This window comes from Brevibacterium sp. (assembly GCF_052105255.1).
In the GTDB taxonomy this organism is placed as follows: Bacteria; Actinomycetota; Actinomycetes; order Actinomycetales; family Brevibacteriaceae; genus Brevibacterium; species Brevibacterium linens_B.
The window spans coordinates 1-57671 of sequence record NZ_JBQDYQ010000010.1 but is presented as its reverse complement, the minus strand read 5'-3'; the positions used below and the strand labels follow the sequence as shown (position 1 = coordinate 57671).

At 65.6% G+C, this 57671-nt stretch carries 52 protein-coding genes, 2 tRNA genes and 2 pseudogenes (1 of these 56 running past the window's edge); 24 read left to right on the top strand and 32 right to left on the bottom strand.

Annotated features, from left to right (window positions below):
- Together ACTIIH_RS05120 and ACTIIH_RS05115 are read left to right on the top strand one after the other, a co-directional pair.
- Positions 1-68, top strand: the final stretch of a protein-coding gene (locus ACTIIH_RS05120) for a 5-formyltetrahydrofolate cyclo-ligase (protein ID WP_441450892.1). It extends 697 nt beyond the left edge of the window; only the last 68 of its 765 coding nucleotides appear in the window; its start codon lies off the left edge, out of view; the stop codon is at positions 66-68.
- 123 nt (positions 69-191) lie between these two features.
- A pseudogene (locus tag ACTIIH_RS05115) lies at positions 192-332 on the top strand (FmdB family zinc ribbon protein); the annotation flags it as partial.
- Positions 333-346: 14 nt separating this feature from the next.
- Here ACTIIH_RS05115 and ACTIIH_RS05110 read toward each other — a convergent pair.
- Positions 347-643, bottom strand: coding sequence for a hypothetical protein (locus ACTIIH_RS05110; protein ID WP_441450907.1), 297 nt, complete (start codon positions 641-643; stop codon positions 347-349).
- Between the two features lie 96 nt (positions 644-739).
- Here ACTIIH_RS05110 and ACTIIH_RS05105 point away from each other — a divergent pair, with 96 nt between their 5' ends.
- Together ACTIIH_RS05105 and mscL are read left to right on the top strand one after the other, a co-directional pair.
- Positions 740-1255: an SAF domain-containing protein gene (locus ACTIIH_RS05105; protein ID WP_441450890.1), complete on the top strand. Its 516-nt coding sequence runs from the start codon at positions 740-742 to the stop codon at positions 1253-1255.
- A gap of 240 nt (positions 1256-1495) precedes the next feature.
- Entirely contained in the window at positions 1496-1957 is a 462-nt protein-coding gene (gene mscL, locus ACTIIH_RS05100; RefSeq protein ID WP_441450888.1) for a large conductance mechanosensitive channel protein MscL, read from the top strand.
- A 134-nt stretch (positions 1958-2091) separates the two neighbouring features.
- Here the strand turns inward: mscL and ACTIIH_RS05095 are convergent, their stop codons facing one another.
- Both ACTIIH_RS05095 and ACTIIH_RS05090 read right to left on the bottom strand, forming a co-directional pair.
- On the bottom strand, positions 2092-2370 hold the full coding sequence (locus ACTIIH_RS05095) for a hypothetical protein (RefSeq protein WP_441090809.1): 279 nt from the start codon (positions 2368-2370) through the stop codon (positions 2092-2094).
- Positions 2363-7393, bottom strand: coding sequence for a DUF4011 domain-containing protein (locus ACTIIH_RS05090; RefSeq protein WP_441450886.1), 5031 nt, complete (start codon positions 7391-7393; stop codon positions 2363-2365). Before ACTIIH_RS05090 ends, ACTIIH_RS05095 begins: the two co-directional genes overlap by 8 nt.
- A 107-nt stretch (positions 7394-7500) precedes the next feature.
- On the opposite strand from ACTIIH_RS05090, the gene ACTIIH_RS05085 reads away from it, so the two are divergent.
- Positions 7501-7576 (top strand) — tRNA-Arg (locus ACTIIH_RS05085).
- A 167-nt stretch (positions 7577-7743) separates the two neighbouring features.
- On the opposite strand, the gene ACTIIH_RS05080 is transcribed toward ACTIIH_RS05085, so the two are convergent.
- The 6 genes from ACTIIH_RS05080 to pdxH form a co-directional block, all read right to left on the bottom strand.
- Positions 7744-8808 (bottom strand): universal stress protein, encoded by a 1065-nt coding sequence (locus tag ACTIIH_RS05080; protein WP_441090807.1) that lies wholly within the window; start codon positions 8806-8808, stop codon positions 7744-7746.
- Between the two features lie 145 nt (positions 8809-8953).
- A complete protein-coding gene (locus tag ACTIIH_RS05075) occupies positions 8954-9454 on the bottom strand; it encodes an HNH endonuclease (RefSeq protein WP_169253183.1) in 501 nt (166 codons plus the stop codon).
- Positions 9455-10086: 632 nt separating this feature from the next.
- Entirely contained in the window at positions 10087-10935 is an 849-nt protein-coding gene (locus tag ACTIIH_RS05070) for a C40 family peptidase (RefSeq protein ID WP_441450884.1), read from the bottom strand.
- A 478-nt stretch (positions 10936-11413) separates the two neighbouring features.
- Positions 11414-12100 carry a metal-dependent transcriptional regulator gene (locus ACTIIH_RS05065; RefSeq protein ID WP_441450883.1) on the bottom strand — a complete coding sequence of 229 codons (687 nt, stop codon included), beginning with the start codon at positions 12098-12100 and terminating at the stop codon, positions 11414-11416.
- A gap of 264 nt (positions 12101-12364) precedes the next feature.
- The gene (locus ACTIIH_RS05060; protein ID WP_441450906.1) at positions 12365-13774 is read right to left on the bottom strand and encodes an aldehyde dehydrogenase family protein; all 1410 of its coding nucleotides are present in this window, start codon (positions 13772-13774) and stop codon (positions 12365-12367) included.
- A gap of 19 nt (positions 13775-13793) precedes the next feature.
- On the bottom strand, positions 13794-14465 hold the full coding sequence (gene pdxH / locus ACTIIH_RS05055) for a pyridoxamine 5'-phosphate oxidase (RefSeq protein ID WP_441090803.1): 672 nt from the start codon (positions 14463-14465) through the stop codon (positions 13794-13796).
- 174 nt (positions 14466-14639) lie between these two features.
- Here pdxH and serC point away from each other — a divergent pair, with 174 nt between their 5' ends.
- Positions 14640-15821 (top strand): phosphoserine transaminase, encoded by a 1182-nt coding sequence (gene serC, locus ACTIIH_RS05050; protein ID WP_441450880.1) that lies wholly within the window; start codon positions 14640-14642, stop codon positions 15819-15821.
- A 217-nt stretch (positions 15822-16038) separates the two neighbouring features.
- Here the strand turns inward: serC and ACTIIH_RS05045 are convergent, their stop codons facing one another.
- The 5 genes from ACTIIH_RS05045 to ACTIIH_RS05025 all read right to left on the bottom strand — a co-directional run bounded on the left by ACTIIH_RS05045 (position 16039) and on the right by ACTIIH_RS05025 (position 19988).
- Complete coding sequence (locus tag ACTIIH_RS05045; protein WP_441090801.1) at positions 16039-16536, bottom strand: DUF456 domain-containing protein; 498 nt, start codon at positions 16534-16536, stop codon at positions 16039-16041.
- Between the two features lie 176 nt (positions 16537-16712).
- The gene (locus ACTIIH_RS05040) at positions 16713-17990 is read right to left on the bottom strand and encodes an MFS transporter (protein ID WP_441450878.1); all 1278 of its coding nucleotides are present in this window, start codon (positions 17988-17990) and stop codon (positions 16713-16715) included.
- Positions 17991-17998: 8 nt separating this feature from the next.
- Complete coding sequence (locus tag ACTIIH_RS05035) at positions 17999-18958, bottom strand: DUF3027 domain-containing protein (protein WP_441090799.1); 960 nt, start codon at positions 18956-18958, stop codon at positions 17999-18001.
- The gene (locus ACTIIH_RS05030) at positions 18958-19338 is read right to left on the bottom strand and encodes a cold-shock protein (RefSeq protein WP_101594737.1); all 381 of its coding nucleotides are present in this window, start codon (positions 19336-19338) and stop codon (positions 18958-18960) included. Before ACTIIH_RS05030 ends, ACTIIH_RS05035 begins: the two co-directional genes overlap by 1 nt.
- 419 nt (positions 19339-19757) lie before the next feature.
- Entirely contained in the window at positions 19758-19988 is a 231-nt protein-coding gene (locus ACTIIH_RS05025) for a hypothetical protein (protein ID WP_441092279.1), read from the bottom strand.
- Positions 19989-20062: 74 nt separating this feature from the next.
- On the opposite strand from ACTIIH_RS05025, the gene ACTIIH_RS05020 reads away from it, so the two are divergent.
- Together ACTIIH_RS05020 and ACTIIH_RS05015 are read left to right on the top strand one after the other, a co-directional pair.
- Positions 20063-22198 carry a helicase-associated domain-containing protein gene (locus tag ACTIIH_RS05020; RefSeq protein WP_441450875.1) on the top strand — a complete coding sequence of 712 codons (2136 nt, stop codon included), beginning with the start codon at positions 20063-20065 and terminating at the stop codon, positions 22196-22198.
- A 136-nt stretch (positions 22199-22334) separates the two neighbouring features.
- On the top strand, positions 22335-23969 hold the full coding sequence (locus ACTIIH_RS05015) for a DNA repair helicase XPB (protein WP_441092277.1): 1635 nt from the start codon (positions 22335-22337) through the stop codon (positions 23967-23969).
- A 76-nt stretch (positions 23970-24045) separates the two neighbouring features.
- Here the strand turns inward: ACTIIH_RS05015 and ACTIIH_RS05010 are convergent, their stop codons facing one another.
- Positions 24046-25008 carry an EamA family transporter gene (locus ACTIIH_RS05010; RefSeq protein WP_441092276.1) on the bottom strand — a complete coding sequence of 321 codons (963 nt, stop codon included), beginning with the start codon at positions 25006-25008 and terminating at the stop codon, positions 24046-24048.
- A 227-nt stretch (positions 25009-25235) separates the two neighbouring features.
- Between ACTIIH_RS05010 and ACTIIH_RS05005 the strand changes: the two genes are divergently transcribed.
- From ACTIIH_RS05005 to pspAB, 10 genes are all read left to right on the top strand, one after another.
- On the top strand, positions 25236-25835 hold the full coding sequence (locus ACTIIH_RS05005; protein ID WP_441450872.1) for a CGNR zinc finger domain-containing protein: 600 nt from the start codon (positions 25236-25238) through the stop codon (positions 25833-25835).
- Positions 25836-25850: 15 nt separating this feature from the next.
- Positions 25851-26627 (top strand): hypothetical protein, encoded by a 777-nt coding sequence (locus ACTIIH_RS05000; protein WP_441450870.1) that lies wholly within the window; start codon positions 25851-25853, stop codon positions 26625-26627.
- Between the two features lie 244 nt (positions 26628-26871).
- Positions 26872-27630 (top strand): response regulator transcription factor, encoded by a 759-nt coding sequence (locus ACTIIH_RS04995; protein ID WP_025780466.1) that lies wholly within the window; start codon positions 26872-26874, stop codon positions 27628-27630.
- Between the two features lie 30 nt (positions 27631-27660).
- Positions 27661-29592, top strand: a complete 1932-nt coding sequence (locus ACTIIH_RS04990; protein ID WP_441450869.1) for a sensor histidine kinase — start codon at positions 27661-27663, stop codon at positions 29590-29592.
- Positions 29589-31373, top strand: a complete 1785-nt coding sequence (locus tag ACTIIH_RS04985) for a trypsin-like peptidase domain-containing protein (RefSeq protein ID WP_441450867.1) — start codon at positions 29589-29591, stop codon at positions 31371-31373. Before ACTIIH_RS04990 ends, ACTIIH_RS04985 begins: the two co-directional genes overlap by 4 nt.
- Positions 31374-31631: 258 nt before the next feature.
- Positions 31632-31919: a WXG100 family type VII secretion target gene (locus tag ACTIIH_RS04980; protein ID WP_035321190.1), complete on the top strand. Its 288-nt coding sequence runs from the start codon at positions 31632-31634 to the stop codon at positions 31917-31919.
- Between the two features lie 225 nt (positions 31920-32144).
- Positions 32145-32894 (top strand): PspA/IM30 family protein, encoded by a 750-nt coding sequence (locus tag ACTIIH_RS04975; RefSeq protein ID WP_441092271.1) that lies wholly within the window; start codon positions 32145-32147, stop codon positions 32892-32894.
- Entirely contained in the window at positions 32891-33175 is a 285-nt protein-coding gene (gene pspAA / locus ACTIIH_RS04970; protein WP_025780459.1) for a PspA-associated protein PspAA, read from the top strand. The genes ACTIIH_RS04975 and pspAA overlap by 4 nt, the downstream gene beginning before the upstream one ends.
- A gap of 79 nt (positions 33176-33254) precedes the next feature.
- The gene (gene htpX, locus ACTIIH_RS04965) at positions 33255-34166 is read left to right on the top strand and encodes a zinc metalloprotease HtpX (RefSeq protein ID WP_441450864.1); all 912 of its coding nucleotides are present in this window, start codon (positions 33255-33257) and stop codon (positions 34164-34166) included.
- A gap of 47 nt (positions 34167-34213) precedes the next feature.
- On the top strand, positions 34214-34813 hold the full coding sequence (pspAB, locus tag ACTIIH_RS04960; RefSeq protein WP_169253201.1) for a PspA-associated protein PspAB: 600 nt from the start codon (positions 34214-34216) through the stop codon (positions 34811-34813).
- A gap of 90 nt (positions 34814-34903) precedes the next feature.
- Here pspAB and ACTIIH_RS04955 read toward each other — a convergent pair whose 3' ends face one another.
- From ACTIIH_RS04955 to ACTIIH_RS04945, 3 genes are all read right to left on the bottom strand, one after another.
- Positions 34904-35122: an RNA-binding S4 domain-containing protein gene (locus tag ACTIIH_RS04955; RefSeq protein ID WP_441092270.1), complete on the bottom strand. Its 219-nt coding sequence runs from the start codon at positions 35120-35122 to the stop codon at positions 34904-34906.
- Positions 35122-35928 carry a hypothetical protein gene (locus ACTIIH_RS04950; RefSeq protein ID WP_441450862.1) on the bottom strand — a complete coding sequence of 269 codons (807 nt, stop codon included), beginning with the start codon at positions 35926-35928 and terminating at the stop codon, positions 35122-35124. The genes ACTIIH_RS04955 and ACTIIH_RS04950 overlap by 1 nt, the downstream gene beginning before the upstream one ends.
- A 229-nt stretch (positions 35929-36157) precedes the next feature.
- On the bottom strand, positions 36158-36907 hold the full coding sequence (locus ACTIIH_RS04945) for a TSUP family transporter (protein ID WP_441450860.1): 750 nt from the start codon (positions 36905-36907) through the stop codon (positions 36158-36160).
- A 76-nt stretch (positions 36908-36983) separates the two neighbouring features.
- Here ACTIIH_RS04945 and ACTIIH_RS04940 point away from each other — a divergent pair, with 76 nt between their 5' ends.
- Complete coding sequence (locus tag ACTIIH_RS04940; RefSeq protein WP_441450858.1) at positions 36984-37751, top strand: DUF1707 SHOCT-like domain-containing protein; 768 nt, start codon at positions 36984-36986, stop codon at positions 37749-37751.
- A gap of 67 nt (positions 37752-37818) precedes the next feature.
- Here the strand turns inward: ACTIIH_RS04940 and ACTIIH_RS04935 are convergent, their stop codons facing one another.
- From ACTIIH_RS04935 to ACTIIH_RS04910, 6 genes are all read right to left on the bottom strand, one after another.
- A complete protein-coding gene (locus tag ACTIIH_RS04935; protein WP_441092266.1) occupies positions 37819-38196 on the bottom strand; it encodes a hypothetical protein in 378 nt (125 codons plus the stop codon).
- A 202-nt stretch (positions 38197-38398) separates the two neighbouring features.
- Positions 38399-40042 (bottom strand): chaperonin GroEL, encoded by a 1644-nt coding sequence (groL, locus tag ACTIIH_RS04930; protein ID WP_169253208.1) that lies wholly within the window; start codon positions 40040-40042, stop codon positions 38399-38401.
- 563 nt (positions 40043-40605) lie between these two features.
- Positions 40606-40809 (bottom strand): cold-shock protein, encoded by a 204-nt coding sequence (locus tag ACTIIH_RS04925; protein WP_025780447.1) that lies wholly within the window; start codon positions 40807-40809, stop codon positions 40606-40608.
- Between the two features lie 447 nt (positions 40810-41256).
- Entirely contained in the window at positions 41257-41820 is a 564-nt protein-coding gene (locus tag ACTIIH_RS04920) for a LytR C-terminal domain-containing protein (RefSeq protein ID WP_441450855.1), read from the bottom strand.
- A 2-nt stretch (positions 41821-41822) separates the two neighbouring features.
- Positions 41823-42089 carry a DUF3263 domain-containing protein gene (locus tag ACTIIH_RS04915; RefSeq protein ID WP_025780444.1) on the bottom strand — a complete coding sequence of 89 codons (267 nt, stop codon included), beginning with the start codon at positions 42087-42089 and terminating at the stop codon, positions 41823-41825.
- A gap of 297 nt (positions 42090-42386) precedes the next feature.
- Entirely contained in the window at positions 42387-43853 is a 1467-nt protein-coding gene (locus ACTIIH_RS04910; protein WP_441450852.1) for an aldehyde dehydrogenase family protein, read from the bottom strand.
- A gap of 259 nt (positions 43854-44112) precedes the next feature.
- Between ACTIIH_RS04910 and ACTIIH_RS04905 the strand changes: the two genes are divergently transcribed.
- Positions 44113-44814 carry a uracil-DNA glycosylase gene (locus ACTIIH_RS04905; RefSeq protein WP_441450850.1) on the top strand — a complete coding sequence of 234 codons (702 nt, stop codon included), beginning with the start codon at positions 44113-44115 and terminating at the stop codon, positions 44812-44814.
- Between the two features lie 69 nt (positions 44815-44883).
- Here the strand turns inward: ACTIIH_RS04905 and ACTIIH_RS04900 are convergent, their stop codons facing one another.
- Complete coding sequence (locus ACTIIH_RS04900) at positions 44884-46761, bottom strand: threonine/serine ThrE exporter family protein (RefSeq protein ID WP_441450848.1); 1878 nt, start codon at positions 46759-46761, stop codon at positions 44884-44886.
- Complete coding sequence (locus ACTIIH_RS04895; RefSeq protein ID WP_441450846.1) at positions 46758-48038, bottom strand: amidohydrolase; 1281 nt, start codon at positions 48036-48038, stop codon at positions 46758-46760. Before ACTIIH_RS04895 ends, ACTIIH_RS04900 begins: the two co-directional genes overlap by 4 nt.
- A 281-nt stretch (positions 48039-48319) precedes the next feature.
- On the opposite strand from ACTIIH_RS04895, the gene ACTIIH_RS04890 reads away from it, so the two are divergent.
- Positions 48320-49282 carry an SGNH/GDSL hydrolase family protein gene (locus ACTIIH_RS04890; protein WP_441450844.1) on the top strand — a complete coding sequence of 321 codons (963 nt, stop codon included), beginning with the start codon at positions 48320-48322 and terminating at the stop codon, positions 49280-49282.
- On the top strand, positions 49279-50043 hold the full coding sequence (locus ACTIIH_RS04885) for an alpha/beta hydrolase (protein ID WP_441450842.1): 765 nt from the start codon (positions 49279-49281) through the stop codon (positions 50041-50043). Before ACTIIH_RS04890 ends, ACTIIH_RS04885 begins: the two co-directional genes overlap by 4 nt.
- Positions 50044-50053: 10 nt before the next feature.
- Here ACTIIH_RS04885 and ACTIIH_RS04880 read toward each other — a convergent pair whose 3' ends face one another.
- The 3 genes from ACTIIH_RS04880 to ACTIIH_RS04870 are packed head-to-tail and all read right to left on the bottom strand — an operon-like array spanning position 50054 to position 52439.
- On the bottom strand, positions 50054-50974 hold the full coding sequence (locus tag ACTIIH_RS04880) for a tryptophan 2,3-dioxygenase (protein ID WP_441450840.1): 921 nt from the start codon (positions 50972-50974) through the stop codon (positions 50054-50056).
- Positions 50975-50991: 17 nt separating this feature from the next.
- A complete protein-coding gene (locus ACTIIH_RS04875) occupies positions 50992-51318 on the bottom strand; it encodes a protealysin inhibitor emfourin (RefSeq protein WP_441090166.1) in 327 nt (108 codons plus the stop codon).
- Positions 51315-52439 (bottom strand): M4 family metallopeptidase, encoded by a 1125-nt coding sequence (locus ACTIIH_RS04870; RefSeq protein ID WP_441450837.1) that lies wholly within the window; start codon positions 52437-52439, stop codon positions 51315-51317. The genes ACTIIH_RS04875 and ACTIIH_RS04870 overlap by 4 nt, the downstream gene beginning before the upstream one ends.
- Positions 52440-52531: 92 nt before the next feature.
- Here ACTIIH_RS04870 and ACTIIH_RS04865 point away from each other — a divergent pair, with 92 nt between their 5' ends.
- Positions 52532-53881: an MFS transporter gene (locus tag ACTIIH_RS04865; RefSeq protein WP_441090164.1), complete on the top strand. Its 1350-nt coding sequence runs from the start codon at positions 52532-52534 to the stop codon at positions 53879-53881.
- Complete coding sequence (locus ACTIIH_RS04860) at positions 53806-55581, top strand: ABC1 kinase family protein (RefSeq protein WP_441450835.1); 1776 nt, start codon at positions 53806-53808, stop codon at positions 55579-55581. The genes ACTIIH_RS04865 and ACTIIH_RS04860 overlap by 76 nt, the downstream gene beginning before the upstream one ends.
- 352 nt (positions 55582-55933) lie before the next feature.
- On the opposite strand, the gene ACTIIH_RS04855 is transcribed toward ACTIIH_RS04860, so the two are convergent.
- From ACTIIH_RS04855 to ACTIIH_RS04845, 3 genes and pseudogenes are all read right to left on the bottom strand, one after another.
- Positions 55934-56006: transfer RNA gene (locus ACTIIH_RS04855), tRNA-Thr, on the bottom strand.
- Positions 56007-56202: 196 nt separating this feature from the next.
- Positions 56203-57063: a DsbA family protein gene (locus tag ACTIIH_RS04850; RefSeq protein ID WP_441090162.1), complete on the bottom strand. Its 861-nt coding sequence runs from the start codon at positions 57061-57063 to the stop codon at positions 56203-56205.
- A 318-nt stretch (positions 57064-57381) separates the two neighbouring features.
- A pseudogene (locus ACTIIH_RS04845) lies at positions 57382-57671 on the bottom strand (serine/threonine protein kinase); the annotation flags it as partial.

The window sequence follows — 57671 nt, the reverse complement described above, 5'->3', positions numbered from 1 at the left end:
CCGAGGACTGGGACCTGCGCATCCCTGCGGCCGTCACCGAGGAGGGAACACATAGCTTCAAGGCCTGATCGGCGGGAATCAGCACCCACTCACGCGTGTTGATATGTGGATAACCGTGTGCATACCGCGGACCGGTGCTCCGTGGAGGTTCCGGTGTGCACTATAATCTAGTCGTCGAAGAAAGGTCTCGAATGCCCGTCTACTCCTACGCCTGCAAGAGCTGTGGTCACGCCTTTGATATTCATCAGGACTTCAGCGATGACTCGCTCACCGTCTGCCCGGAATGCCAGGGCCGCCTGAAGAAGGTCTTCGGCGCTGTGGGCATCAGCTTCAAGGGATCCGGCTTCTACGCCACCGACTCCCGCTCGAGCAAGTCGAGCACCGTCAGCTCCCCGAATTCTGACTCCTCCTCGAAGGAGTCCTCGAGCTCGTCGGCGAAGGAAAGCTCGACCTCCACGACGTCGAATTCGTCGTCGAGCTCCTCTACGGCGGCAAGCACTCCAGCCGCGAGCTGACCACTCCGGCCCTCGTCACTCAGACACCGATTGCCTGTGGACGGCACGAACTGTCCACAGGCTATTTCCGCACCCTTGCCGCCGGCTGCATGGCGCCGCAGGCTCGGTGGATGGGCTTCTTCCGCCACATCCGAACCTCGTCTCCCGGCTGGACACGATCGTCGCGCGTTCGGCCCCAGCGCGTTCTCGCCGCCATCTGCCTGGCTTGTGCCTGTGCTCTGACCGTGTGGACACTCACGCCGAACAGCGGGGGAACAGCGATCGTCGTCGCGAAGTCGGACCTGGCACCGGGAACCGAGCTCAAGGCTGACGACCTCACCCTCACTCAGTTCCCGTCCGATGTGGTCCCCGACAAGGCATTCAGCTCTGTTGATGAGGTGAAGGGGCGGGCCACCTCGGCGGGATTGTCGAAGGGGTCACCGCTGACCTCGTCGACCGTGTTCGATCAGCAGGCGCTGCCGAAGGGCAGCCGTGACCTTCTCATGCCGATTCGACTGGCCGATGACGCCTCGGCCGCACTGCTCCAACCCGGGCAGAAGATCCGTGTCTTCTCGTCCCTTCCCGACGGCGGATCGGAAATCGTCGTCGAAGAGGTGACAATCGCCCGCCTCGTCGACAAACCCGAAGGAATTGCCGCAGAATCAGGCCAGCTTGTTTCCGTCATCCTCTCCGCAGAGGACGCCAGGCGTGTCGCCGAGTTCGCCGGACTTCCGATCAGCTTTGCGATTCTGCCTCGCTGATCCCTGCCACCGACTTGCCGGCTGAGGGACATCGGTCCTGTTGAATCGGCATACGCGGAGACTGTTGAACATGCCGGGCTTGCTTTCGCCTCTGCATTTCGATTTCCTGACACATCTATACGGTGGTCAGACTCGCAGAACATTTCTGCTGACAATGTGTTACCCGTGTGTACTATTGGAACGTAATTGGCCTATTCATCAACAGCATTTCAGTGATCACACACCGAAAGGGTTTCTCTAATGCTTAAGGGATTCCGGGACTTCATTCTCCAGGGGAATGTCGTCGAACTCGCAACCGCGGTCATCATCGGCGGCGCATTCACCGCCATCGTCACCGCCTTCTCCGACAAGATCATCAACCCGCTCATCGCCGCCGTCGGCGGCGCCGAGGGTCCGGCTCTGGCGTTCCGGATCAAGGAGAACGTCCCCGAGACCACCATCGATCTCAGTGCGGTCATCACTGCAGCCATCAACTTCCTCATCGTTGCCGCCATCGTCTACTTCATCATCATCGTGCCGATGAACAAGCTCAACGAGCTGCGCAAGCGCGGAGCTCCCGAGGAAGAAGTCCCTCCGACCACCGAGGATCTGCTCGGCGACATCCGCGAGATCCTGCGCAACCAGACCGCTTCTGTCACCGGACCCGCCGAGGGTCCCGCGACCGACGGCCCGGTCGATCCGAACCAGCCTCCGCGGCACTGATCACCAGCCGATCGCGCAGAAGGCCCGCTCTCCCCTGAGAGCGGGCCTTCTGCGTACCCGAACCCTGTTAAGCGGCGGGCAACCGGATGGAACGCTGCGACCAAATAGGGCCACAGCTATCCCCGGATACGGCACTACGACCAGTGCGGGGGCTTCTGTGAACGGTAGAAGTCCTCGCTGAAGCCGCCACCACTGGTATCGGCCTCATTGCGCAGAGTGGCGCGGTAGCGCCGCTTCGCCGCTTCTATCCGGGCCTTCCGAGAACCGTCGGCCTCGGCATCATCATCACCTGACGGCGTACTGTCGGGATCGGTGGAGGCCCCGTCGTCGCTGGAATCAGACGGTTCTCGATCGCTGTCGAACGGTTCTCGGTCCCGATCAGCAGCCTCGTCGCCGGAGGGCCAGTCAGGCATCGTCGTTCTTCGGCCCCGACTTCGCCGAGGCGGCCCCGCCACGCTCGTCCTCAGCCGAACCAGCACCGTTGTCATCGGTGCCGTCGGGCACCGCACCAACGGATTCGATGCTGGCGGAGTCATCGGCCGCCTCGGGGACCTGGTCGTTGCTTGCGGACTGGACGAGTCCGGCCGACCGGAGCTCATCGGCACGGATCTTGCCGGTGTCGAAGGTCGGCAGGATGTCGTCTTCGACGGGCCCGGCGGAGTTCGACCGCGGGATGAACACCTCAGCGCCCGTGACCTTCTTCGCCTGAGCATGGCGTTCGCGGTACCGATCCACGGCGGCCTGAAGCTGGGAGTCGCCTCGGCTCGAATTGCCCTTCTGCGCCAGAGCGGTGCGCAGCAGATCCTTGATCTCGCCGTCGCCGCGGACCACCGCATCCGACTGGATCCAGTCGATCATCTGGTCGAGGCCCTCGGCGGAGTACTTGTGCATCGGCAGACCGGGCACGAGCTTCGGGCGGCTGCCGGTGCGGCCGACGACCACCGAGGCGGCGCGTGCCGCATTGAGCACGGCCTGCGGGCTCATCGTCTCCACGGTCGCTCGCCACGCCTCGAAGATCTTCTCGGTCTCGGTCTGCGGGTCGACGAACGCATCGGTGGACCATACGCGCATGAACTTCCAACCTCGGCGGGTCAGCTGTTCGGGCAACACCCGGTCGCGTTGACGCAGGCTGCGCATCGAAGCGTATTCGGGTCCGTCGCCGGCGACGGCGATGATCATTCCGTGCTCATCCTCGGTCGAGTTCGCCACGGCCAGATCGATGCCGTTGTAATGCTCGTGCGCGACGACGCCCAGTTGCAGCAGCCGATCGGCGATGTCACCCATCAGCGGATCGTAAATCTCGCCGTGCGGCCCGGGCTGGTGGACGCCGCCGGTCGCAATCTCCTCGAGCAGACGCGGCAGCATGACCGCTCCCCCGTTGAGTTTGCTGCGGTCGAAGTCCTCGGCCTCGATGCTCGAGACCAGGGTCAGCCGCTTCCGGGCCCGCGTCATGGTGGCCGCGAGGATGCGTCGCCCGTCCGGCCCGGACAGCGGTCCGAAGTCGTGGATGACACGACCGTGGACGGTACGGCCGAAGCCGATGGTGAAGATCACGGCATCGCGCGACATGCCCTGAACGCGTTCGGCGTCGGTGACGACGAACGGCTCCTTCGTCGAGTCGTTGAAGAACGCCGCCACATATGGCAGATCCTTCATCGCCCGTGAGATCGCCGTGGCCACCCTCTGAGCGTGATGCGGAGTGAGCGCGACGACGGCCAGCGACTCCCGCGACCGGTTCCGCGCGTGCTTGAGCACCAGGTCGACGACCCGTTTGACCTCGGCGTCAGGACTCTCGACCCGACCGGTGCCGATATCCGTGGGACCTCGGCCGTCGGCGACATAGGAGAATTCCAGGCCGCTGCCCTCACCGGTGTGCGCGGTCGGCAGCGTCGAAATCGTCGAATCGTAGAAATGCCGGTTGGCCAGATCGATGAGCCCGACCGGGGACAGTCGATAAGAATTCGACAGCCGCATCCGCGGCAGGAACTCGCCGAGGCGGTCCTGCACCGATCGTGGATGTTTCCCATCGTCCATACCGAACCGATCGACGGCGACCGAGAACGGGCGCGGTCCGAGCAGCCGGGAGTCGCCGAGCGAGATGACCTGGCGGGCGCGGGTGATTCCGGGAACGACATCGGCGACCGACAGTCGTCCGGCGTCGGCGATGACGACCGCGTCGAAGAGCGGCAGGGCGGAGAAGAGTTCGGGCACCGTGTACGGGCTGCCCATCCACACCGGTGCCAGAGTCGTCAGCAGTTCGGGTGCCTGAGTGGAGATCCGGTTGACCGAGGTGTGCTTCGACAGAAGCTCCTGTTTGATGACGCCGGCGGCGATGGGGTCGGAGTCGATTCCGCGTTTCCATGCCTGTGCATGGTTATAGCGCAGGCGGGAGGCACCGGCGGCGACGAAGGCGCGGTCGTTCTCGCGGAAGCCTTCGGCCACCTGGTGGAGAGCGTCACCGTCGTGGCGACCGATCGCGGGATCTTCGCCGGCCATGGTCTGCAGCACGGAGGCCCAATAGGCGAGGTCGAATTCTGGACCGACGAGTGACTCGTCGACCTTGCGCCGGCGCAGATCGGCCATGAGGTCGCCGAGGCCCTCACCGTCGAGCTCACGCTGCAGCCGGGAACGTTCGGGCAGTTCCGCGAGGTTCTCCGAGTCGCTGCCCATCGCTTCGGCACGTGCCTGAAGCTCCTCGATGAGCATCGAGCCGAGGTCGCCGCCGTCCGGGGTGGTCTCGAGGATCGGAGCGAGCTTGGCCATATCTGCTTCGACGCTCTGGAGGATCTCATCGGCTTCGAGGACGCCGCGCGGAATCTGCGGGCGACCGTCGTGTCCGGCGAGGTCGGAGAGGATGACTCGCTGGGCGCGGACGTCGACGAGGGCCTCGTGGAGGTCGGCGACCTCGGCGCCCGGGCGGAGGAACTCCGCGGCCGACTTCTTCAGTCGACGACGCTGCATCATGCCCATCTCGACGCCGACTTCGACCCGGTATTCGGGCGTGCCGGTGGCGGCGATGAGGTCGTCGAGACGGTGGTCGTAGATGTCGGGGGCGAAGTTGTCGAGCGTCTTGCGCACGCGCAGGAGCACGCGGATGGCGCGGGACCAGTCGTCGATGTTGCGGCGCGGGTTGAGCTTCGCCTTCTGCAGCACCGGTTCGGTCGCGGCGATGAGGTCGGGGATCATCCGACCGATGCGTTCGGCCACCGTGCGTGCGGCTTCGGCCTCCTCGACGGATTTGAGGTCGGCTCCGAACCACACGGTGTCCTCGACATCGAGGGTGAATGCGCCGAGTCGAGCGAGCTCGCCGAGCTTGCCCCGCAGAATGTTCCGGCGGTCGTCGCTGGCGCCGAGGATGTCGTCGTCGAAGCGCACCGGCGTCTGCGGGGAGTTGTCGCCGGAGGTCAGTTCGGCGAGGTGCTGCATGGTTTCGTAGACGGAGACGTCCCACGGCTTGCGCCTGCGGTGCAGGGAGGAGACATGGTCGGCCAGGGTCGCGCGCTGTTCGTTGAGTTCGGTCAGCAGACGGGAGAGGTCGGGGCGTTCGGACTTCTCCGCCGAGGCGATGAGACCGACAAGCTGCTTGCGGATGTCTTCCGAGCCGGCGCGGGTGTCGACGGCGAAGTCGGAGAGTCCGACCTCGCCGAGGCGAGCGGAGAAATCGTCGAGCGCATCGGAAGTCTGTGCAAGGAAGAGCACGCTCTTGCCGGTGTGTGCCAGGGTGGTGGCCACGGCGACGGCGACCTGGGTGGCGCCGGTTCCGGGCGGGGTGTCGACGACGACGGAGTGACCGGACACGGCGGCATCGACGACGGCCTGCTGGTCTCCGTCGACGTCGATGACGAGGAACTCCTCCTGCGGCTTCCTGTCGGGAAGCGGAGTGATCGGCTCCTGCAGCGCGGCGGGAACGACGTCCTCGCAGTCGGCGCCGGTCGCGGATGCTGTTGTCGCTTCGCCGTCTGCAGCTGAGTCGGACTCGGACTTCTCCGAGCCGAAGTCGGCTGTGCCCTCAGCATCTGGCGTTGTGGCTGCGGCAGCATCGATCGCCGGCGCGCTCTTCTCGGACTCGACTGCCGAACCGGCCCCGGCGTCAGTCGACGACGTTCCCTCGGCGTCAGTCGACGACGTCTTCTCGTCGTCGGCCGACTCGTCACCGGCAGTCTTGTCGCCGGCAGCCTTGTCACCGGCGGCTTCGGTGCCAGCTGGTTCGGCGGCGGCTGCTTCGGCACCAGCTGCCTCGGCGCCGGCGCTCGGCTTTGCCGCCTCGAGCGGTTCGTCGGTGATGGGCACGGTCGGCTGACCGTAGTCATCGTCATCATCGGTGCCGCCAGCGGGATCGGTGCCGGCAGCGGTAGCGGCGCCGGCGTCCGCGTCGGCCGAAGTCTTCTCGCCCGCCTTCTCGTCGCCGGCCGCCGCCTTCTCGTCGTCGCCGGCCGCCGACTCGCCAGCGGCCATTCCAGCAGTCTCAGAAGACGCCTCGGCGAGGCTGTCGTCTGCCTCGGCCTTCGCGGCGTCTGTGTTTTTCGCCGCAGGCGCTGATTTCGTCCGGACCTCGGCCGCATCGGATGAACCGTCAGCTTCCGCCTCGCCGACGGCGCCGGCGACTCTCTTCGCTTCGGCTCGCTTCTTCTCGGCTTCGGCTTTTTCTGCCGCGGCGATCTTCTCGTCGGGGAGGGCTCCCGGCTGCGGCACGTAGGAGGGACCCCCGAGGGAGGCACGCACGTCTTCGTCGCCGGCCAACGCCCGCAGCACGGGGTGCTGGGTGGGTAGGTAGTCGGTGGAGAACGGGCTCGCGATGTTCGCGAACGTCGAGATGATCAGGCGGTGATTGATCCGCAGACCGGGCACGCTCTGCCCCAGATCGCGCAGGCGGTCGAGGGCCGGTCCCGGGTCGAAGCCGTGCGGGCCACCGGTCGCGTCGACCCATTCGTCGACGGGCACCTCGAGGTCGTATTCCGCGTGCAGGTGCTGAACGAGCGCCGGGTTGATCGTGATCTCGTTGTCGAGCACGATCTCGTAGTCTTCGACGCGGGATCCGCGGGGCACCAGCGTGATGTGGCGCATGACGACCGGCGCGTTGAACTTGTACTTCGCGTCCTTCTCCGTCCACGAGGCGAATCCGATCGCCAGGTGTGCGGTGCGGATGCCGCGTTCGTTGTCGAGCTGCTCCGCCTTCGAGCGGATGGACTTCGCCCGACGGCGCGCATCGGTGAGGATGTCGTGGTCGCGGATGAGGCTGGAGAGCCGGGTGGCGCGTCCGGCCAGCAGCTGCGCCAGGCCGGAGGGGTGAGCGCCGGAGAGATCGATGCTGCCGTCACGGGAGTCCCGGAAATGAAGCATGGTGTCGCGACCGCCCAGATGGGCAGCCTGCTTCTTCCACTCGGCGAAGACATCTCCGAGCTCTGGGAACTGTTCGTCTCTAACGGAATCCGACACAATTCGACCCTAACGAGAAACTGTCCCCAATAGGTGCTGGCACACCGTGGAACAGTGAGGTTTCTTCTACGCTACACTGGGTGATCGTGGTTGAGGATGACCACCTGGCCCCCGTAGCTCAGGGGATAGAGCACCGCTCTCCTAAAGCGGGTGTCGGCAGTTCGAATCTGCCCGGGGGCGCCAGACTCACTTGAGGGAGCCGGAAACGGTTTCCGGCATCGCCCTGACCGACGATCACCGAGGATCCACCATCGCCGAGGCGGCCGATCAATCTGATCGGCCGCCTCGGCGATTTCCGTCCGCTCCGGCGGCCAGATCCGGAACTCGGACCTCCCCGGTCCGGATGAGATCTAGAACCCCGGCTCCGGCGGGGCCTCGTTGTACTTGCGGCGACCGTGGTCGCGAGCGACGCGCACGACCATTGTCGGGCATTGCGAGTACGGCAGGACCGACTGCGAGGTGGAACCGAGCAGGAGACCGGCGAATCCACCGCGACCGCGCGACCCGATGACGAGCACCTCGGCTGTGTCAGAGGCTCGGACGAGCACCTCGGCGGGTTGGCCGTCGAAGAGCGTCCAGGTGACATCGAGATCCGGGAACTCCTTCGCCAGACGCTGTTTGGCGACGACGAGTTTGTCCGCCCCCTCGTTGACGAGTCGTTCGAGATCGGCGGTGCTCGGCAGCCATTCGGGGCCGATGACCGTCGTGGTGATCACGGCGACGATGTGCAGCGGTGAACCGCGGCGCGCGGCCAGTCGGGCAGCCTTCCACAGCGCCGGGGACTCGGCACCGAGGGAGTCGACGCCGACAACGACCTTGCCGTCGAAGCGCAGACCGTCGATCGACTCGGCATCGGGGTCATGGGTTTCGACCTCGACGCCGTCCTGCCGGATCGGCCGTGACGAAGTCGGATGCGCGGGACGTTCGGCCTGGTTGTCCCAGCACGCGGGGACGACCACCGTCGGACACGCCGAGTGCGCAGGCAGTGCGCTCGAGACCGTCCCGAGGAGACGACCGGCGAAACCGCCGCGACCGCGGGACCCCACGACGGTGAGGCAGCCGGTCTTCGATTCGTCGATGAGTACGCCGGCGGCATCGCCGATCTCGATGACGGCTTCGACGGGGACTCCGGCCGCCTTGACCTCGGCAGCCGCCTCCTTGAGCGTGTTCGTCACGGCCGCACGGATGGAACTGTCGTCGATGGGCACATACGACACGTCGATGGCGGCAGCCGCCACGCTCGGGATCGTGTAGGCACCGACGAGGCGGATCGGACGGTCTAAGGAGCGTGCTTCTTGGATCGCCCAGGCCAGGGCGTTGCGGCTCGGCGGAGAACCGTCGATTCCGACGATGACGGCTTCGGTCTCGCCGGCCGGGGCCGGGTCGGGATTCTGGGGGCGATCCTGCTCACTCATCGCAAGCTCCTTGGGTCGAAGCGAACTTCTGTTTCGTCCACCCTAAATCACAATGACTGTGAGAACTTCGCCTATGTCACATCGTTATCCGAATTGCGTCAACATTCGGACAACACCGTTCCCTATCTGGGACGATGCCGGATTGTTAGGCGGCGCTGGAGTATTCGAGGAACGGGCGCCACTTCTCGACGGGTTTGTCGATCCCACGCATCCACAGTTGCCCCAGGCGGGGCTCCTGCGGGAGGAAGCTGAGCTTCCATCCGATCTCACCGAGGGTGCGGTTGCCTTTGCGGTTGTTGCATTCGCGGCAGCAGGCGACGAGGTTCTCCCAGGTGTTCGCTCCCCCACGGGAGCGTGGGAGCACGTGGTCGACTGTGTATGCCGGTTTGGAGCAGTAGGCGCAGCGGTGGCCGTCCCGGCGCAGGACTCCTCTGCGGGAAAGCGAGACGCGACGGTTGCTCGGCGGGCGCACATAGCGGGTGAGCAGGATGACGGAGGGCTGATCGAGACTCATGTGCTCGGATCTCACCGGAATGTCCTCTGCGGCCAGGACTGTCGCCTTTCCGGTCAGCACGAGCACCACGGCCCGTGTGAACGGAACGATCGACAGCGGTTCGTAACCGGCGTTCAGCACGAGAGTCTTCATATCTCGCCCCTCATCTTCTTCTCTTCCGGGCCGAAACCGGCTGCCCCGACCCCAGGGAACACAAAAGGCGCCGTGCTCATGGGCACGACGCCTGGGAAAGAGGGCACGGAGACAGATATGTGCTCCGCGCCAGAGACTGGAGCGGCTATTCGAATTATTCGACTATGCCCCATCTGCTTTCCTTCGAATCAGCGGTCAACACCATTTGGTGCCCACCTGTCATGGAACTCAATCTTCTCCAGAGTAACGCCACGTGCGCCCGTGACCCAATTCATACCGCTCGCGTCACGGAAACTTCGGCTTGCGTTCACCGAACCGGGAGTTCAGCGCACTCACCGAACCGGGCGCAAGCGGTCCTACTGGCGCACGGGTGCGCGGGCCGGGCCGGCGCAAGCGGGCAGGCGCACGGGCGGCCGCAAGCGGGCGGGCGGGCCCACGGGCGGTCGGCCGAATGGAGCACATGAACTGCTTCGAAATTCATATGTGGTGATCTTGATCAGCACGTATGAATTTCGAACCAGAGAATGCTGACACACTGCCGGTGTGCGGGCTCAACTTTCCGGGCATGCGAAAAGCTCCCCGTGCGACTCGAGGACCGTCGAGTCGTACGGGGAGCTTTTCGCTGATGAAGATCAGAGAACGCGGATGAAGGTGACGTTGTCCATCCAGCTGTAGCTGCGCTTCGAGGTTCCCGAGCTCGGCGAACCGGCATCATACATCTGTCCGCCACCCGCGTAGATGCCGACGTGGCCGGGATGCCAGATGAGGTCACCGGGCTTGGCTTGGGACTGCGAGACGATCTGGCCTGCACCCTTCTGGGCACCGGAGGTGCGGGGCAGGTTCACGCCGACGTGGCTGTAGACCCAGGAGGTGTATCCGGAGCAGTCCCAGCCGCTCTGGCTGGTTCCACCCATGACGTAGGGGGTACCGACGCCCTTGGCCGCCCAGGCGAGGACCTGCTCGGCCTTGGATCCGTCGATGGATCCGGCACCCTTGGAGTCGGACTCGCCCGAATCGGACGATCCGCTGTTGGCGGTGTCGTCGGAGGTTCCGGCCGACTCATCGGAGTCAGCGGAGGAGGTTTCTGAGGAGGTTTCTGCAGGCTCGGGCTCGGGCTCGGACGTGGGCTCGGGCGCGGGCTTCGGGGCAGCCTCGGCGGTGATGGCCTTGCTCTCGACGCCGAAGGAGTCGGACTTCCTGTCGTCCTTCTTGCTGTTCGAGTCGTCGCCGATGGTGACGGTCTGGTTCTCGAAGTCGACCTTCTGGGTGGTCTCGGCTTCTGCGGAGACCTTGTTCTGGTCGTCGGCTCCCTGGCCGGCGGCCGGCATCACTGCGGCGGTCAGCAGACCACCGCTGGCAGCGACAACAGCTGCACGACGGCCGAAGACGCCCGAATTGGCGTTCAGAAGTTCAGTGAGTTCGGTCAGTGGAGTCTTGACCTTGGCATCGGCGGCGCGGCGGCCATGCTGCTTAGTTGCCACGTTTTTCCCTCTCGTCCCTATTGGCTGCCTCAGCCAACCGCCGCTATCGGTCCTTGGTATCTCGCAGCGAGCGCGGCGCTCGGATCTCGCTGTGAAGTCGTCAGTGCGTGAACGACCTCAACAACTGTAACCAATCGGTGACCGATTGTCACGTTTTTGTCACAACCACCGGAGGGAAACCGTGATGCTTTCCATAAACGTGCAGTTCAGAGGCCTAAAATGGCTTGAAATATTCGTAACATTTTCTCGTTATACGACGCGACCCAGGGGCGGAGAACCGCTCCCTGGGTCAGAGATCACAGTGATTTGTAACGAATCGGGGCTCAGGCACGCGCTCTTTCGTTACCGCTGCTCATCCTCGTCGTTATCGAGCCACAGCCTCGACGTTGCGAAACTCCAGCCTTGCCGTTATCAGGCCACAGCCTCGGTGCTACGGAACCCCAACCTCGACGTTGGGGAACTGAGACTTCTGTACGCCTCAGCTCCGGTAGGCGAAGACGTGCGAGGCAGTCTCGACCGGCAGGTCGAGCACGTCCTGCGCACCGGGCACCTGCACGGTGATGTATTCGCCGTTGCGCGAGATCTCGACGTCGCTGTCCGGCAGGACACCGGCGACCTGGAACTGCTGAAGCAGGTGAATATCGACCTGCAGGGGTTCGGCCAGCCAGGCGATCGTCAGCTTCTTCGCGCCGTCGCGGCCGACCGCCGTGGCGAGGTCGACGACCTCGGTGGCCGTCGAGGCTTCGCCGCCGATGACGTCGAGGCCCGGAATCGGGTTGCCGTAGGGTCCGGTGGAGGTCTCGGACAGCAGCTTCACGAGCTTGCGCTCGACCTGCTCGCTCATCACGTGTTCCCAGCGGCAGGCCTCGTCGTGGACGAGTTCCCACTCGAGTCCGACGACATCGGAGAGAAGGCGCTCGGCCAAACGGTGCTTGCGCATGACGTCGGTGGCGATCCGACGCCCCTCCGGGGTGAGCTCGAGATGGCGATCGTTGCCGACGTGGAGCAGACCGTCGCGCTCCATCCGCGCCACGGTCTGCGACACGGTGGGACCGGAATGATCCAGGCGCTCGGCGATGCGGGCACGCAAAGGCACGATCGACTGTTCCTCGAGCTCGATGATCGATTTGAGGTACATCTCAGTTGTATCAATGAGGTCGTTCACTTCTGACCAGCCACTCCACTCTTCGTCTTCAGGTCGTTTCGACCGTTTCAGGCGCTGTCACCAATTCGGGTCGCTGCGACCCTGTCCCGCCACGCACAGGCGAACCCGTTCCCGGCCGTTGCGATCTGGACCAATCCTATCGTGCGTTCAGCGAATCCCGTGAGTCGAGGAATCGCCTGGGTCCGCGCACGACACCGGCCACCGCCGGACGGCTCAGGCTACATGGGTTTCGGCCCGTCCGCGCAGGATTGCGCACCAGCCCACTCAGCCCGCGTTCGTGTAGGTCGTCTTGTGCACCGTGAAGAACTCCCGTGCCGCCTTCGCCTGCTCGCGGGGACCATAGCTCGACCCTTTCCGTCCGCCGAAGGACACGTGGTAGTCCACGCCTGCCGTCGGGGCGTTGACCATGACCATCCCGGTCTGGGCGTAACGCTTGAAGTGGGTCGAATATTTCAGGGAGGTCGTGAAGATGCCGGCCGAGAGTCCGAACTCGGTGTCGTTGGCGACCGCGAGCGCTTCGTCGTAGTCGGCGACCTCAATCACCGAGGCGACCGGGCCGAAGACCTCGTCGACGTTGATCGTGTCGCCCGGTTTCGTGCCCGTGACCAGAGCCGGTGCGAGCAAGTACCCACCCGTGCCCGATTCGATGAGCTCACCGCCGGTGACTTCCCCACCCTCAGCCCGGGCCGTGGCGATGTAGCCGAGATCCTGGTCGAGCTGAGCCCGGGAGACCACGGGGCCGATGGCGACTCCCTCGGCGCGGGCATCGCCGACCGTCAGTGCCGCCATCTTCTCCTTGAGCAGGGCGACGAATTCGTCGTGCACATCGGAGGTGACGATGAGGCGGGAGGACGCAGTGCAGCGCTGACCGGTGGAGAAGAAGGCACCATTGATCGCGGCGTCGGCGGCAGCTTCGAGATCGGCGTCGCCGAGCACGACGAGCGGGTTCTTCCCGCCCATTTCGCACTGCACCCTGATCTGGTGGGCCGCGGCCGAGGCGATGACGGACCGTCCGACGGCGACGGACCCGGTGAAGGTCACGGCGTCGATCTTCGCCGAGGTTGTCAGGGCGTCCCCGACCACGGAACCGGGCCCCATGACGAGGTTGAGGACTCCGTCGGGCAGTCCCGCCTCGGCGAGGATATCGGTGAGCGCGTACGCACTGGCGGGGACGAGCTCGGCAGGCTTGAACACGATCGTGTTGCCGAAGGCCAGAGCCGGGGCGATCTTCCAGGCCGGGATGGCGATCGGGAAGTTCCACGGGGTGATGATGCCGATGACGCCGATGGGTTCGTGCGTCATCTCAGCGATGAGTCCCGGGCGGACGGAGTCGACGATCTCGCCGGTGTTGCGGATGGTCTCACCGGCGAAGAACTTGAAGATCTGTGAGGCGCGCAGCACCTCGCCCTTGGCTTCGGCGAGCTGTTTTCCCTCTTCCCGGGCAAGGAGGTCGCCGAGTTCGTCGGCGCGGTCGGCGATCAGGCTTCCGGCCTTGTCGAGGATCGCAAAGCGCTGCTGTGAGCCGAGGTCTGCCCAGGCGGGGGCGGCAGCGCGGGCGGCATCGATCGCCGAGGCGACCGTGGCGGCATCCGCGCGGGCGAAGCGACCGATCACATCGGAAGGATCGGACGGGTTCGTGTTCGTCGGTGAGCGCCGGTGATCGTCTGGCCTCAGGGGTAGAAATCGTCTGGCCTCAGGGGTAGAGGCGGACGACCTCCCAGGCCGAGGCGTCGTCGAGGTCGGCCGCGTCGTGGCTGCCGTCGGCGCGGCGGAATACCCACCGGTCGTGGAACCGGTTCTGCTGGCCCTGCCAGAATTCGATCTCGAAGACGCGCACGCGGAACCCGCCCCAGTGATCGGGACGCGGCACGTCCTGGCCTTCGAGCTCGGCCGCCGCGGCATCGTATTCGGCCTGCATCTGCTCGCGGCTGGTCACTGGCTGGGACTGCTTGGACACGGTCGCCCCGATCTGCGATCCACGGGGGCGCACGGCGAAGTATGCGTCCGAGTCCTCGGGGGCGGCCACCTCGGCGAGGCCGCGGATGCGGACCTGTCGTTCCATGTCATGCCAGGGAAAGTTCACGGCGATGCGGGGATCGGCCTGCAGCGCCCGGCCCTTCGCCGAGTCATAGTCAGTGAAGAAGAGGAGTCCGCGCTCGTCGAGGCCTTTGAGCAGGACGATGCGCGAGCTCGGGCCCCATTCGTCGAGGGTCGAGACGGTCATCGCATTCGGTTCGCGGACGTGGTCGGCCGCTTCGTCGTACCACTGGCGCAGCAGGTCCAGGGGTGCGGTATCCGGGTGTTCGAAGACGGCAGAGTCATAGGACTTCCGGGTCTGCGGAAGACGATCGACGGGCTCACTCATGTCTTCACTCTACGACGCGGCACGGACACGAGTCAGCCGGGTCCCGCCTCGGCGGGTGCGGTCGAGGCGGGCGATGTCATGCATTCGTCACAGGGAGTGACAGTCGACGTCCGCCTTCTGTCACATGACGGGCCGGTCCCAGGCGGCGGACGGGCTCGCCGTAGAATGTCGAGCGTGACTGCGACGAATATTGAGATCCCGAAGAACCTCCTGCCCGCCGACGGACGCTTCGGGTCCGGCCCGGCCCGCATCCGCCCCGCCCAGATCGAGGCGCTCAACGCTGCTGCGACGAAGGTGCTCGGCACCAGCCACCGTCAGGCGCCGGTGAAGAACCTCGTCGGCCGCATCCGTTCCGGACTGGCCGAGCTGTTCAGCCTGCCCGAGGGTTTTGAAGTGGTGCTCGGCAACGGCGGGTCCACCGTGTTCTGGGACGTCGCGGCCTTCGGTCTCGTCCGCGAGCGGGCCGCGCACGCAACCTTCGGCGAGTTCGGTCAGAAGTTCGCGAAAGCCACCGACACCGCTCCGCACCTGAAGTCCTCCCTCATCCTGCACGCCGAACCGGGCACCGCCGCGATCCCGACGCCGGAGGCATTGGCTGCCGCTGGTCTCGTGGACTCCCCCGCCGAGGCGGCCGCCGGCGAGTCCGCCGCCGACGTCTTCGCCTGGCCCCACAATGAGACCTCGACCGGTGTGGCCGCTCGGATCGCCCGTCCGGCCGGAATCGCCGAGGATGCCCTCGTCGTCATCGACGCCACCTCGGGCGCCGGCGGCCTGGCTGTCGACATCGCCGAGACCGACGTCTACTACTTCGCCCCGCAGAAGAACATGGGCTCCGACGGCGGCCTGTGGGTGGCGATCATGTCGCCGCGGGCGATCGCTCGGGCACAGGAGATCAAGGACTCCGGACGTTGGATCCCGACCTCTCTCGACCTGGTCACCGCGATCGAGAACTCGGCCAAGGACCAGACCTACAACACACCGTCCGTGGCGACCCTGCTGCTGCTCGCCGAGCAGATCGAGTGGATCAACGGCAACGGCGGCCTATCCTGGGCAGCCGAACGGACCGCTGAGTCGGCCGGGCTCGTCTACGACTGGGCGGAATCCGCCGAGGCGGCCCACCCCTATGTCGTCGACCCGGCCGATCGTTCTTCGGTCGTGGCCACCGTCGACTTCGATGACTCGGTCGACGCGGCTGCCGTGGCCAAGGTGCTGCGGGCCAACGGCGTCGTCGACGTCGAACCGTACCGCAAGCTCGGCCGCAATCAGCTGCGCATCGCGACCTTCGTCTCCGTCGACCCGGCAGATGTGCGGGCGCTGCTGAACTGCATCGACTTCGTCATTGACGCCCTCAAATAAGAACCGCGTCGCCAGCGCAATTCCTCCACTGAGTGCCATAACCTCCCGTTGCACCGGGGTGTTATGGCACTCAGTGTGTCGGATGCGTCGGCAGGTGCAGGAGAAGCCGCTCCGGGTGCAAGCTGCCACAAATGGTGAGGGATGCTTGCGCCTCCCCTCATACGAGATGTGGGGGACGTACAGACTGCTCGGCACGAATCGTGCTCGGCACTGTGCCTCAGGCGAAGAAGTGGATGAGCACGCCGATGCCGAAGGTGATTCCGGCGAGCAAGGCGAGGATGAATTCGATGCCCGCGCCGATGCCGATCGCCTTGATCGACTCCCAGCTTGAGTTCCACGCCGTCTTCCCGTCCTTGAGGCGGGCATACTCGGCGAGGTAGAGGCCCGCGACGAAGCCGATCGGCAAGCCGAGCACGGGGATGACGAAGAAGCCGATGACCGCGAGCACCCCGCCCAGCAGCACCGAAGAGTTCGGCACCTGCATGGACTTGAGTTTGCGCCCGGTGAGCACGAGCGAGGCACTCATCCCCGCCGCGACGAACACGGCGACGATGGCGAAGATGATCCACGCGGCCGGCCCGCCGATGATGATCGCCCAGATGAGCACCGCAACGGCGATGAGGATCGACCCGGGCAGTACCGGCACGATGATGCCCAGGCACCCGACCAGGATCGCCAGGCCGACGAGCACCGAGGTGATGATGTCAGTTGTCACAGTCCGTCCGTTTCCCTTGCTCGACCCTCGAATCCCGCGACGAGGCGGTCGACCGAAATTCTATGACACGAACCTCCGGGTCCGCCGAGTGCCGGCCCGCCCCGAGCACCAGCACCTGCCGAGTGCCGGCTCCTGCCAATGCCGCCCCACGAGCATCAGCCCGCCCGCTCGTGCCCTCAGTGTGCGCTGCCGCCGGGCGGCCGGCCGTGGTAACTCAGGTGCAGCCGGATCCGCGACTTGGGGTCCCGGTGGAGTCGCAGCTCCTTGGCCGTGATCATCCACAGCAGGCCCACGGCGAAGGCGATGATCCCCGAGGCGGCTCCGACGACGAGCGCCATCCGCGGTCCGAAGGCGTCGGCGATCCAGCCGGCCAAGGGGGCGCCGATCGGGGTGCCGCCCATGACGACGGCCGCGTAGATCGCCATCACTCGACCGCGGTAGTTCGGAGCGGTGGTCGTCTGCACGTAGGCATTCGCCGAAGTCATCATCGTCAGTGACGAGAAACCGACGAACATGAGCGAGGCGGCGAAGAGGTAGTAGTCGGGCATCAGCGATGCCACACCCACCGCCACTCCGAAGCCGCCTGCGGCGCCGAAGACGAAGCGCAGCCGGGGTTTCTCCCGCCTGGCCGAGACCAGTGCTCCGGTCACGGACCCGATGGCCATGACGGAGTTGAGCAGACCGAAGCCGCTGGCGTCCTTGCCGAACTCGATCTTCGCCATCGTCGCCGTGTAGATGTTGAAGTTGAATCCGAAGGTCGCAATGATGAACAGCACGACGAGCACGACCGTGATGTCCGGGCGCCTGCGCAGGTATTTCAGTCCGCCGAGGACCCCGCCCGCACCGCGTCGACCAGAGGGATGCAGCTTCGATCGGTCCAACCGCAGCAGCACGGTCAGCGTCGCCGCGAAGCCGAGGCCGCTGATGAGGAAGACGGGACCAGGTCCGATGACAGCAGTGAGCACACCGGCCACGGCCGGACCGATCATGCGGGCGCCGTTGAAGGACGCCGAATTGAGGCTGACGGCGTTGGGCAGCAGTTTCTCACCGACGAGTTCGGAGACGAAGGCCTGCCTGGCCGGGTTGTCCAGGGTCGTGAGCATCCCGAGCGTGAACGCGAGCACGTAGACGTGCCAGAGGACGATGACGTCGGTGATGGTGAGGACGAAGAGGACGAGTCCGATGAATCCCAGCAGCGCCTGGGTGACCATGAGCAGACGCCTTTTGTCGAACTTGTCGACGAGGTTGCCCGCGAACGGGAACATGATCAGCTGCGGGCCCAGCTGCAGAGCCATCGTGATGCCCAAAGCTGATGCGTTGTTGTCCGTGAGCATGGTCAGGACGATCCAGTCCTGCGCCGTGCGCTGCATCCATGTCCCGGTGTTGGAGATCAGGGCACCGGCGAACCAGTGCCGGTAGTTCGGCTCCGACAGCGACCGGAACATCTGGGACATCGAGTGGTTCAGCCCTCCTGGAACTCGAGCTCGCCGGAGTAGTCGTCGACGACGGCTTCGGCAGGCTCGTTGTTGGGCCGCCTCACATCGGTCTCCGAATGCGCCCCACACCCGGATTCGAGTCCGACCACGCGACCGTCGAACGGTGACCACGCATTGGCGCAGACCCCGAACTTCTGGCGCAGCGATCCCGCGATCGGCATGAGGTAGCCGCAGCTGCCGCAATGTCCGGCCGCGCGTGAGGCGAACTCGCTGTCGGGGCCCGCATCGGATTCCGCCCACCGACTCGCCGCCGCGCTCAGCCCGTCGGAGGAGAGCACGCGTTCACGGCCCAGACCGAATTCGAAGTTCGCGATCTGGTCGATGTTGTCTGCCGAATTGTCCTCGGTCTGCTGGAAGCCCGGCTGCAGGTTCGGGTCCTGGTCGAGCTTCGGCAGGGTGTCGCGCGGACCCAAATCGCCGGGTTGAAGTCGTTCCTCCCACGGCACCCATTCGGGGGCGACGAGGGCGTCGGGTCCGGGCAGCAGCGCGGTTTCGCAGACCGTGACCTTCTTCGCTCGCGGTGCGCGGGCGAGCACGGCCACCCACCGCCACCCGCGATAGGTCGGGTCGGTGCACACGAAGTAATGGGTGACCAGACGGGTCGCCTCGGCCACCGTGCCCAGGTGTTCGCCGACGACGGCAGTGCCGGCCACCTCGGTGATGGCGGTGCGGGCGATGTCGATCGCTGCGGCCAGCTGGGTGTCGAGGACGACCTTTTCCGTGCCCGACCGTGTGCGCTCGGTCTTCGCCCCCTTCGCCGAGGCGGTCGTGGCGGAATCCGCGGCGACCGCGCTTGTTGCGGCGGTCGGCTCAACCGCTGCAGCGGACGCATCAGCGCCCGGGGTCGCCTCGGTGGTCTGTTCGGCGTCGTTCTCGACGGGCGCGGCGGTCTGCCGGGCCAGCCAATCACTGAACAGTGATGACATCAGGACTCCAAATCGTCGGCAATCGCCCGCAGCAGGCTGGCGACCTTGTTCCCATGGGTGGGGTCGGGGTAACGACCGTGCTGCAGTCCGTTGTTGAGGTCATCCAGTACTTTGATGACATCTTCAACCATAACTGCCATGTCCTCGGCCGGGCGTCGGCGGGCCTTGGCAACTTTGGCCGGAGTGGTCAGGGGGCGGGCCTTGAGCACCTGCGCTCCGCGGCGGGAATCGACGACATCGTATTCGAGTCGGGTGCCCTTGGTGACGTCGACCCCTTCGGGCAGCACGGAGGAATGGAGGAAGGCCTGCGAGCCGTCCTCGGCGATGACGAAGCCGAAGCCCTTCTCGGCATCGAACCATTTCACGCGTCCGGTGGGCATGATGTCCTTTCTGTCTGGTCGTACCCGCGGTGGCGGGCTGATCATACGGTGCCCGCTGGTGCGGACTGTGTGTCGGTCGGCTGCGGAATCGGATTCCGCAGCCGGGAGGCTGGTCGGATGGTGGGTCAGTGTGCAGGTCAGTGTGATCGAGTGCCCTGATGGCCGTCGGCCGGCGGTGGCGTCCGTGGGGCCGAGGGCATCGTATCGGCGATGAGATCTCCGGCTCGCTCACCCGCTGAAGCCGTGAACACCGTGCTGGTGAGCGCCTGATCGGCGGCGGAAGATCACGGGCACATGCGCGACCCGGTGGTCGGCCGCCTCGGCGAGATGGGGGGGGTTCGCACCGCCTCGATCACACTGTGCAGACGGGGTTCATGCCCGTCCCCGAACCTGCGAGGTGAGCGGCATGAACGGTGATATCAGCGGTGGCCCACCCCGGTCTGTCTGCGTCGGATGGCGGCTCGGATCATGGCCACGCAGGCGAGGATGACGGCGATGGGCACGAGGATCATGGGCAGATAGGTCAGCAGCGAACTGGGGGTCAGTCCCATCCAGGCCTGACCGAGGACGCCGATGAGACCGAGCGCCCCGATGGTTGCGGCGGCAACCGCGGCGACGACGATGGCTGTGTCGACTCGAGTGGCTGACAATGCGCGTCCTTCCGTCCGATCTCTGATCCGTAATCTGCCCCTCGATTGTACCCCTCGCGATAGACTGATCTGCGATGTCCATGACCTTCAGCCAGTGGCTGTCCCACAGTGCAGATGCCGAGTTCGAGTCCTTCGTCCGGACGCGACGCGACCTCCTCCAACCCGAGTCCCCGACGATGGCGGCCCTGGCCGCGGCCGCGTCCTCACGCATCGGGGTCTCCCGCGGCATCGAAGCCCTCGATGCGGGCACGCTCGAGGTCTTCATCGCCTTGGCCAAGGCGGCCCGGACGACGCCGGAGATCGAGGTCGCGAGCATTCCGCGTATCGATCCTGCCCTCGCCGAGGCGACCCTGCCCCGACTGCGCGACCTCGGCCTGGCATGGCCGGCCGGCGGGGACGGGGACGGTGCTGGGTCTGCTGAGTCTGCTGGATCTGCGGGGTCTGCGGTCGCGGGCGTGTGGAAGATCCAGTCCGAGGCCATCACCCTGCTGCCGACCTCGGCAGCCGAATCCTCCCGGGCCCATCCGTGGCAGATCGATGAGTCGTCGATCGATTCGAGCACGGCCGCGATCGGCCAGCCGCTCATCCACAACGGCGAACAGGCCGCCGTGGCCGAGGTCATCTCATCTCTGCGCGGGCTCGTCGATGAGCTCGCCGTCTCCCCGATCTCCCGGCTGACCAGCGGCGGCATCTCGAAACGCGATGTCTCCCGACTCGCCCGCACCCTTGAACTGGGTCTCGAGCAGACGATCACCCTGCTGCAGGCGGCGAAGTCGCTGCACCTCATCGGAGTCCTCGACGATGCGCTCGACCCGCAGTGGACGGCCGCCGATGATGCCGATTCCGCCCTCGCCGGTGATCGTGCCGCCCTGTGGGCGGACCTGGTTGGGGCCTGGCTGCGCGACCTGCTCGATGTCACTCAGCTGGCGGCCGGCGCAAGTGAGAACGAACGGCTGACCGTGCTCGCCGCCCCGAAGAAGTCCCTGTTCAAGGGATACGGGCTGTCGGTGCCGGCGATGCCGCTGCTGCGCTTCGCCGTGCTCTCGGTCCTGCACGACATCGGTCTGGGCACGGCACGGTCGGCAGGGTGGATCCACGCCGAGGTGCTGCGTCGTCATCCGCTGCTGCCGGCCCACGAGTTCGCGATGACCGAGGCCGTTCTCCACACGTGCGTCACCGTGGGGCTGGCGACGACACCGCTGCAGCAGCCGGAGCATTTCGGACCGAGCCGGTTCGGTCTTCGCCTGGTCGCCGGATTGGATCGGGCGATGGCCGAGCATGCAGCACAGGATCCCTCGATCCTGCCCCTGGGCGTGTCCGTCGAGGCCCTGACCGTACCCGGGGATGTCATCGCCGCGGTCACCGAGGGACTCGGGGCCGAGGTCGATACGGTGCTCATCCAGTCCGATCTCACCGCCGTGGCCACCGGCCCGATCGAACCGCGGGTCCACCGTATTCTGCGCAAGTACGCCGTCGTCGAGGCCCGCGGTCAGGGCACCGTCTATCGCATCGACGCCGAGACCATCGAGGACACGATGCAGGCCGGGCTCTCCCCGGATGAGGCGTTGGCCGAACTCGCCGAGATCAGTGCCGAAGAGCTGCCGTCGACGCTGGACTTCCTCGTGCAGAATACGGCATCGAAGCTGCGGCGGGTGCGAGTGGCCGGTGCCAGGTCGGTGCTCGTCGTCGACGATCCGGTCGACCTCGATGTCATCCTCTCCGATCAGGCGATGATGCCCGCCGGTCTCGAACGTCTGGCTCCGACGGTGGCGATCGCCCAACTGGGCCCGGAGCGGACGATGCATCTGCTCGAGGCCTCCGATCATCACGCTCTGCTGCATTCGGCGGCCGGTCCCGTGCGCAAACGCCGGGTGATCACCGAATCGGAACCCGAGGTCAGCGTCAGGCGACGTCCGCGGGTCAGTGACGGCCACCTCGGCGAATATATGCGGATCCTGCGGTCCGCACCGGCGGCGGCCGCGCCGGTGAGCACGGATGAGCCTCTGGGTCACATGGACCGACTGCGGGAAGCGGCGGAGACGAAGCAGCGCGTGCTCATTCGGATCGCGGATTCCCACGGCAAGGAGCGGACGATCGAGATGCTGCCGGCCACCCTCAACGCCGGCCGCGTCCGCGGAGTGGTGACGACCACCGGCGCCGAGGCGTCCCTGTCCGTCGCCCGCATCGTCTCCGTAGACCCCTCCCCTTAATTGCTACCCGACGGCGTCCCAGCAACCTGGCGCGGGGTTGCTGGGCCCCCGTCAGGTAGCTCGGAGCGGGAACAATCGGGGAGATGGACGTGTTGTGCCCTCTGGTGTCATCACACTTCGGGAAGGGAAGTATCGAATGAATGGTCCGTTGATCGTGCAGTCCGATCGGACTGTGCTGCTCGAATCGGGACATCCGATGGCCGTCGAGGCGGCCGTGGCGATCGCCCCGTTCGCGCAGCTGTCGCGGACCCCGGAGTACATCCACACCTATGAGATCACCCCGCTGGGACTGTGGAACGCGCGCGCCAGCGGCCATGATGCCGAATCCGTCGTCGATGTGCTCCTCGAATTCGCGAAGTACCCGGTCCCGCATGAGCTCCTCGTCGACATCGTCGACATCATGGACCGGTTCGGTGTGCTCACCCTGATCGACCACCCGATCCACGGACTGACCCTGACTTCGACGGAGACGGGGCTGCTCGATGAGCTAGTCGGTCAGCCCGATCTCGTCGGCAAGTTCGGTAAACGCATCGACGCCGAATCCGTCCTCGTCCACCCTTCCGAGCGCGGCGAACTCAAACACGCACTGCTGCAGCTGGGACACCCGGTGTCCGACCACGCCGGCTATGTCGACGGCGAAGCCCACGAGATCTCACTGTCCGACGATGCCCACGGCGGTCAGTGGCACCTGCGCGACTACCAGAAGCAGGCGATCGACCAGTCGCTGTCCGGTGAGTCCGGGGTCGTCGTTCTGCCGTGCGGTGCGGGGAAGACAGTCGTCGGTGTGGCCACCATGTCTCGGGTGCAGAAGACGACGCTCATCCTCGTGACGAACTCGGTCTCGGCGAAGCAGTGGAAGGACGAGATCCTGCGCCGCACCACCCTGACCGAAGACGAGGTCGGCGAATATTCGGGATCGACGAAGGAGATCCGCCCGATCACCATCGCCACCTACCAGGTGCTCACCACTCGCCGGAAGGGCTCGTATCTCCACCTTGAACTCCTCGATGCCAAGGACTGGGGCCTGGTCATCTATGACGAGGTGCACCTGCTTCCGGCACCGATCTTCCGACTGACCGCAAGCCTGCAGGCTCGCCGTCGCCTCGGCCTGACCGCGACGCTGGTGCGTGAGGACGGACGCGAGGACGAGGTGTTCTCCCTCATCGGCCCCAAGCAGTACGAGGTGCCGTGGAAGGAACTCGAACGGCTCGGCTATATCGCCTCGGCGGCCTGCCATGAAGTCCGCGTCCGCCTCGACGGCGGAACGCGAACCGCGTATGCCCGCGCCGACGGTGAGGACCGGTACCGGCTGGCTGCGACATCGGATGCGAAGCTGCCGATCGTCTCCGAGCTCGTCGCCGATCATCCGGATGCGCAGATCCTCGTCATCGGTCAGTATCTCGATCAGCTCGAGGAGATCGGAGCCGAACTCGGTGCGCCCGTGCTCACCGGGCAGACCCCAGAATCGGTGCGCCAGGAGCTCTTCCGCGAGTTCCGGTCCGGGGAGATCCCGGTGCTCGTGGTCTCGAAGGTCGCGAACTTCTCCGTGGACCTGCCGGCCGCCTCGGTGGCGATCCAGGTCTCCGGAGCCTTCGGGTCCCGGCAGGAGGAGGCTCAGCGCCTCGGTCGGATTCTGCGTCCGAAGGAAGACCAGGGGTCGGCCACGTTCTACACGGTCGTCGCCGCCGACACCATCGATGAGCACTTCGCCGCTCAGCGCCGCCGCTTCCTCACCGAACAGGGCTACAGCTACAGCATCGAAGTCCGCTGACACTCCCCTCAATTGCTACCTGACGGGGGCCCAGCAACCTGGCGTTGGAGGTTGCTGGGCCCCCGTCAGGTAGTAATTACGTAGTGATGAGGGAGGGTTCGGACTTGACCACGACCTCACGACGAGCGACGCGGCGGGCGAGGCGGGATTCGCCCCACTTGATGAAGCCGACGCCCCCGAGGATGAAGACTCCGCCGAAGAGCTGGATCGGGGCAGGCATCTCGAAGAGGACCAGCCAGGCGACGATGACGGAGAACGGGACCTCGACGAGGTTGACGAATGATCCGACCGTCGCCCCGACATAGCGCAGACCGAGGATCCCGGTGATGTAGGCACCGACGGTGAAGAGGACGATCATCGCCATCGGCACGACCCACGACATCGGCACCCCTCCGAAGTCGACGTCCGCCGTCACTGCGTTCCACGGCATGACCCCGACGAGCACGATGACCGACATCGCCAGCGCCCCGATGCCCATGCCCAGACCGGTCAGCGCGACTGGCGGGATCGTGATCGTGTCCTTCGCCGAGACGAGGAAGTAGCTGGCCAGGCAGACCGCGGCGGCCATGGCCATGACCACGCCGAGAATGCTGATCGACGATCCGCGCAGGTTGAGCACGAGCAGGAGTCCGATCATGGAGACGACGACTCCGATGAATGTCACGGTCGCCGGCCGCGTCCGTGTCCGCGCCCAGATCCAGAAGACGATGAGCATCGGCGCGGTCATCTCCAGCAGCAGCGCCACGGCCACGGTGAGGTGTTCGACGGCGACGAAGTAGAACCCCTGGACGCCGGCCATCGAGACCAGGCCGTAGGTGAGGACGGTGCGCCAGTGCGTGAGCACTTCGCCCCAGCGTCCGCGCAGGGCGATGAGGGTGGGGATGAGCAGCAGGACCGCGGAGCCGGCCAAGCGGATGAGCACCACCGCGCCCGGCGTCCACCCGACCTGGTACATCGTCTTCGCGATCGGCCCTGACACCGCGAAGAAGAACGCGGAGGCAAGAGTGAGCAGGAACCCTGCGATGACGGTGCGATTCATTCCTGACCTCCTGATGTGGTGAAACGTTGAGTGGCGTACGAGGACAGACGTCCCCGAGGTGGTGGTGCAGTGTTGAGTTGGTGGAGCGACGCTGGGTGGATGCTGCGGTGGCGGATCATCCCCTCGCCGAGGCGGTCCGATGACTGCCGGTTTCAGTATCGGCCCTGAAATTGAAATGGGTCAAGTGCATTTTGGTCATTACACCGTGTGGCAGAATGTCATTCACCATGGCTTTCATCTACGACATCCGCGCGAACCTCACGATGCTCGTCGACCTCCTCAACACCTCCGGCGACAACACGGACGGCGGCGATGAACTGACGACAACCGCGAAACTCCGCGGATTCGCGGCCCGACACGACTTCTCCGGACCTTTGACCGCCACCAGAAACGACGTCGACGAGACCCTGGACCTGCGTCGCAGATTCGCCGCAGCACTGGATGCGAGCATCGACGCCGGGACCGATGACGAGGTCGAAGCGGGGACGATCGCGGTCGTCGATGAGATCAATCTCACACTGAGCGACTCGGGGTCAGTGCCGCAATTGGTCAAACACGACCACTGGGACTGGCACCTGCACGCGACCGGCGCTCGAGCCAGCCTGGCCGACCGAGTGGCCGCCGATGTCGCTCTCGTCCTCATCGACCTCATCCGCTCCGGCGATCTCGACCGGCTCGGGCGCTGCGCCGCCGAGGACTGCCGCGCCTACCTCGCCGACTTCAGCCGCAATCGCTCGAAGCGCTTCTGCGACACCGGCAGCTGCGCCACCCGCACACACGTCGCGGCCTTCCGCGCCCGCCATTCCGACGCCGACTCCCACAACTGACCCGAGGAGCCGCCCATGTCACTTCAACCCTTGCGCATCACCGCCGGACGCAAGCTCGCCGCCGGCCTTGCAGGCATCATCACCATGTCGGTCACGCTGACGTCGGGCTTCGCCCTCGCAGCACTGGCTTTCCTCCCCGCAGGCTCCGGAGGACTGCTGAGCGAAAAAGTCCTCTTCAGCGCCCTCGCCGTCATCGCGGCCCTCGTCTCTGCCACCATCAGCTTTCTGCTCGTACTCGCCGCCCTCGGCCGCTTCCGCACCGGCGGCAGCCTGTCTCGATTCTTTCGGTATCAGCTGGCAGCACTCGGGGCCGGCGGCGGGCTCGGCCTCGGCTTCGCTCCAGCCATGACAGACGCGGCCCCGGTCTGGTGGGTGGCTGCAATCACCGCCGGTCTCGGACTCATCGCCGTCTCCCTGCTCGCATTCCGCAAGGCCCGCTATCCGATTCTCGACCGCCCTCCCTATCCCAATGCAGCCCTGGCCGAAGGCAGCGTCATCGATCATTGGTCCCGAGCCCACACGAGGGGCCCCAGCCTGACCGTGATTCACTTCGTCGACGACAAGGGCAGGGAGCGCTGGGCACGCCACCTCGTCCAGCAAGATCCATCGATGCCCGGAACACGCGGCCAAGTTGTCTATGACCGCCATCGCCCCGAAAGAGTCCGACGCTTCGCCGTCGCTCAACAGCTCTTCGATCTCCGCCCGCCTCGCGAGATCCGCGCGAATCCCGATACGTCGCCGCACACCGTTTTCCCGATGCCTCCAGACAGACGCCCACCCCGCCGGAGCTGAGGCACTAGCCCGCCCCGCATGGAACTGAGCGGAGCCCACCCACGAACGGCCGCCTCGGCGACCATTTCTGACCGCGAACTGACCGCAACCACATTTTTCACTGAAATCGGACCTTCGTTCCTGAGAGCGAATACCCGTTCCAGGACCCAAAAGGAGTTTCCTGAGAGTTTTTCAGTGGCGCACATCACATTCGCATTCAGCGAATCTCCAGCCTACTTCCAGAAATGGGTCTCAGACTGGATTCATGACTACAGCACAGAACGACATCGATATCGAAGCCACCCTGCTCGTGGTCGATGATGAGCCCAATATCCGCGAACTCCTGTCCACCAGTCTCCGCTTCGCCGGCTTCGACGTCGTCTCCGCTGCCAACGGGGCCGAGGCGCTGCGCTTGGCCGAGCAGACCGACATCGACCTCCTCGTCCTCGACGTCATGCTCCCGGACATGGACGGCTTCACCGTCACCCGCCGTCTGCGCCAGATCGGCATGAACGCCCCCGTCGTGTTCCTCACCGCCCGTGATGACACCTCGGACAAGATCACGGGACTGACCGTCGGCGGCGACGACTACGTGACGAAGCCCTTCAGCCTCGAAGAGGTCGTCGCCCGCATCCGCGCCGTCCTCCGCCGCACCCGCAATCTCGAGGACGAAGAGAACGCCGTCATCGTGGCGGGCGACCTCGAACTCGACGACGACACCCATGAGGTCCGCCGCTCCGGCATCCTCATCGACCTCTCCCCCACCGAATTCAAGCTGCTGCGCTACCTCATGCTCAACACGAACCGCGTCCTGTCGAAGTCGCAGATCCTCGACCATGTGTGGGAGTACGACTTCGGCGGCGACACCGGAATCGTCGAGTCCTATATCTCCTACCTGCGCCGCAAGATCGACGTCACCCCGGAGACGGATGCCGCCGGCCACCCCGTCGAGATGGAGTGGACGCCGATGATCCAGACCAAGCGCGGGGTCGGCTACATGCTGCGCACACCGGAATCCAAGTAGTCGTCCATGCAAGGGCGATAGATTACATACGTGCCGATAGAATCCCGTCCCTCCCGTCCCGGCTTCTGGGAAGAATGGTCTCTGACCACCAAGCTGCTGGCCATCATGATGCTGCTCATGCTGCTCGTCCTCACAGGGACGAGCGCGTGGGTGTTGGAGAACCTGCGCGACAGCCTCGTCCAGCGCACCGATGAGCGACTCATCAGCGCCTCGGAGACCCTGGCGAAGCAGGCCTACCAAGATGTGTTCCAACCGGCCGAACTCCAGTCCGGGGACGATGACGCCGAGGAGGCGCCGTCGTCGACGACGATCGATTCGAATTCCTGGGATCAGCTCAAGAGCCTGCTGCCGGGAGGGTTCTATGTGCAGTTCTACGACACGAACGGGGATCCGATCCGCGACCCCGTCGCTCCGGAGCCGCAGAACCATCCGATCCTGCCGAAGATCGATGAGAAGGAAGTCTATTCCCGCGGCGGCGAGCCCTTCACCGTCCCCGGAACGAGTTCGCAGTGGCGGGCGCGGGCGATGAAGGTGAAGAACACCGACGTGCTCGTGTCCATCGCGGTGCCCTTCGACCGCGAGGTCGACAACATCAACGAACGGGCACGGAACACGATGATCGGCATCGGCCTGCTGGCCCTGGCGATGGTCGCCGGAGTCGGCTATTGGGCGATCAACAACACGTTCCGACCGCTGCGCGATATCGAGAAGACCGCATCCCGCATCGCCGCCGGCGACCTGTCCCAACGTGTGCCCAGCTATCCGCGCAACACGGAGCTCGGGCGTCTGTCGGCGGCGCTGAATACGATGCTCGGACGCATCGAGGACTCCTTCGACGGGCAGACCCGGTCGGAGAAGCGCATCCGCCAGTTCGTCTCCGATGCCTCCCACGAGCTGCGTACTCCCCTGGTCACGATCCGCGGATATGCGGAGCTGTACCGGCAGGGTGCGATCACGAAGTCCGATGACATCGCCAACGCGATGGAGCGAATGGAGTCCGAGGCCAAGCGCATGGGCGTCCTCGTCGACGATCTCGTCGTCCTCGCCCGCCTCGACGAGCAGCGTGCCGCCGAGATCGGTCCGATCGACCTCCACAAAGTCGTCCGCGATGCCGCCGCCGATGCTGCCGCACAGGCCCCGGACCGCGATATCAGCTTCATCGGACTCGATGGTGAGGATGCTCAGCCGGTGCCGATGATCCGCGGTTCCGAGTCGAAGATCCGCCAGGTCATCGTCAACCTCGCCGGCAATGCCGTGCGCCACACGCCTGAGCACACCGCGATCGAATTCGCCGTCGGCGTCGTCGGTCTCCCCGAGCAGGTCGACCCGGACTCTGCGGACACCGGCGAGATCCGTGAGGGCGGGGCGCGAGGTCACAACGGTCGAAACGGTGGGAAGAACGGCGCGAAGGACAAACCGCGTGAACGCGGGTTCGTCACCGGAGGGGTCCGGATATTCCGCCGAGGCGACTCTGCCGGAAACGATCAAGCCGACACCCAGCCCACCCCCCAGCCCGGGGATCAGGCAGACCCACAGGGCACAGCGCAGACGGACCTGCCGACCGGTCCGGAACCCGACCAGCAGTCGAAGGATCAGGCCGACAGCTCCGAGGCGGCCAACATCGTCCCCGATGTCACCGCCGCCGGGTCGATCACGGTCGATGAGTCGCTGCGAGGATTCCCCAATGGCCGGGTCCGCTTCGAGGTCAGGGATCATGGCGACGGAATCGACCCCGAGGTGGTTCCCCGCATCTTCGAGCGCTTCTACCGTCTCGACGTGTCCCGGACCAGGGACACCGGCGGTTCGGGGCTCGGGCTGTCGATCGTCAAGGCGATCGTGGAGAATCACCATGGTGCGATCTCCGTCCACGAAACTCCGGGCGGCGGTGCGACGTTCCGCATCGACCTGCCCATCTCCGACAACGGCGAAACCACTGCGGACACACGAAAGGACGAGCGATGAACGAGAACAACGACTCCCAGAATCCGGATGAGGTGTCCAGCAGCGCCCGCTCGGACGATCAGACTCCACGCCCGTCGGTGAGTCCGGACAGCGGTTCCGCCGCCGAGGGGCGTCGCAGCCCGTCGGCCGGGGGCTACCGCGTGTCCGGGGCCGAGGTTCCGCGCACCTTCCCCTCTCAGTCCAACGGCCCTGCCCGGGTCAGTCCACCGGTCGCACCTCCCGAACGGCGCCCCGACGTGTCGCCGGCTCATGCGCAGAAGCCTGTGGACGGTTCCCCTCACCGAGGCGGATCTCCCGCCCAGCCGTCCTCCCCCTACCAGCCCGGTAGGCAGCAGGGCGGGCAGGCCAGCGGGCAACAGCCCGGCCAACCAATCGGTCAGACGGGCCAGCCGGGACAGCAGGGACGGCCCCAGCAGCCGCCGCCGTATCCACCGAACGGGCAGCAGAACGGTCCCGGCCAGCAGAACACTCCGGGGCAGCCGACCGGTTCGAACTCCTATTCCGCGGTGCCCGTGCCGGGTCCCTATTCTTCGGAATTCGCGGCCGTCGGTTCACAGCCCGGACCGGGAGGACCAGCAGGACCCGGTGGACCGGCAGGATCCGGTGGGCCAGTCGGACCCGGCGGGCAGGGCGGACCGGACGCGTTCGGTCCGTACGGAGCTCAGCAGCCGCCTCGGCGAGAGAGGAAGGGACCCGGTTGGGGTGCGACGATCGCGATCGGCCTGGTGGCCGCCCTCCTTGGTGGGGCTCTCGCATTCGGCGGGAACTATGCGCTCTCGTCACTGCAGGAAGATGAGCCGCGCAAGGTCGCCGAGGAGACGATCGAGACCCCGGACTGGACGCAGGTCGCCGAGAAGACCTCGGACAGCGTGACGTCGATTCAGGTCGGCACTCGCGGTCAGGTCCAGGGGCTCGGCTCAGGTGCGCTGTACGACGATCAGGGCCACGTCGTCACGAACAACCACGTCGTCGCACCAGCGGACACCCCCGACGGCGAGATCGCCGTGACCATGAAGAACGGTGAGACGACGGAGGCGACGATCGTCGGCCGTGATCCGTCGACCGATATCGCCATCATCAAGCTCGAGCAGGTCCCCGACGGTGTGAAACCGCTGGTCATCGGTGATTCGAAGAAGCTGACCGTAGGCGACCCGGTGATGGCCCTGGGCAATCCCCTGGGTCTGGCCAACACCGTGACCACCGGCATCGTCTCGGCGCTCGACCGTCCGGTGTCGACGGAGAACATCGGCGAGGATGCGTCCTCGCAGGAGAAGGAGATGACGATCACGAATGCCATCCAGACGGATGCGGCGATCAACCCCGGCAACTCGGGTGGACCGCTGGTCAACGGCGATGGCGAGTTCATCGGCGTGAACTCGGCGGCGGCATCGCTGAGTCAGGGCGAGGGAGGACAGTCCGGATCGATCGGCATCGGGTTCGCGATCCCCGCGAACCAGGCCGTGATGATCTCCGATCAGCTCATCTCCTCCGGCAAGGCCCGGCATCCGTTCCTCGGCATCACCCTCACCGACGGGCACATCAACAGCGGCGGGATCAGCCGCGGCAGCGCCAAGGTGCAGTCCGTGGCCAGCGGATCCCCGGCGTCCAAGGCTGGGATCAAGGACGGAGACGACATCGTCGAGGTGGCCGGAACCAAGGTGAACAACGCCATCGCCCTGCGCGCCCTCGTCCGCGCGCAGCCGGTGAACACTCCGGTCGAAGTCACCGTGGTCCGCGGAGGGAAGGAACAGAAGCTCGACGTCACACTCGTGCTGCAGTAGTCGCGCGGCTGACACGTCGGGGCCCCGCGCATCAGCGACCCACGCATCAGCACGCTCGCGCGTCAGCGCACTCCCGAGTCAACGACTCGCGCGTCAGAACCTGGGGACACTGCCGCGACTGAGCCGCCTGGAGGGTGTGGACAGCCGAACGCTGTCCACACCCTCTTTCCGCGCCCTTCCGCTCTTCGCCCCCGGCCGTCGACACTGAAGTGGTCTCGCCCGACCGTGGCGGGTCGATCCTGACCAAGAGGAATGATGATGAGTTTCGAAGTCGACGCCGAACGCGTCCAGTCCGCGGCCACCGCCGCTGCGAACACCTCCCGCAATCTCGTGTCCGAATCCGACACGATGATGCGCAATCTGCTCGCCCTCCAGGAATGCTGGCGCGGCAGCGCGGCACAGAACTTCCAGGCCGTGGTCAACCAGTGGGAGCGCGCGCAGAAGCAGCTCATGGAATCGCTCAACTCCGTCCATGGTGCACTCCACACGGCCGCCCGGCAGTACTCCGAAGTCGAGGCGGCGAACTCGCGGCTCTTCGCCCCCTGAGCCGATCGAGTCCCACCCGTCAAGGGTCACAGGCCCCTGGTCGCGTATCCCCCGAGATACCGAAGCCGGGATCTGTCAGTTCTCGTAGTCGGCGTCTGGCAAACTATCAGCCTTTCTCAGTAGACTTGAGAACGATAGTTCGCGGCGGTGTTGGCCAAGAATCTCCGGACCGGGGTGAATCGGGTTGGCAGCGTCGGGTCAAACCAATGCAGGAGTCGACTACGGATGAGTATCTTCCAACGGATCGCGACGATCTTCGGTGCCAAGGCCAACAAAGCTCTGGACAAGGCCGAGAACCCCAACGAAACCCTCGACTATTCGTACCAGAAGCAGTTGGAGCTGTTGCAGAAGGTCCGTCGTGGTGTTGCCGATGTCGCCACCAGCCGCAAGCGCCTCGAGCTGCAGATCAACCAGCTCGAACAGCAGCAGAACAAGCTCTCCGGTCAGGCCGAGAAGGCCATGCAGATCGGTCGTGAGGATCTCGCCCGTGAGGCTCTGACCCGCAAGTCCGGACTGACCCAGCAGATCACCGACCTGCAGACCCAGCACGAAGGACTGCAGGGTGAGGAGCAGAAGCTCACCCTCGCCTCGCAGCGCCTGCAGGCTAAGGTCGACGCCTTCCGGACGAAGAAGGAGACGCTGAAGGCCACGTACAACGCCGCCGACGCACAGTCCAAGATCGGCGAGGCGTTCTCGGGCATCTCGGAAGAGCTCGGCGACGTCGGACTCGCCGTCCAGCGCGCCGAGGACAAGACTGCGAATCTGCAGGCGCGCGCAGGGGCCGTCGACGAGCTTCTCGCCTCAGGTGCACTCGACGATGTGACGGGAACCCAGAAGGACGACATCACAGCCCAGCTCGACTCCCTCTCCAGCGAAAATGATGTCGAGATGGAACTCCAGCGGATGCGCGAGTCCCTGCCTGCCGGCTCCGAGGCGAAGGATCAGAAGTCGCTCGAAGGTGAGGATCGGCAATGATCATCCGCATCATGGGCGAAGGTCAGTTCGACGTCGCCGACGTCGACCAGGACCTGCTGCAGAAGTACGACAACCAGGTCGAAGACGCCGTCAATGCCGGAGACGAGGAAGCAGTGCGAACAGCGCTGACGTCCCTGCACGACTACGTCACTGCCAACGGCCAGCCGGTCGCCGATGACTACCTCGGGTCCTCCGATGTCGTCATTCCGTTCGCCGACGCCACCCTGGCCGAGATCGCCGAACTGCTCACCGGCGAGGGTTTCATCCCCGACCCGGCCTGAAACCACGGAGTACCTAAATGCACCCGGCCCATTGTCTTCGACAGTGGGCCGGTTCTGCCACTGCCAGAGAGGAACCACGATGAAGAATCGCTTCGTCAAAGACAACGGACTGACCATGCGGATGGGATGGACGATCTTCCTCAACGGACTCATCTATGTCGTGCTCATCCTCGCGATCTGGTGGATCATCGGGCAGAGCGTCGGCGGAGTCATCGTCGCCGTCCTCGTCAGCGCCGGCGCGTTCTTCTTCCAGTGGTACTTCTCCGACAAGATCGCCATGCGTGCGATGGGCGGCCGGGAGGTCTCCCCCGAGGAGGCTCCGGAGCTGCATACGATCGTCGACCGGCTCTGCCAGCTGGCCGATGCGCCGAAACCCCGCGTGGCCGTCTCGAATTCTCCGATCCCCAATGCCTTCGCCACCGGCCGTTCCCCCGAGCGCTCGGTGGTGTGCGTGACCCGTGGTCTGCTCGAGAAGCTCGACCGCGATGAGGTCGAAGTCGTCCTCGCCCATGAGCTCTCCCACGTTGCCCACCGGGACGTGACCGTGATGACCGTCGCCGGCGTCACCGGAGTCGTCGCCGCGCTGATGATGCGCGCCGGGTACTACATGAGCTTCGGACGGTCGAACAACAATAACAACGGCATTCCGATCCAGCTGCTGTTCATCCTCGTCGGAGCCGTCGTCTACGGACTCTCGTTCGTCCTCATCCGCGCGCTGTCGCGATATCGTGAGCTGGCCGCCGACCGCGCCGCAGCCATCCTCACCGGCGCACCGTCAACCCTGGCCTCGGCGCTGACGAAGCTGAGCGGCGACATGGCCAAGATTCCGGAGAAGGACCTGCGGTCGTCCGCCTCGGCGAATCACCTGGCTCTCATTCCCGCCATCAGCGGAAAAGCCGCATTCGGCCAGCTCTTCTCCACTCACCCCTCGCTCGAGAAGCGCCTGGATCAGCTGGCGAAGATCTCCGCTCAGCTCTCCCGGCCAGAGTGAGCACCCACCGCACCCTTTGAACTGCGCACCACCGAATTAGGAGCTCCATGGGATTCTTCGACGCACTGCTCGGCCGGTCCAAGCCGAAACGGGCCAACCTCGACGACCTCTTCGCCCTGCCGCCGGCGGCGCTGACGCTGCAGGCGGCGACCGGCTTCACTCCCACGGGCGTCGGAGCCGTCGCGTTCCGCCAGGTCGAGGGTGCCGCGTTCCAGTCCGCCGAGTCCGAAAGCGTCGCCCTCATCGGTTCCGACCCAGCTGCCTCGGTGCGGCAGGAGAACGACGGCTTCGGGTTCACCTGGCAGGTCGTGGCCGATGGGAACGCCGAGGTCGTCAACCTCGTCACGAACATCCACGCCGTGAACTCGGCGCTGGTCAATCAGGGTTTCGACACGATGCTGCTGTGCACGACCGTGTACTTCGTCCATCCCGACGGGCGTCGGATGGCGTTGGTCTATCAGTACAAGCGCGGAACCTTCTACCCGTTCGTGCAGTCAGGACCGAAGCAGCGGGACAACCCCCTGGAGATCCAGGTCAAGGGCGTTCTCTCCGGCGAGCTGCCGTTCGAGGAGGACACGTCGAACTGGTCGGCGCTGTGGGACGCCCCGGGCATGAACGACACCCCGGGTGCTCCCGAGCTGCAGTAGGCATGTCAGTCGGGGCGGCAGAAATGTCAGTCCGGACAGACGAGTGGAGGGCGTCCCCGCGGGGACGCCCTCCACTCGTATCTGAGACTGTCAGCCTTCTTCGGCGGCCACCTCGATGACTTCGCCGAGGGCTTCGATGCGGTCGCCGGGACGGATCGTGGCACCACGGCGAGTCTCGACCTCGCCGTTGACGCTGACCTCGCCGTCGGCGATCAAGTCCTTGGCCATGGCGCCGTGTTCGGCGATTCCGTGGAGTTTGAGCAGCTGGCCGAGTCTGATCGACTCGCCGCGGATCTCGATCGTGTCCATCAGAACAGGTCTCCGAATCCGTCGAACAGGCCGCCGCCGTCGCCGCCGTCACCTCCGAAGAAGCCACCGCCGTCGCCGCCGATGTCTCCACCGGCGTCGCCCATATCGCCTCCGTAGGCACCGTCCCAGCCGCCGCCCATTCCGCCGAACATCATGGCACCCATGAGGACGCCGGGCAGCAGGCCCGAACCGGCGTAGGAGTTGAAGTAGCCGCGGTTGTATTCGGCGTAGGCCGGTCCGGCCTCCCAGTAGGCGCGACGGGTGTGTCCGTCTCCGGTCACGACCTTGCGCACCAGCGGATCTGCACCGACAGCGACTCGTTCGGCATCGGCGGCGCACACGGGTACCGGGCGCAGCTGACCGCCGGCCGGAGCCCAGTCGATGTCTTCGACCGAGGGTCCGTGCTGGGGGTTGAAGAAGCAGGGCGGACGACGCACCGGCAGGGGTTTGCCTTCGAACCGGGCGCGAACGCACTTGGCGGCGTAACGGCCGTCTTCGAGCGCCTCAGTGACGTGGCGGATGTCAGCGGGTTCGGCGACCTTCTCGAGCGTCTCCTTGGCGATGTCGTACGAGTCGAGCGCCTGCTTGTAGTCCTGCGCTCCGCCCGTGTCGAGGTCGACTCCCGCGGTGATGACGTCGAGTTCGGCGACTTCTTCGCCGAATGAGGTGACGTCCTCTTCAGCGGTCTTCTTCACCTGCTGAAGTTCGGCGGCGTGCAATTCCTGCTGCCGCTTCTTCTCCTTGCGGTGGCCGATGAAGAAGACGGCCCCGAGAACTACGAGCAGCAACAGAAATACTTCAGTCACGATCCATGCCTCCCAGGCTAGCTTTGTCCTCGAACAGTATGCCCGATGAAGCTGACAGGCGTCTGAGCCTGTGCCCCACATCTGCTCAGTTCCAGGCGATCGGCGACGCAGTCGCAGGCCATCGACGACAGCTCAATCCCAGGCCATCGACGACGGCGCAGTCGCAGGCGCTCAGCATCCGGTGCGCGCCTGTCATGCGACACCGTCGCTCGGCCCGTGCAAGACCGCGTCAGACCAATGCCAGGAAGCCCTTGACCAAGGCCGCGATTCCGCCGCCGAAGGCGAGGACGAGCATCCCGATCCGCGCGATGCCCACGTCGATGTGACGGGCCAGCCGATCACCGCCGACAAGGCCTGCCACGAGGACGAGACCGAGCCCGATCCAGACTCCGAACTCCAGATCCGGCCAGGCCCCTCCGTGGACGATCACCTTCATCACCACCGCCGAGGCGGTACCGACGACGAGGAAGGGCTGCAGAGTGGCCGCGAACGACCGCTGCTCCCAATTCGTCAGCACAGCGTAGGCGCTCACCGCCGGTCCCCCGGCGCCGGCTGCCGCCGACATCGCCCCGGAGAAGAGCCCGGCCGTCATCCGTGTGCCGAGGTTCGCAGGGATTGATCGGCCCAGCCTTCCCAAGGTCAGCGAGCTGATCAGGGAGGCGATGATGAGTGCGCCGATGAGGATCTGCAGCGGTGGGGTGGGCATCGATGACGAGAGAAGCGCGCCGGGGACGGTGCCGACCACCGCGCCCAAGGCAAGATGTCGGAACGGCGGCCATTCCACCTCGGCGAAGGTGCGGACGAAGACGGAGAATGAGGCGACGATTCCGCAGATGTTGACGAGGATGACGCCGCTGAACGGATCGAGGAGGAGGACGAGAAATGGACCGCTGACCAGTCCGAAGCCCATCCCGGTGACGCGCTGGGACAATGCGCCGAGGAACACGGCGAAGAGGATGAGCACGACGACGGGTTCCACACGGTCGAGTCTAGTCCAGCCCGATTCCCGGCTGATCCTCAGGCTCACTGCTGACCGCGGGGTTAGAGTATTCACCATGAACGCCAGTCCCCTCTGGTCGAGATTCAGCGCAGATCCGAGATCGTATGGGCAGGTCCTGGCCTCGGATGCCGATCGCGCGGTCGTCAGTGATGTCCTCTCTGAAGGCTATGCTCTCGGTCAGCTCGACGTGGACGAATTCGATGAACGCACCGAGGCGGCTGCGAAGATCAAGACGCTCGGTGAAGTCCCAGCGCTGATCGAGGATCTCGTCCTCGCCGATCCCACCGACGTCGAACCGGGCCGTCTCGATGATGCGGGGCGCGCGCAGGCACTGGCGCGGCTCGCGGAAGATCGGGTGCCGATCACGCCGGAGCAGATCGATGCCGCGGCACAGAAGTACTACCGAGATCGGGTGCGCCAGTCACTGCTCGGAGCCGTCGCAGGTCCGGTCGGAATCGTGCTGGCGATCTGGGCGTTCACGTCGATCGCTTCTGGTGGGTTCATCTTCTTCTGGCCGATCTTCGTCATCGTGCCCATGCTGTTCGGCGGGTTGGGCCACATCGCGCACAAGGACGAGATCATCCGCAACCGGAAGAAGGAACTCACCCGTCGAGCCCGGGCGCACCTCGGCGACGCCGAGGCCCAACGACAGCTCGACCAGGGCGAACCTCCCGAGCGAGATTATGAAGCCGATTTCGGTACGGGCCTGCAGCCGCCGCATCCGTCTCATCCGCCGTACTCTCCCGGGCAGATCCCCCGCCGCGATGAGAGGGACCGGGGCCGGGGGCAGCGCCGTCATCGCCGCGACAACCCCTGGGACTGAGCGCTGACGACTGCAGGTCGGGTCCCTTCTGAATTGGCTCAGGCTGGACGGGCCCTGATCTTCCGGCTCAGGCCTGGAAGATCCTCATCTGGCCGAACACCTGCGCCTTGTGCGTGGTGAACCACATGGTGTGCGAGAAGTGCCGCAGGTCGTCGCCGTCGGCCCGCCAGTATCCCCACGCCGCTGCGGCCTTGCCGTGGGTGATCGCCGCCTCGAGGTGGCCGACCTCGGGCGAATGAGCGGACAGTTTCAGCAGGGTCTCGACGACGGCTCCCCGGCCGGTGTGGGTCTCGACGCCGGAGGGGTGGACGATCTGGAGGACGCAGTCGTCGGCTATTTCCTCGGTCAGCGCGTCTCGGTCGCCGTTGAAGAGATTTTCTTCAAACGTTGCGACGAAGACGTTCTTCGGACTGTTTCCGCAGGCATCGGTGCCGGTGAAGGTCATACCGCCAGCGTATGCGGGCGGAGGATTCAGAACAACGGGTCGGTGGGTATCCTCGGCGATGATGGTCGCCGACTCACGACGAGCGGTCGCGTCCGCGTGAACGATCTGACCGTCGGGCCGGGACCCGGGAGTCCGCGTACGAAAATGGCCGTGCCGGCACCCCTGTGGGCACCGGCACGGCCGATCGAACGAGCGGTGGCTATCAGAAGCCCATGCCGCCCATTCCACCCATGCCGTCCATGCCGGCAGCTGCGTCTGCACCTGCGGCGGCCTTTTCGGGCTTGTCGGCGACGACCGACTCGGTGGTGAGGAACAGACCGGCGATCGAGGCGGCGTTCTGCAGGGCAGAGCGGGTCACCTTGACCGGGTCGTTGATGCCGGCAGCCAGCAGATCCTCGTACTCACCGGTTGCGGCGTTGAGACCGAATCCGGCTTCGAGGTTCGCGACCTTGTCGGCAACCACACCGGCTTCGAGGCCGGCGTTCGTGGCGATCTGCTTCAGCGGCGCTTCGATGGCAACCTTGACGATGTTGGCACCGGTGGCCTCGTCTCCGGAGAGTGCGAGGTCCGCGAAAGCGGCCTTGCCCGCCTGAATGAGCGAGACGCCGCCACCGGCGACGATTCCCTCTTCCACAGCAGCCTTGGCGTTGCGCACGGCATCTTCGATGCGGTGCTTGGTTTCCTTGAGCTCAACCTCGGTCGCAGCTCCGGCCTTGATGACTGCAACGCCGCCGGCCAGCTTGGCCAGGCGTTCCTGCAGCTTCTCGCGGTCGTAGTCGGAGTCCGAGTTCTCGATCTCGGCGCGGATCTGAGCGACCCGTCCGGCGATCTCCTCGGCGTCTCCTGCACCCTCGACGATGGTGGTCTCGTCCTTCGTGATGACGACCTTGCGGGCGGTGCCCAGCAGGTCGGTGGTCACGCTGTCGAGCTTCAGCCCGACTTCCTCGGACACGACCTGGCCACCGGTGAGGATGGCGATGTCGGCGAGCTGAGCCTTGCGACGGTCACCGAAGCCCGGAGCCTTGACGGCCACGGACTTGAAGGTGCCCTTGAGCTTGTTCAGCACCAGGACGGCCAGGGCTTCGCCCTCAACGTCTTCGGCGATGATGAACAGCGGCTTGTTGGACTGCTGAACCTTCTCGAGGACGGGCAGCAGGTCCTTCACGTTCGAGATCTTGGAGTTGACGATGAGGATGTAGGGATCCTCAAGGACAGCTTCCTGGCGATCGGTGTCGGTGACGAAGTAACCGGAGATGTAGCCCTTGTCGAAGCGCATACCCTCGGTCAGTTCGAGTTCGAGTCCGAAGGTGTTGGACTCCTCGACGGTGACGACGCCTTCCTTGCCGACCTTGTCGATGGCCTCGGCGATCAGTTCACCGATTGCGGGATCTCCGGCGGAGATGCCTGCGGTGGCGGCGATCTGTTCCTTGGTCTCGATGTCGATGGCGTTGTTCAGCAGGACATTCGTGACGGCCTCAACGGCCTTCTCGATGCCGCGCTTGAGGCTGAGCGGATCAGCACCGGCTGCCACGTTGCGCAGGCCTTCGCGGACGAGAGCCTGTGCGAGCACGGTAGCGGTGGTGGTTCCGTCGCCTGCGACGTCGTCGGTCTTCTTGGCGACTTCCTTGACGAGCTCAGCGCCGATCTTCTCGTAGGGGTCCTCGAGTTCGATCTCCTTGGCAATGGAGACGCCATCGTTGGTGATGGTCGGTGCGCCCCACTGCTTTTCGAGCACGACGTTGCGACCGCGGGGTCCAAGGGTCACCTTGACCGCGTCCGCAAGCTGGTTGAGGCCAGCTTCGAGTCCTCGACGAGCTTCTTCGTCGAATGCAATCATCTTTGCCATAGCGGCTTAGATCCTCCCTGATGGAGTGGAGTGGGAATCCAGAGCAGTCATCAACGCCCGCGACGGCAGAGAGTGCGTCCGCATGTTCCATTCCACATATGGACCACGCTCTCGAGACGACTGGTGGGAACCCATCGGTTTTCACCAGTACTAGATTTAGCACTCTCCCCATGCGAGTGCAAATATTCATTGCCCGCCAAGACGGGCCATGACGGGCGCGGGAAGGTGCGAGCCACGAGTTCTGGGCGCAGGAGGAAGGTACAGAGGTCATTTCGGCTCAGCGCGAAACGTTTGGCGCGAGTCCGATTGCCCACGATTTCGAACAGCCCAGTTTAGGGCGAGTAGCCCTGTTTTCAACATGGGCTGCTCAACTCACACTGGGCTGAATCGAAGTCCATGCGCACGGGTGCACCCGACGCGGCCCCCGGGCCCCGCAGGCACTGAAAAGCGCCGAGCAGTTGCCTGCTCGGCGCTTCCCCCGTGCGGTTGGTGCCGGTTGGCCCGAAAGCCGTTCCGACCACCCGCCGCAGCGGATCAGAAAACTGTGCTGACAGCAGCCAGTCTCAGAGGAGGGTGACGGACTCCGCCTGAGGACCCTTTTGTCCTTCTCCTACTTCGAACTGAACCTGCTGGCCCTCTTCGAGAGAGCGGTAGCCGTCCATCTGGATTGCGCTCCAGTGAACGAACACGTCCTGGTTGTCGCCTTCGAGGGTGATGAAACCATAGCCCTTTTCAGCGTTGAACCACTTGACGGTACCTTGTGCCATTACTTCTCCATACAGTGCAGTGCCATTGAAATCCCGCATCGCAACCGCGATCAGATGACCTCACCTGAGATACGGAAGCTAGTAAAACTCAACTGACCCCGCGACTTCCCTCATTGACCTCTAGAGAATTATCTCGGTGAAGCACGAATAGAACACAAGGTGCTGTGCTTGCCTAGCTGTTGCAACTCTACAGCAGGCGCGCATCCCGCCCAGAGCGGTTCAGCACTGTTATAGATTCGTTATCTAAGGGTTTCTGCCCTGTTCACAGTGGGGATCGCTAAGAACGGAAACAGACCGTTCGGTCAGGAATTCGCCGAGGCGACCGACCGTCGCATAACCCGACCGCAACCGAGGAGTCCCCGTCTCATACCCCCATCGCGGTGGCGGCCGAGGCCGAACCGATACAGCCGACGCAGCCTCATTGCCGCGCGACCGAATCGCGTCGGGTCACTCCGAGTCCCCGCTTTCGCTGGGCTCGGGTCCGCGATCGGCGATGTCCGAACAGATGACGACGGTGATATCGGCTTCGAAGTCGGACGAGGCCTCCGTTGCCGAGACTCCCAGCGACTCGGCGACGAGCTTGGCCTGCGAGGCGTTCTCTTCGCCGTTGTAGTACACGGTCGAATCCGTGAGATTCGTCGAGTAGTTGCCGACCTCGCCGAGCTTCCAGCCCTTCTCTTCGACCGCCTCGGAGAACTTCTTCGCAGCGCCGGAGACGCCGGAGCCGTTGAGGACGTCGACGGTGATCGAGTCGTCTGCGACGCTGACTTCGCTCTCGGTCGGCGAGGGTTCGGCCGATGTTGATTCGGAAGCCGGAGGATCGGCGATCTTCGATTCGGGGTTGCCCATCGAGGAGAAGATGATGTTGATGGCGGCCACGACCAGCAGGACCGCGACCAGGGCGAGGATGATGACCAGCGAGATGGCACCGATGTTCGACGACGCCGCGGATTGCTGTCGATGGGCACCGTTGCGCCGGCCGGGCTCGATCTCGTCGAATTCGTCGGTCATGTCTACCTCGAGACGCGGGCTTGGGCGCGTTCGCTCTGCCGCGTGCTGCGGATTCGGCGAAGGCGCTTGACCAGCATGGGGTCGCTGGCCAGAGCTGCAGGGTTGTCGAGAAGCGAGTTCAGTATCTGGAAGTAGCTGGTGGCGGACATGTCGAAGCGCTCACGGATCGCGTGATCCTTGGCGCCACCGTATTTCCACCACCGCCGCTCGAACTCCAAAACGGCCACCTCGAGCTCGCTCAGTTCTGAGGTGTCGTCATTCGGCGGCATAGAGGTTGTGCTCCTTCGAGAGATGTCTGTGCTTCTATATTATCGCCCGATCGACGGTACCGAAATTTCCGGCGCGCCGCCGCGGATGTGAGGTCGGTCCCCGAACGGACCACGTCAGCCCCGAGCCAACCGCATCACCCCGCCGCAGGGCACCGGATCGGTGACCATGACGACGGGGTGAAGGGAACGACTTTCGCCGAGGCGGGGCCGCCTGGGCGAACCGGGTGACCCGATCGTGAGGATCGGATCGACCCCACGTTCGACCGCGAGCGCAGGACCGCCTCGGCGAGGATCCGATCAGCGGATGCGGATGTTGACCTGCTTGATCTGGGTGAATCCTTCCAGCATCCCTTCCAGCGATGCTTCACGTCCGAAGCCGGAGGTCTTCATGCCACCGTAGGACTGACCGGCCAGCTGACCGCCGCCCTGGTTGACCTGGACCCAGCCGGATTCGATCCGGTTGGCCATGGTCAGGGCCGCGTCGACGTCCTTGGTGAAGACGAAGGCCGCGAGACCGAAGTCGGAGTCGTTGGCCATGTCGATGACCTCGTCGATGTCCTTCCACGGGATGACCGAGAGGACTGGGCCGAAGATCTCTTCGCGGCTGGTCTGCCAGTCGTTCTTCGCCTTCGAGAAGATCACCGGTGCGTGGTAGAAGCCGGGCTCGCCGACCGTCAGCGAATCGGAGCCGTCATAGGCGATCTCGACGCCGTCCATCGACTTGCCCATCTCGATGTAGTCAGCGACCTGGTCGTACTGCTTCTGGTTGATGATGCAGCCGATGTCGGTGGACTCATCGCGGGGGTCGCCGACCGTCATCTTCGACACCGCGTCGACGAGCTTGGCCAGGAAGTCGTCGTAGATGTCTTCGTGGAGGAACAGACGCGAGCCCATGGTGCACGACTGGCCCTGGCGGGCGAAGCGGGTCGAGAGCAGCACCTGCTCGAGGGTGTCGTCGTCGTTCGAGTCCGGGAAGATGATGTTCGGGGACTTGCCGCCGAGCTCCATCGACGAATGCGCAAGACGGCCGCCGGCCACCTCGGCGACGTGCCGGCCGACGCTCGTCGATCCGGTGAAAGAGACCTTGTCGACGTCCGAGTGGACGTTGAGGGCCTCACCGATGACCGAGCCCTTGCCGGTGACGACGTTGAGCACACCGGCAGGGAGGATGTCGGCGATGATCTCGGCCATCTTGAGGATGGTCAGCGGTGCATCCTCGGCGCATTTGATGACGATCGTGTTGCCCGCGGCGATCGCGGCAGGGGTCTTGAAGGCGGCGATCATCAGCGGCGAGTTCCACGGCAGGATGCCGGCGACGACACCCAGCGGCACGCGCTTGGTGTACTGGAGCTGCTTGTCTCCGGCGGGCAGGGTGTTGCCCTTGACCTCACCGGCGACGCCGCCCATGTAGCGGAACAGGTCGGCCAGGATGATCGTCTCCGGGCGAGCCTGGGTGCGGATCGCGTTGCCGGTGTCGAGAGCGGTCAGCTGGGCGAGCTCCTCTGAAGCGGCTTCGAGCGCATCGGCACAGGCCAGAAGCTTCTTCTGGCGTTCCTTGAACGGCAGGGCCGCCCACTCGGGGAAGGCCTTCCGTGCGGCTTTGACGGCGCGGTCGGCGTCGGCCTCTTTGCCGTTGGGCACCGTGGCGATGACGACGTTGCGGTCGATCGGGGTGATGACATCGGTGGTGTCGCCGTCAGCGGCGTCGACCCACTGACCGCCGATGAGCATCTTCCAGTTCTTGGCCTCTGGGAATTCCGACATTTCGGTCCTTTCGTTCAACGATGAACTCCTTAAGCCGAGCATAACGCGTGGCACTGGGCGGCAATACATCGGTTCGATAGGCGATCGCGCACACCTGATCTGCGCTCGGTGCACATGCGCGCAGCATCCGCGCCGAGGCGGCGCTGACGTCATCGTCCGCCCTCCCGGAGGCGGCGCTGTCGTCATCATCGGCCGTCCCCGAGTCGGCCCTGTCGTCCCAGCGCGACTCCTGCGGACGGGCATCGCTACACTCGTGCCCATGACGTCGACGCCTCCGCTGACCGAGATCATGTCCCCCGATTGGGCGAGCGCCCTGGCCGGAGTGGAGGAGCGGATCCACTCGATGGGCGACTTCCTCCGCGACGAGATCGCCGCCGGCCGCGCCTACCTGCCCTCCGGGGATTTCGTCTTCCGCGCCTTCGCCGAGCCGCTGTCCGAGGTCAAGGTCCTCATCGTCGGTCAGGACCCCTACCCGACGCCCGGCCACGCCATCGGCCTGTCATTCGCCGTCGACCCCGATGTCCGCCCCCTGCCGCGGTCGCTGGGCAACATCTATCAGGAGCTCGAGTCCGACCTCGGCATTCCGCCGGCCCCGCACGGGGACCTGCGTGCCTGGTCACGCCAGGGAGTCATGCTGCTCAACCGGGCCCTCACCGTCTCCCCCGGGGAACCCGCTTCCCACCGCGGCAAAGGTTGGGAGGAGATCACGGAGCGGGCGATCACCGCGCTGATCGAACGCGATCAGCCGCTCGTCGCGATCCTCTGGGGCCGCGACGCTCGGAACCTCGCTCCCCTGCTGACATCAGGAAACGCCGAGGTGGCCACCATCGAATCCGCGCATCCCTCACCGCTGTCGGCCCGGCGGGGATTCTTCGGCTCCCGACCGTTCTCGCGCACGAACGAATTGCTCGCCCAGAAGGGCATCGATCCGATCGACTGGGCACTGCCGGATCAGGCCTGAGCCCGGATCGGACCTGAGCCCGGGTCCGATCCGGAGTCAGGTCTGAACCCGGTCCGATCTGAGTCCGAATCAGATCTGAATCGGGCCGGTCTCGGTCGCGTCTGAGGCTCCCGAACCTCCGGGCTCACCCGATTGGGCCCTCACTCCTCCGGGCCCACTCGACTGCGTCTTCGCGCCTCCCGGCTGCACCGAGTCGATGACTGCGGTCGCGGGTTCGCCGCTGCGCACCTCCTTGACCTTCTCCTCGGCCGAACTCTGACTCTTGAGGTTCTTCAGCGGCAGCGCCAGATAGCTGCCGAGCACGGCACCGACTGCGAGTGCCGCATTCGCCAGGATCGCGGTGAACAGCGAGGACAGACCCACAGCGAAGGAGACGTTCTCCGACTCCGATGCGATCTGATAGACAGCGGTGAAGATCGACAAACCCTGCAGCAAGGTGTAGATGCCGGGAATCATGAGCACGATCGCCGGCGCTCCCAGTCGCAGCGCCAGAGGCCGCGACAGGAAGCCGGTGACGGTGGCCGCCAGCAGACTGGCGAGCACATTGTCGATGTCCAACAGCGTCAGCGACATCATCGTGATGTGTGAAGCGAGTCCGACCAGCGCGGCGGGAAGGATGAATCGGCGCCTGGCCGACATCGCCACGGCACCGGACATCGCCACCACGGCCGCTGCGACCATCGACAGGATCGCCGTGACCACGTGCGGGCTCGTCTTCGGCACGAGCACCTCGATATGACTGAGTCCGATGGCCTGACCGCACACGATTCCCAGGGCGGTGCCGGAGACGATGCCGGCCAGGGTCATGAACACCCCGACCACCCGTCCGGCCGCGGTCAGCGGGAAGTTCGTCAGCGCATCCTGGACCGCCGAATACAGCGACTGCGTCGGCAGCAGCAGGACGATGCCGGCGGCCACGAGGTACTGCGGTGAGGCGATGATGCCCACGTCGCCGGCGATGGTGGCGATGAGGGTCGCAGAGGCGGCCTGCAGCGCCGTGGTGAAGAACGACGGCAGGTGGGTGCGTCCGAGCAGCTTGCCGAACTGGAACACGACGATCGCCATCATGATGCCCAGGGGAATCGCGATCGGGCCTCCCCCGAGGAGCAGGACGAGGGCACCGACCATGAAGCCCCAGGCACCGGTGGTGAACCATTCGGGGAACGGTCGCCGCTGCGTGCGGATCGCGTCGAGACGGCTGCGTGCCTCATGGAATTCGAGACGCCCGTCGACGAGGTCGGTGACGAGCTTGTGCACCGAGGCGAGCTTCGCGAAATGCGTGGACTCACCGCGGTTGACCCGCATCACCGTCAGCAGACGTCCGTCCGAGGTCGAATAGTGCACGACGAGAGTGTTCGAGGTCAGATCGACCTCGACGGTGGCCAGCCCGCACGCGATGCACGCGGCGATGACGGAGACCTCGACATCGCTGGTGCCGGCACCGGCACGCATCATCATCGCCGCGATATCGGCGGCAAGGTCGAGGATCATCCGGGCTTCGTCTTCGGTCGGCTCCTGCGCCTGCACGGGCGCCTGGTACGGGGTGCCCTTGAGCGCGGTGACGATCGGCACCGGCTGCGTGTTCTCCGTTGTGCCCGAGACGAGTTTGCCGACGGTGCGCCGAGCAACTCTCTGGGCGATGCGCTGAGACGCACCGAGGTGGTCGGTGCGGGGCTTCGACCGTCCGCCGCTGCGTTCGGGCTTCGCGGCCTTCGCGGCCGCGGCCTTCGCGACGTCGTCGGGTTGGGGTTCCGGCGAGGACTCCCGCAGCTCGGCCAGACGCTGCAGGCGAGTGCGTTCGAGCAGCTCCCGCAGAGCCTGGGATCCGGCCTCCGGGTTGCCGCCGGAGACCGGCGCCGGGGACGAGCCGCGGACAGGGCCCGGTTCGGTCGGCGGATCGACCCGAACCTCGGCGGTGGTGGCGTCTTCGAGTTCTCTGTCGCTCACGGCTCGCTGATGAGTGTCGGGCCGAGCGGGTCGGCGACGTGCGCGGTTCCCGAGGCGGCGTCATAGTCGAAGACGCGACGACCGGAGACGAAGACGGTCTCGGCGCGGGAACTCAGATCGAGGGGGTCACCCGACCAGATGACGAGATCGGCATCGCGGCCCACGGCCAAGGAGCCGAGGCGGTCCTCGAGGCCGAAGATCGCGGCCGGGTTGATCGTCAGCGCTTCGATCGCGACGACCGGGTCGAGGCCTTCCTTCACCGCGAGGGAGGCTTCGTGGATGAGGAAGTTGATCGGGATGACCGGATGGTCGGTGGTCAGCGCGATGCGCACCCCCGCCTCGGCGAGGGAAGCGGCGGTGGCCAGGGTGCGGTCGCGCAGTTCGACCTTCGACCGGGAGGTCATCAGCGGTCCGAGGATGACGTCGATGCCCTTGGCGGCGATGAAGTCGGCGATCTTGTGGCCTTCGGTCCCGTGGTTGATGACGAGGCGGTACCCGAATTCCTCGGACAGCCGGATGGCGGTGGCGATGTCGTCGGCGCGGTGGCAGTGCTGGTCGAACGCGAGCTTGCCGTCGAGGACGTCGGCCAGGGTCTCCTTGACCAGGTCACGGTCGAACGGGGTGCCCTCGGCTTCCGCCTGGGCGCGTTTGGCCTGGTAGTTCTGTGCCTCGACGAATGCGTCGCGGATGATTTTGACGGTGCCCATCCTCGTCGACGGGGTGACCTTCTTCTCCCCGTACACGCGTTTCGGGTTCTCGCCGAGCGCGGATTTCACGGACAGGTCCTGAGTCACGAGCATTTCGTCGACGATGCGACCCCAGGTCTTGAGGAAGGCGGTGCGACCGCCGATGGGATTGCCGGAACCGGGTTTGATGAGCGCCGAGGTGACACCCCCGCGCAGCGCATCCTTGAATCCGAGGTCGGTGGGATCGATGCTGTCGAGCGCGCGCAGGCCCGCCCCGTTGGGATCGGTCATCTCGTTCGTATCGTCACCGGACCAGCCTTCGCCGTCCTCATGCACGCCGAGGTGGCCGTGAGCTTCGATGAAACCGGGCAGGACCCAGCGTCCGCCGGCATCGATGACCTCGGTGTCCGCTGGGAGGGAAGAGGTGTCGACGGGGCCGGGAGCCACATCGGCGATGCGGCCGTCCCTGACCGTGAGGGTGCCCGATCCGATCGCCTCGGCGCGGTTGCCGGACGCATCTGCCACCGGCACGATCCGCGCGTTCGTGATGACGAAATCTGTGGCTGCGGGGACCGGTACTGAGCGATACATTCTGCTCCTAGCGAGGGGGTCGGCGACGACGACTGTGCGGTCTCGAGTCTACGCCACTCGATGTTCGGACACGGTGACCACGGGGCCGTTCGCCGCGTTGGCGGGACGCTCCGGCAGGCCGAGTTCTCACCGTTTCCCCTCCCCAGTTGCTACCTGACGGCGGCCCAGCAACCTCGCGCGAGGTTGCTGAGCCGCCGTCAGGTAGCAATTGGGGGCGGACGGGTCCGTGTCGGGCGCGGCGTATAGTCTGGGTGCATCGCCCGAAGAGAGAAGGATCCCTGATGCTTGAGCCGATCACCTCATACGTCGCAATCGGAGACTCGTTCAGTGAGGGACTGATGGATCCCGACCCACGGGTCGAGGATCGGTACCGCGGATGGACCGACCGGCTCGCGCTCATGCTCACCGAATCGTCGGTGGGCAGCCCGAACCTGTCCTATGCCAATCTGGCCATCCGAGGGCGGCTGCTCGACGGCATCGTCGATGACCAGGTCCCGCAGGTCCTCGAGATGAAGCCGAACCTCGTGAGCCTGTGCGCCGGGGGCAACGACTGCCTGCGTCCGAAGGCCGATATCGATGCCCTGGCCGCGAAGTTCGAACGCGCCGTGATCGCCATGCGTGAAGCCGGCATCGAAGTGCTCATGTGCAACGGCTTCGATACCGAATTCAGCACCCCGCTCATCCGTGCGGTCCGTCCTCGAGTGGGAATCTACAACGCGCATCTGTGGTCGATCGCGCAGCGTCACGGCTGCCATATGGTCGATCTCTGGGGGCTGCGGTCGCTCTACGCCGCGCAGATGTGGGCCGATGACCGCATCCACCTGTCGACGGAGGGCCACCACCTCGTCGCCGAGCAGGCTCTGGCCACCCTGGAGAGCGGCCGCTCCCTGCCGGTCAAGGGCTTCGGCGTTCCCGCCCGTCCGACGCGGGCGATCCGCGAGGTGATGAGCGAGGAGTCGCGGTGGGCCCGTGAGTACCTGGCCCCATGGGTCGGTCGCCGACTGCGTGGACAGTCCTCCGGTGACACGCTCGACCCGAAGCTGCCCGAACTCACCCGCGTCCGCGACCTCGTCGAGCGCTCGCGCGAGGTCGACCGCGCACGTGGGCTCGGCGGGGCCGACGTGCCTGGCGCGGCGGACGCTGCCGGCCGGTCGGACGCGGTCGATCTGACCGACTCAGGCGGAACTCGCGCCGACGAAACCGGCATCGGTGGGGTGAACGCACCTCGGGATTCCGAAGGATGAGCGTCGAGTCCGTGCGCATTCCCGAACTCTCAGCCGCCGGGGCCGCCATGGTGCCGTCCTTCCGGCACGTCTACGGAGACTCCCCCGAGCAGTTCGTCGAGGTCTTCGGTGACCCGGCGGCCGCCTCGGCGACGGTGGTCTTCGTCCACGGCGGCTACTTCCGGCCCCGCACCGACCTGGCCCATGCCCGGCCGTTGGCTCGGGCGTTGGCGGAGGCCGGGGTGCTCGTCGCCTCCGTCGAGTATCGACGACTCGGCGGTCAGCCGCTCCTGCTCGACGATGTCACCGCGGGCATCGATTCGGTGTGCACCGGACTGACGGGCTGGGGCGTGAGCGAGAACGCGAGGCAGAATCTGATCGTCTCGGGCCACTCGGCAGGTGGCTGCCTCGTCCTCGCCTGGGCCTCGCATCTGCCCGAGGAGGGTCCGCGGATCCGTCTGCGCCCTCTGGCACCGGTGACCGATCTGCTGCGGGAGGTCGAGGCAGGCCTCGGGGATGGAGCGGTGTTGGACTATATGGGGGTGCGCCCCGAGGATGACCTGGAGGCGTATCTGCGCCACGATCCGCGTTCACGCGCGGTCTGCATCCCGGCACGCGTCGATGTGCATTCGATCCACGGGAATGCCGATGCCACCGTCGACGTCGAGTTCTCCCGCGTCTTCCCCGCCGCCCTGACCGAGCTGGCTGGGGCGAACCATGCCGATGTCATCGACCCCGATTCTCCGTTCTTCCCGCAGGTGAGGAGCCTGCTGCTCGGCTGAAGGGCGGCGTTCAGACCCCTTCGGGGCTGATGCCCGGCCCGTTCTCGATGCCGGTGCGGATTTCGAAGAGTTCGGGGAAGAACGTCAGTTCGAGCGCCTTCTGCAGGAACCCGACTCCGCTCGAGCCGCCCGTTCCGCGTTTCATGCCGATGATCCGCAGCACCGTGCGCATGTGCCGGTAGCGCCAGATCTGGAGGTTCTCCTCGAGGTCGACGAGCTCTTCGCAGCTCTCGTATTCCTGCCAGTACTTCTGCGGGTTCTCGTAGATGATGCGGAAGACATCGCACAGTTCCTCGTCGAAGGTGTGGGCGACCGACTTGTCCCGATCGAGCAGCCGCTGCGGCACCGGAAGTCCGCGCCGGGCCAGACAGGCGAGGAACTCGTCGTAGATGCTCGGTTCCTCCAAGTACTGTTCGAGAGCGGCACGTGCTTCGGGCTCTCCGTCGAAGACTGGGAGCATGGCGCGGTTCTTGTTGCCGAGCAGGAACTCCACGGCCCGGTACTGCCAGGACTGGAAGCCGGAGGCTCGGCCGAGCTGGTCGCGGAACCCGACGTATTCGCTCGGTGTCAGCGTGGCGAGCACCGACCACTGCTCGGTCAGGGTCTTCTGGATGTGTTTGACGCGGGCGATGCGTTTGAGCGCGGTCTGCAGCTCATCGTCGGCGATGAGGCGGCGGGCGTCGACGAGCTCGTGGATGACGAGCCTGAACCACAGCTCCGTGGTCTGGTGCTGGATGATGAAGAGCAGCTCGTCGTGATGTTCGGGACTGCTGACGGGGTGCTGGGCGCCCAGGAGCCGGTCGAGGTCGAGATACGACCCGTAGGTCATCGACTCCTTGAGGTCGGTGTGGACCCCGGTTTCGAGGTCTCGTTCGTTCTTCTCGGCTGTCGTCCGAGCGTCGCTGCCCGGGTCATGGTTGGTGTCGGTCATGACCTCCAGCATAGGGGTCAGCCGGGTGGCCGCCTCTGCGGTTCGGCGACTTCCCGCACCTCGTCGACCAGCTGCTTCCATTCCGGCGGCATCTGGGACTCGCCGAAGCGCACTCGCCCGAACCGGCTTTCGATGAGATAGGCGAAACGGTCGGCACCCGTGGACTGCGGCGCATCATCACTCTGCCCGCCGTCGGACCAGGGAAGATCGGCGATGCGCGGGCCGAGGTCATCGCGCCGACTGCTCGCGTCGATGTCGACTTCCCAGACGAGCGGCATCCCGCCGACCCCACCCGAGCGTTCGACGAGCAGATGGCCGAAGCCCGCGGCAGGCTTCTCGCTCACCAGCTGCTCCCCTCGTTTCCGCGCGCCGCTCCGGCGTGGGAGATGCCCACAGCCTCCCATCCGGAGACGACCGCATCGTGAACGTCGGATCCGTTACCGAACTGGTCGGCCGCCTCGGCGATGGTGAGTTCTGCGAACTCCGCGAAATCAGTGCGCTGCGTGATCTCGGACCCGGTGAGGACGGAGTACCAGACCTGTCCGACGCTCTCCCAGGCCGGACCGCCGACGGCTGCGGCGGCGAGCGCGAAGGCGCGGTTCGGGATCCCGGAATTGAGGTGGACCCCGCCGTTGTCGGAGTCGGTGGTGACGAAGTCGTCCATATGCGCCGGCTGCGGATCCGTGCCGAGGACGTCGTCGTCATAGGCCGTGCCGGGTTCGATCATCGACCTCAGAGCACGTCCGGTCACCTCGGGGGTGAAGATTCCGGCGCCGATGAGCCAGTCCGCGTCCTCGGCATTCTGTCCGGCATCGTGCTGCTGGGTCAGGGCGCCGAAGACATCGGCGCAGTGCTCGTTGAGTGCTCCCGGCTGGTCGACGTATTCGAGATCTGCGGTGTGGCTGATCACGCCGTGGGAGAGTTCGTGGCCGATGATCGACAGCGAACCGGTGAACCCCGTGAACACTTCGTCGTCGCCGTCGCCGAAGACCATGAGGCGGCCGTCGAAGAACGCATTGTCGTAGTCCGTGCCGTAGTGGACGCTGGCCATGAGCGGCATTCCCGCGTCATCGAGCGAATCGCGTCCGAACACCTCGGAGAACAGCGAATACGAAGCACCGAGCCCGTCATAGGCTTCGTTGACAGGTTCGTCGCTGACGGGCTCTTCGCCCTCGGAGCGGACGAGTTCGCCAGGCAGCACCTCGGTGTTCTGCGCATCGTGGACCAGGCGCTGCAGCCCTGCCGATCCGGGGGCGGCGAGCGCGGTTTCGTCCTTGCCGAGATCGGCCGGCGGCGTGTACCGCAGACCCGCCAGGCGCAGGTTGCGGCAGCTCTCATCGGACATCCGACATCTGGCCGCGGCGGCCGCGGCCTTCGGGAACCGCTCGGTGCCGCGCTCGGCGATCGCATCGAGGAGATAGGGCGGGACGACACTGTGAAATGGGAGAACGCTGTGAGAGACCATGACTCCAGCGTGCCACTTCCGGCGACGAACCGATAGGGAACCCGGCACATCCGTGGCGGGCGGCCCGCCGCGGCCTCAACTAAACTTGTCACGTGCTCCAACCGATCCTGTGGCCGGTGCTCGTGCCGTTCGCCCTCTTCGCCGTCGGCCTGGGTGCGATCATGCCGATCCTCGTGCTCGGCGCGCTCGCGCTGGGGGCGACGCAGGCGTTCGCCGCCGCCATCGTCGGCTTCATGGGGGCAGTGTCGCTGATGGCCACGGTGCCGGCCGGGATCCTCATCGACCGCCTCGGCGATTTCCGGGCGATGACCGTGGCCACGTTCGCCGCGATCATCGTGCTCGGCTCCATCGTCGCCGCCTTCATCTGGGATTCGCCGTACTCGCTGCTCGTCTATACGGTCGCGCTCATGGTCTTCGGCCCGGTCTCCGATGTGTGGAGTCTGGCTCGGCAGGCCGTCGTCGCCGAGGTGATGCCGCCGGCCGATCTCGCCAAGGCGATGACCGCGCTCGGCGGCACGCAGCGAGTCGGCAACCTCGTCGGGCCGATGATCGGCGCCGGTCTCATGCTCGTGTTCCCGATCTGGTCCGTGTTCGTCTTCTCCGGGCTCACCGCCGTCGCGGCGATCGCGATCATGGCCCTGCCGATCGCGCAGATACCCGGTTTCGACGACCATCCCCACCGCGCCGAGGCGGCCCCGACCTCCCGTGCCGACGATGACGATCCCTCCCCCACCGATGTTCCTCACCCCGCCGAGGCGGCCGACCCCGCCCCAGCGAACGATCCCCCACACGAAGACGACCCCCACCCTCGGCGAGGGAAGGAGAAAGACCGCCGGCCGCCGCTGGACGTGCGGTGGAAATCGGTCATCCTCACCGGCGTCACGATCATCGCGCTGGCGGCGGCCCGAGCCGCCCAGCCGGTCGTCGTTCAGCTGTGGGGCGTCGAGATCGGGCTGCACAAGTCCTCAATCTCCCTCATCATCGCCTTCGGCGCCGGACTCGAACTCATCGTCATGTTCGTCGGCGCGTACATCAAGGATCACCTCGGCCGGGTCGCGACCCTCGTCGCATGCCTGTCCATCTTCGGCACCGGGTTCGTCATCATGGTCGCCAAACCGGATCTCGCCGGGATGGTCCTCGCCACCGCGGTCATGGCCGTCGGCAACGGCCTCGGGGCAGGTGTGAATATGACGATCGGGGCGGACCTCTCCCCCGCCGTCGGCAGGCCGCGGTTCCTCGGCATCTGGGCGATCTTCAACAACGGCGGCAAACTCGGCGGACCGACGCTGCTGTCCCTCATCATCACCGTGACCACCCTGCGATTCGGGGTGCTCTTCCCGGGACTGCTCGCCCTCCTCGGCGCGGTGTGGATCCTCATCTGGGCCCGTCAGGTGGGGCTGCCCGGCCGCAGGAGGCGCCTCGACCCGCCGCGCACGGACTGACTCCGGGCGGCTCCTCACGTCTCCGCGGCCCGCAGTCGCTGTTCTTCGCGTGGAAATCCCGCCGTCGCCGCGCTCGCCGCTATGCCCAGGTCGTATCCATTGCGGTGCGGCACGGGCTCGGATCCCAGCTGCGCGGCTTCGGCGGGGATTCGCCGGGCCGGGAGGTCAAGACCGCGCGGGCACTCAAGGAATCCCTCGCCGAGGCGGGGGTGACCTTCGTCAAGCTCGGACAGATGCTCTCGACCCGGCGAGACATCCTCCCGCCGGTGTTCGTCCGTGAACTCGAGACCCTGCAGACGCAGGTGACCCCCGAACCGTGGTCGGTCATCGAGCCGACCATCGCCGAGCGGCTCGGTCGGCCGATCGGAGAGATCTTCGCGCGCATCGACTCCACGCCGCTGGCAGCTGCCTCGGTGGCGCAGGTCCATGAGGCGACTCTGCTCGACGGTACGGAGGTCATCGTCAAGGTGCAGCGGCCGAAGGCGATCAATCAGGTCGCGCAGGATCTCGATATCATCCTGCGGCTCGCGGGCTGGCTGAACAAGACCACGACGTGGGGTCGGGACCTGGGTGTGCAGTCGCTGGCCGCAGGGTTCGCGAACACGCTCGAGGAGGAGCTCGACTATCGGATCGAGCTGGACAACATGGCCAGCATCGAAGCCTCACTCACACGGTCGGGCAAGTTCGACGTCACCGTTCCGCACGGCTATCCGGGCCTCAGCGGCGAACGCCTGCTGGTGATGGACCGGCTGCCCGGTCAGCCGGTCTCGCGTGCGGGGATGCTGTTGACCGGGCTCAGCGATGCCGAACGGTCCCGGTTGGCGACCACTCTGCTGGGTGCCACGCTCGAGCAGATCATCGGTGATGGGATCTTCCACGCCGATCTGCATGCCGGCAATATCTTCATCACTCCCGAGGGGAAGCTGGGGCTGCTCGACTTCGGTGCGGTCGGACGACTCGACCCGGCCACGCAGACGTCGCTGGGCCTGATGCTCTATTCCATCGACCAGAACGACAGTGCCGTGGCCACCGACGCCCTCATCGAACTCCTCGGACGTCCCGACGGGCTCGATGATCGGGAGGTCGAGCGCGCCGTCGGCGAACTCCTGCTGCGCTACGGCGGCGGCACCCGCGCGACGCAGGGCCAGAAGCTCTTCGACGATCTGTTCAACCTCGTGCTCGCTCATCGCTTCTCCGTACCGGCGCCGATCAGCGCCGCCTTCCGAGCCATGGCCTCGGTCGAGGGTGCGCTGCTGACGATCGATCCGAACTTCGACGTCGTCGCCGTGTCCCGGAAGGAGGGCAACAGGCTCGTGCGGTCGAAGCTCAAAGGCACGAAGATCACCGATGAGCTGCAGCGCCGGGCCCTGCAGCTGATGCCGATGATCGACCGCATGCCGCGCCGGATCAACAAGATCACCGAGGATCTCGAGCAGGGCCGCTTCTCGATGAACATGCGTGTGCTCGAGAATCCGTCCGACCGCAGCTTCCTCACCAGCCTGTTCCAACAGCTCATCGTCGCTGTCCTCGCCGGTGCCGCCGTGGTGGGAGCGATCATGCTCATCACCAGTGATGAGGGTCCGCTGCTGACGAAGGACATCCACCTCTACTCGTTCTTCGGCTTCGTGCTGCTCTTCGGCGGCTTCGTGCTGAGCATGCGCTCCCTCATGCTCGTGTTCAGACGCGACGGCCAGGGCTAGCCTGCCACTCGACCATCGCCACTCCGCTGTCGCGCCCCTCATCCAAGTGCCGCCGGCTGGGAGTCACACCTCAGCCGGAGCGGGTCGCTGGTGAAGTTCCGGACGATCCGTGCGGGATTTCGTGGCCGAAGTCCGCACGGATCGACCGGAAGTCGGGAGACGGGCGGACGACGCTGGAGACGGGCAGCGAAAAGGGCGATGCCCCGTGGGAATGCGACCGCAGCGTAGATTCCGCCCGCGCCCGGGCAAGAAGAAGCCCCGCGTACCGCTGGTTCTGCCGGTTCACGTGTCATGACCGTGTCATCACGCAAAGGACCAGGGCAGACAATCAAGTGTCTGCCCTGGTCAGGTGAGCCCCCTGTCAGACTCGAACTGACGACCTTCGCTTTACAAGAGCGGTGCTCTACCAACTGAGCTAAGGAGGCGTGGTGCGCACCGAGCGTGCGCGCCTACACGATAGTAGTCCATGGCCGGGCCCGGCCACAAAACCGCCGGGGACGAAGAAGGCCGGACCCCACCTCGGTGGGGTCCGGCCTTCGATCGTGCTCTGTCGAGCCGAGCGTTGTGCTGGTCTGATTCCGGTTCCGGTCTCGGCCAGCACCCGGTCAGGAACTCAGTGACTCAGCCCTTGAACTCTCCGGTGGCCTTGAGGATCTCGGTGGCCAGGGCCTGCGGGTCGCTGGTCTTGTCGGTGTGCTCGCCATTGATGAGCACCCACGGGGTGGCTTCGACTCCGTCATCCAGAGCGGTCTGGCTCGACTGCTCGACGAACTTGTCGAAGGTCCGGTCCGTGACGCAGGATTTCACGGTCTGCTCGGGGTCGGCCTGGAGCTTCTTCGAGGTGTCGACACCGGCGTCCTCGGCGACCTTGAGCAGCTCCTCATCGGTGCGGCCCTCGGCGCCTTCCTCCGGCTGCTGAGCGAAGAGTGCGTCGAACAGATCGACGGCGACCTCGGGCTGGCTGTCGACGACGCAGGCGGCGAGGTTGGCCGAGCGGGTCGAGTACTCGTTTCCGCTGGACATACGGTCGAGGAACGACACCGGCTTGTAGTTGACGACGATCGATCCCTCGTTGGCGAGCTTGCGCAGCATGCTCGCATTGCCTTCTTCGAAGGCCTTGCAGCCGGGGCACTGGAAGTCGAGGTAGACGGTGACCGTGGCGGCCCCCTTCTTCGTTCCCTCCTCGGTTGGAGCCGGTAGATCCGATTCCTCACCCTCGGGCATCTTCAGCGGCTGCACGAGCGTGTTGTCCTTGCCCACGGTGATTCCGTCGGAGACATAGTTCGTGGGGCTGACAGCGGGCTTGCTCTGCTGGAATACGAGCACACCGACCACGGCGAGCACGGCGACGACGACCACTGCGATCCCGGTGTACAGGATCGTCTTCGCGGTCTTCTCCTTCTTCGCCTGATTCGCCGCGATCTGGCGGGCGTTCTCGCGTGCGCGGTTCCGCTTGTCGTCCGCGGAGTTGTTCTTCGCCATTGTTCCTCACGTTGGATCGTCTGACATCGGTGCGGCCTGAGGCCCGAACGGTGCGGGACGGCTTCCGCGACCCGACGGCACCACTGTACCGAAACAGGTGCTTCGCCGACTCCCAGAAACATTCAAGGTTCAACTACAATGTTCAACTACCTCGGGCTCTTCCGGCAATCGGTACGGATCGAATCGCACGATCGCACGGTCGCACAGTTGAACAGGCGTCCAGATGCCCAGGCGCACGATCGCCCGGGCCTACTCTCGCATTCCCGCACGCGCCGAACCGACCGTCCTGCACCAGACCGAACAATCAGTCCGATCGGCTCACACCGGTCCGGGCAGGTAGTCGAAGGGGTTCATCGTCAGCGGCCACCAGGACATAGCCGCCCCCGACTGGATGACCATGACGGCGAGGATGACGAGCAGCGCGATCACGGCCAAGGCGATGAGGCGGCCGAGCTGGTTGAGAGTGGCTCCCGAGACGAGCATCCGCGAGCCGAAGCGCAGACTCGAGGCTCCCGGTCCGACCCACAGCACCAACGAGCCGGCAGCGCCGGCGGCCCACACCGACCATTGTTCGGACGACCCGCTGGGCACGATCCCGGCGATGTCGA

Coding starts and splice junctions, on each gene's coding strand:
- ACTIIH_RS04980 (WP_035321190.1), top strand. CDS start 31,632: ATGAGTTTCGAAGTCGACGCCGAACGCGTCCAGTCCGCGGCCACCGCC.
- ACTIIH_RS04915 (WP_025780444.1), bottom strand. CDS start 42,089: ATGCCGCCGAATGACGACACCTCAGAACTGAGCGAGCTCGAGGTGGCC.
- ACTIIH_RS04890 (WP_441450844.1), top strand. CDS start 48,320: ATGCTTGAGCCGATCACCTCATACGTCGCAATCGGAGACTCGTTCAGT.
- ACTIIH_RS05075 (WP_169253183.1), bottom strand. CDS start 9,454: ATGAAGACTCTCGTGCTGAACGCCGGTTACGAACCGCTGTCGATCGTT.
- ACTIIH_RS05080 (WP_441090807.1), bottom strand. CDS start 8,808: ATGAGTGAGCAGGATCGCCCCCAGAATCCCGACCCGGCCCCGGCCGGC.
- ACTIIH_RS04910 (WP_441450852.1), bottom strand. CDS start 43,853: ATGTCGGAATTCCCAGAGGCCAAGAACTGGAAGATGCTCATCGGCGGT.
- ACTIIH_RS05020 (WP_441450875.1), top strand. CDS start 20,063: ATGTCCATGACCTTCAGCCAGTGGCTGTCCCACAGTGCAGATGCCGAG.
- ACTIIH_RS04885 (WP_441450842.1), top strand. CDS start 49,279: ATGAGCGTCGAGTCCGTGCGCATTCCCGAACTCTCAGCCGCCGGGGCC.
- ACTIIH_RS05015 (WP_441092277.1), top strand. CDS start 22,335: ATGAATGGTCCGTTGATCGTGCAGTCCGATCGGACTGTGCTGCTCGAA.
- ACTIIH_RS05010 (WP_441092276.1), bottom strand. CDS start 25,008: ATGAATCGCACCGTCATCGCAGGGTTCCTGCTCACTCTTGCCTCCGCG.
- ACTIIH_RS05000 (WP_441450870.1), top strand. CDS start 25,851: ATGTCACTTCAACCCTTGCGCATCACCGCCGGACGCAAGCTCGCCGCC.
- ACTIIH_RS05005 (WP_441450872.1), top strand. CDS start 25,236: ATGGCTTTCATCTACGACATCCGCGCGAACCTCACGATGCTCGTCGAC.
- ACTIIH_RS04880 (WP_441450840.1), bottom strand. CDS start 50,974: ATGACCGACACCAACCATGACCCGGGCAGCGACGCTCGGACGACAGCC.
- ACTIIH_RS04940 (WP_441450858.1), top strand. CDS start 36,984: ATGAACGCCAGTCCCCTCTGGTCGAGATTCAGCGCAGATCCGAGATCG.
- ACTIIH_RS05095 (WP_441090809.1), bottom strand. CDS start 2,370: ATGCCTGACTGGCCCTCCGGCGACGAGGCTGCTGATCGGGACCGAGAA.
- pspAA (WP_025780459.1), top strand. CDS start 32,891: ATGATCATCCGCATCATGGGCGAAGGTCAGTTCGACGTCGCCGACGTC.
- ACTIIH_RS04870 (WP_441450837.1), bottom strand. CDS start 52,439: ATGGTCTCTCACAGCGTTCTCCCATTTCACAGTGTCGTCCCGCCCTAT.
- ACTIIH_RS04955 (WP_441092270.1), bottom strand. CDS start 35,122: ATGGACACGATCGAGATCCGCGGCGAGTCGATCAGACTCGGCCAGCTG.
- htpX (WP_441450864.1), top strand. CDS start 33,255: ATGAAGAATCGCTTCGTCAAAGACAACGGACTGACCATGCGGATGGGA.
- ACTIIH_RS04975 (WP_441092271.1), top strand. CDS start 32,145: ATGAGTATCTTCCAACGGATCGCGACGATCTTCGGTGCCAAGGCCAAC.
- ACTIIH_RS04895 (WP_441450846.1), bottom strand. CDS start 48,038: ATGTATCGCTCAGTACCGGTCCCCGCAGCCACAGATTTCGTCATCACG.
- pspAB (WP_169253201.1), top strand. CDS start 34,214: ATGGGATTCTTCGACGCACTGCTCGGCCGGTCCAAGCCGAAACGGGCC.
- ACTIIH_RS04935 (WP_441092266.1), bottom strand. CDS start 38,196: ATGACCTTCACCGGCACCGATGCCTGCGGAAACAGTCCGAAGAACGTC.
- ACTIIH_RS04925 (WP_025780447.1), bottom strand. CDS start 40,809: ATGGCACAAGGTACCGTCAAGTGGTTCAACGCTGAAAAGGGCTATGGT.
- ACTIIH_RS04995 (WP_025780466.1), top strand. CDS start 26,872: ATGACTACAGCACAGAACGACATCGATATCGAAGCCACCCTGCTCGTG.
- ACTIIH_RS04920 (WP_441450855.1), bottom strand. CDS start 41,820: ATGACCGACGAATTCGACGAGATCGAGCCCGGCCGGCGCAACGGTGCC.
- ACTIIH_RS04905 (WP_441450850.1), top strand. CDS start 44,113: ATGACGTCGACGCCTCCGCTGACCGAGATCATGTCCCCCGATTGGGCG.
- ACTIIH_RS05035 (WP_441090799.1), bottom strand. CDS start 18,958: ATGTCATCACTGTTCAGTGATTGGCTGGCCCGGCAGACCGCCGCGCCC.
- mscL (WP_441450888.1), top strand. CDS start 1,496: ATGCTTAAGGGATTCCGGGACTTCATTCTCCAGGGGAATGTCGTCGAA.
- groL (WP_169253208.1), bottom strand. CDS start 40,042: ATGGCAAAGATGATTGCATTCGACGAAGAAGCTCGTCGAGGACTCGAA.
- ACTIIH_RS05040 (WP_441450878.1), bottom strand. CDS start 17,990: ATGTCCCAGATGTTCCGGTCGCTGTCGGAGCCGAACTACCGGCACTGG.
- ACTIIH_RS04985 (WP_441450867.1), top strand. CDS start 29,589: ATGAACGAGAACAACGACTCCCAGAATCCGGATGAGGTGTCCAGCAGC.
- ACTIIH_RS05030 (WP_101594737.1), bottom strand. CDS start 19,338: ATGCCCACCGGACGCGTGAAATGGTTCGATGCCGAGAAGGGCTTCGGC.
- pdxH (WP_441090803.1), bottom strand. CDS start 14,465: ATGAGTGAGCCCGTCGATCGTCTTCCGCAGACCCGGAAGTCCTATGAC.
- ACTIIH_RS04850 (WP_441090162.1), bottom strand. CDS start 57,063: ATGGCGAAGAACAACTCCGCGGACGACAAGCGGAACCGCGCACGCGAG.